At 57.5% G+C, this 57,671-nt stretch carries 54 protein-coding genes (1 of these 54 only partly in view); 32 read left to right on the top strand and 22 right to left on the bottom strand.

Annotated features, from left to right (window positions below; translation table 11 throughout):
- The first annotated feature begins 131 nt into the window (after positions 1-131).
- From metG to AC2FLU_RS07050, 3 genes are all read left to right on the top strand, one after another.
- Positions 132-1,850, top strand: a complete 1,719-nt coding sequence (gene metG, locus AC2FLU_RS07060; protein ID WP_496808574.1) for a methionine--tRNA ligase — start codon at positions 132-134, stop codon at positions 1,848-1,850.
- A gap of 249 nt (positions 1,851-2,099) precedes the next feature.
- Complete coding sequence (locus tag AC2FLU_RS07055) at positions 2,100-3,257, top strand: efflux RND transporter periplasmic adaptor subunit (protein ID WP_480516752.1); 1,158 nt, start codon at positions 2,100-2,102, stop codon at positions 3,255-3,257.
- Positions 3,258-3,260: 3 nt separating this feature from the next.
- Positions 3,261-6,398 carry an efflux RND transporter permease subunit gene (locus tag AC2FLU_RS07050; RefSeq protein WP_480553306.1) on the top strand — a complete coding sequence of 1,046 codons (3,138 nt, stop codon included), beginning with the start codon at positions 3,261-3,263 and terminating at the stop codon, positions 6,396-6,398.
- Positions 6,399-6,439: 41 nt separating this feature from the next.
- Here the strand turns inward: AC2FLU_RS07050 and AC2FLU_RS07045 are convergent, their stop codons facing one another.
- Positions 6,440-6,985 (bottom strand): DUF2087 domain-containing protein, encoded by a 546-nt coding sequence (locus tag AC2FLU_RS07045; protein ID WP_480553305.1) that lies wholly within the window; start codon positions 6,983-6,985, stop codon positions 6,440-6,442.
- Between the two features lie 195 nt (positions 6,986-7,180).
- Complete coding sequence (glpD, locus tag AC2FLU_RS07040; protein ID WP_496808575.1) at positions 7,181-8,767, bottom strand: glycerol-3-phosphate dehydrogenase; 1,587 nt, start codon at positions 8,765-8,767, stop codon at positions 7,181-7,183.
- A gap of 181 nt (positions 8,768-8,948) precedes the next feature.
- Here glpD and AC2FLU_RS07035 point away from each other — a divergent pair, with 181 nt between their 5' ends.
- The 6 genes from AC2FLU_RS07035 to AC2FLU_RS07010 all read left to right on the top strand — a co-directional run bounded on the left by AC2FLU_RS07035 (position 8,949) and on the right by AC2FLU_RS07010 (position 13,680).
- Entirely contained in the window at positions 8,949-9,710 is a 762-nt protein-coding gene (locus tag AC2FLU_RS07035; protein WP_480493353.1) for a DeoR/GlpR family DNA-binding transcription regulator, read from the top strand.
- Positions 9,711-9,817: 107 nt separating this feature from the next.
- The gene (locus AC2FLU_RS07030) at positions 9,818-9,973 is read left to right on the top strand and encodes a DUF5993 family protein (RefSeq protein WP_496808576.1); all 156 of its coding nucleotides are present in this window, start codon (positions 9,818-9,820) and stop codon (positions 9,971-9,973) included.
- 10 nt (positions 9,974-9,983) lie between these two features.
- The gene (locus tag AC2FLU_RS07025; RefSeq protein ID WP_480516744.1) at positions 9,984-10,553 is read left to right on the top strand and encodes a disulfide bond formation protein B; all 570 of its coding nucleotides are present in this window, start codon (positions 9,984-9,986) and stop codon (positions 10,551-10,553) included.
- Positions 10,554-10,588: 35 nt separating this feature from the next.
- The gene (locus AC2FLU_RS07020) at positions 10,589-10,951 is read left to right on the top strand and encodes a DUF3302 domain-containing protein (RefSeq protein ID WP_480493356.1); all 363 of its coding nucleotides are present in this window, start codon (positions 10,589-10,591) and stop codon (positions 10,949-10,951) included.
- 21 nt (positions 10,952-10,972) lie between these two features.
- On the top strand, positions 10,973-12,118 hold the full coding sequence (locus tag AC2FLU_RS07015) for an HlyD family secretion protein (protein ID WP_480493357.1): 1,146 nt from the start codon (positions 10,973-10,975) through the stop codon (positions 12,116-12,118).
- Positions 12,119-12,129: 11 nt separating this feature from the next.
- On the top strand, positions 12,130-13,680 hold the full coding sequence (locus AC2FLU_RS07010; protein ID WP_480472349.1) for an efflux transporter outer membrane subunit: 1,551 nt from the start codon (positions 12,130-12,132) through the stop codon (positions 13,678-13,680).
- A 3-nt stretch (positions 13,681-13,683) separates the two neighbouring features.
- Here AC2FLU_RS07010 and mprF read toward each other — a convergent pair whose 3' ends face one another.
- Together mprF and AC2FLU_RS07000 are read right to left on the bottom strand one after the other, a co-directional pair.
- Entirely contained in the window at positions 13,684-16,293 is a 2,610-nt protein-coding gene (gene mprF, locus AC2FLU_RS07005; RefSeq protein ID WP_496808577.1) for a bifunctional lysylphosphatidylglycerol flippase/synthetase MprF, read from the bottom strand.
- Between the two features lie 113 nt (positions 16,294-16,406).
- On the bottom strand, positions 16,407-16,835 hold the full coding sequence (locus AC2FLU_RS07000; RefSeq protein WP_480472343.1) for an Lrp/AsnC family transcriptional regulator: 429 nt from the start codon (positions 16,833-16,835) through the stop codon (positions 16,407-16,409).
- A gap of 87 nt (positions 16,836-16,922) precedes the next feature.
- Here AC2FLU_RS07000 and rocF point away from each other — a divergent pair, with 87 nt between their 5' ends.
- From rocF to ocd, 3 genes are read left to right on the top strand one after another with little or no spacing between them, the layout of a single operon-like run.
- The gene (gene rocF / locus AC2FLU_RS06995; RefSeq protein WP_496808578.1) at positions 16,923-17,843 is read left to right on the top strand and encodes an arginase; all 921 of its coding nucleotides are present in this window, start codon (positions 16,923-16,925) and stop codon (positions 17,841-17,843) included.
- A complete protein-coding gene (gene ctlX, locus AC2FLU_RS06990) occupies positions 17,843-18,763 on the top strand; it encodes a citrulline utilization hydrolase CtlX (protein ID WP_480472341.1) in 921 nt (306 codons plus the stop codon). The genes rocF and ctlX overlap by 1 nt, the downstream gene beginning before the upstream one ends.
- Before the next feature lie 9 nt (positions 18,764-18,772).
- On the top strand, positions 18,773-19,813 hold the full coding sequence (gene ocd / locus AC2FLU_RS06985; protein WP_480604273.1) for an ornithine cyclodeaminase: 1,041 nt from the start codon (positions 18,773-18,775) through the stop codon (positions 19,811-19,813).
- Between the two features lie 139 nt (positions 19,814-19,952).
- Here the strand turns inward: ocd and AC2FLU_RS06980 are convergent, their stop codons facing one another.
- From AC2FLU_RS06980 to AC2FLU_RS06970, 3 genes are read right to left on the bottom strand one after another with little or no spacing between them, the layout of a single operon-like run.
- On the bottom strand, positions 19,953-21,356 hold the full coding sequence (locus AC2FLU_RS06980; protein ID WP_480553294.1) for a TRAP transporter large permease: 1,404 nt from the start codon (positions 21,354-21,356) through the stop codon (positions 19,953-19,955).
- A 3-nt stretch (positions 21,357-21,359) separates the two neighbouring features.
- Entirely contained in the window at positions 21,360-21,989 is a 630-nt protein-coding gene (locus tag AC2FLU_RS06975) for a TRAP transporter small permease subunit (protein WP_496808579.1), read from the bottom strand.
- 56 nt (positions 21,990-22,045) lie between these two features.
- Positions 22,046-23,062, bottom strand: coding sequence for a C4-dicarboxylate TRAP transporter substrate-binding protein (locus AC2FLU_RS06970; RefSeq protein WP_496808625.1), 1,017 nt, complete (start codon positions 23,060-23,062; stop codon positions 22,046-22,048).
- Positions 23,063-23,492: 430 nt separating this feature from the next.
- On the opposite strand from AC2FLU_RS06970, the gene acs reads away from it, so the two are divergent.
- From acs to AC2FLU_RS06930, 8 genes are all read left to right on the top strand, one after another.
- Positions 23,493-25,457 carry an acetate--CoA ligase gene (acs, locus tag AC2FLU_RS06965; RefSeq protein ID WP_496808580.1) on the top strand — a complete coding sequence of 655 codons (1,965 nt, stop codon included), beginning with the start codon at positions 23,493-23,495 and terminating at the stop codon, positions 25,455-25,457.
- Positions 25,458-25,464: 7 nt separating this feature from the next.
- Complete coding sequence (locus AC2FLU_RS06960; protein WP_480493362.1) at positions 25,465-26,148, top strand: adenylate kinase; 684 nt, start codon at positions 25,465-25,467, stop codon at positions 26,146-26,148.
- Positions 26,149-26,328: 180 nt separating this feature from the next.
- Positions 26,329-26,613, top strand: coding sequence for a DUF4212 domain-containing protein (locus tag AC2FLU_RS06955; protein WP_209504901.1), 285 nt, complete (start codon positions 26,329-26,331; stop codon positions 26,611-26,613).
- Between the two features lie 15 nt (positions 26,614-26,628).
- A complete protein-coding gene (locus AC2FLU_RS06950; protein ID WP_480476698.1) occupies positions 26,629-28,413 on the top strand; it encodes a sodium:solute symporter family protein in 1,785 nt (594 codons plus the stop codon).
- Positions 28,414-28,521: 108 nt separating this feature from the next.
- The gene (locus AC2FLU_RS06945; protein WP_480553292.1) at positions 28,522-30,345 is read left to right on the top strand and encodes a DUF294 nucleotidyltransferase-like domain-containing protein; all 1,824 of its coding nucleotides are present in this window, start codon (positions 28,522-28,524) and stop codon (positions 30,343-30,345) included.
- A gap of 27 nt (positions 30,346-30,372) precedes the next feature.
- The gene (locus AC2FLU_RS06940; protein ID WP_480516730.1) at positions 30,373-30,891 is read left to right on the top strand and encodes a hypothetical protein; all 519 of its coding nucleotides are present in this window, start codon (positions 30,373-30,375) and stop codon (positions 30,889-30,891) included.
- A 2-nt stretch (positions 30,892-30,893) separates the two neighbouring features.
- Positions 30,894-32,306 (top strand): 3'-5' exonuclease, encoded by a 1,413-nt coding sequence (locus tag AC2FLU_RS06935; protein ID WP_480553291.1) that lies wholly within the window; start codon positions 30,894-30,896, stop codon positions 32,304-32,306.
- A 90-nt stretch (positions 32,307-32,396) separates the two neighbouring features.
- Positions 32,397-32,897, top strand: coding sequence for a flavin reductase family protein (locus tag AC2FLU_RS06930; RefSeq protein ID WP_480476690.1), 501 nt, complete (start codon positions 32,397-32,399; stop codon positions 32,895-32,897).
- Here AC2FLU_RS06930 and AC2FLU_RS06925 read toward each other — a convergent pair.
- The 3 genes from AC2FLU_RS06925 to AC2FLU_RS06915 are packed head-to-tail and all read right to left on the bottom strand — an operon-like array spanning position 32,894 to position 35,126.
- The gene (locus tag AC2FLU_RS06925) at positions 32,894-33,373 is read right to left on the bottom strand and encodes a DUF6505 family protein (protein WP_480493367.1); all 480 of its coding nucleotides are present in this window, start codon (positions 33,371-33,373) and stop codon (positions 32,894-32,896) included. The two genes, AC2FLU_RS06930 and AC2FLU_RS06925, sit on opposite strands and share 4 nt — an antisense overlap.
- Complete coding sequence (locus AC2FLU_RS06920) at positions 33,370-34,068, bottom strand: biotin/lipoate--protein ligase family protein (protein WP_480476686.1); 699 nt, start codon at positions 34,066-34,068, stop codon at positions 33,370-33,372. The genes AC2FLU_RS06925 and AC2FLU_RS06920 overlap by 4 nt, the downstream gene beginning before the upstream one ends.
- Positions 34,065-35,126 carry an Mrp/NBP35 family ATP-binding protein gene (locus tag AC2FLU_RS06915; protein WP_480553290.1) on the bottom strand — a complete coding sequence of 354 codons (1,062 nt, stop codon included), beginning with the start codon at positions 35,124-35,126 and terminating at the stop codon, positions 34,065-34,067. Before AC2FLU_RS06915 ends, AC2FLU_RS06920 begins: the two co-directional genes overlap by 4 nt.
- Before the next feature lie 132 nt (positions 35,127-35,258).
- Here AC2FLU_RS06915 and AC2FLU_RS06910 point away from each other — a divergent pair, with 132 nt between their 5' ends.
- Entirely contained in the window at positions 35,259-35,987 is a 729-nt protein-coding gene (locus tag AC2FLU_RS06910) for a hypothetical protein (RefSeq protein WP_480553288.1), read from the top strand.
- Here the strand turns inward: AC2FLU_RS06910 and AC2FLU_RS06905 are convergent.
- Positions 35,981-37,933: a 4Fe-4S binding protein gene (locus tag AC2FLU_RS06905; protein ID WP_496715212.1), complete on the bottom strand. Its 1,953-nt coding sequence runs from the start codon at positions 37,931-37,933 to the stop codon at positions 35,981-35,983. The genes AC2FLU_RS06910 and AC2FLU_RS06905 overlap by 7 nt on opposite strands.
- Positions 37,934-38,196: 263 nt before the next feature.
- Between AC2FLU_RS06905 and AC2FLU_RS06900 the strand changes: the two genes are divergently transcribed.
- The 10 genes from AC2FLU_RS06900 (at position 38,197) to AC2FLU_RS06855 (ending at position 47,344) form a co-directional block, all read left to right on the top strand.
- Positions 38,197-38,751, top strand: coding sequence for a DUF3305 domain-containing protein (locus AC2FLU_RS06900; protein WP_480516718.1), 555 nt, complete (start codon positions 38,197-38,199; stop codon positions 38,749-38,751).
- Positions 38,748-39,323 (top strand): DUF3306 domain-containing protein, encoded by a 576-nt coding sequence (locus AC2FLU_RS06895; protein ID WP_496808582.1) that lies wholly within the window; start codon positions 38,748-38,750, stop codon positions 39,321-39,323. The genes AC2FLU_RS06900 and AC2FLU_RS06895 overlap by 4 nt, the downstream gene beginning before the upstream one ends.
- Positions 39,324-39,327: 4 nt before the next feature.
- Complete coding sequence (locus tag AC2FLU_RS06890) at positions 39,328-39,939, top strand: TorD/DmsD family molecular chaperone (protein WP_496715208.1); 612 nt, start codon at positions 39,328-39,330, stop codon at positions 39,937-39,939.
- Between the two features lie 57 nt (positions 39,940-39,996).
- Positions 39,997-40,185: a ubiquinol-cytochrome c reductase iron-sulfur subunit N-terminal domain-containing protein gene (locus AC2FLU_RS06885; protein WP_480516714.1), complete on the top strand. Its 189-nt coding sequence runs from the start codon at positions 39,997-39,999 to the stop codon at positions 40,183-40,185.
- Between the two features lie 105 nt (positions 40,186-40,290).
- Positions 40,291-43,185 (top strand): formate dehydrogenase subunit alpha, encoded by a 2,895-nt coding sequence (locus AC2FLU_RS06880; protein WP_496715206.1) that lies wholly within the window; start codon positions 40,291-40,293, stop codon positions 43,183-43,185.
- Positions 43,186-43,197: 12 nt separating this feature from the next.
- Positions 43,198-43,791, top strand: coding sequence for a formate dehydrogenase FDH3 subunit beta (gene fdh3B, locus AC2FLU_RS06875; RefSeq protein ID WP_209504177.1), 594 nt, complete (start codon positions 43,198-43,200; stop codon positions 43,789-43,791).
- A gap of 75 nt (positions 43,792-43,866) precedes the next feature.
- The gene (locus tag AC2FLU_RS06870) at positions 43,867-45,069 is read left to right on the top strand and encodes a formate dehydrogenase subunit gamma (RefSeq protein WP_480516710.1); all 1,203 of its coding nucleotides are present in this window, start codon (positions 43,867-43,869) and stop codon (positions 45,067-45,069) included.
- Positions 45,070-46,332 carry a c-type cytochrome gene (locus tag AC2FLU_RS06865; RefSeq protein ID WP_480516708.1) on the top strand — a complete coding sequence of 421 codons (1,263 nt, stop codon included), beginning with the start codon at positions 45,070-45,072 and terminating at the stop codon, positions 46,330-46,332. It begins immediately after the preceding gene.
- A 13-nt stretch (positions 46,333-46,345) separates the two neighbouring features.
- Entirely contained in the window at positions 46,346-46,471 is a 126-nt protein-coding gene (locus tag AC2FLU_RS06860; RefSeq protein ID WP_480476664.1) for a hypothetical protein, read from the top strand.
- Positions 46,472-47,344 (top strand): substrate-binding domain-containing protein, encoded by an 873-nt coding sequence (locus AC2FLU_RS06855; RefSeq protein WP_480604255.1) that lies wholly within the window; start codon positions 46,472-46,474, stop codon positions 47,342-47,344.
- A gap of 64 nt (positions 47,345-47,408) precedes the next feature.
- Here AC2FLU_RS06855 and AC2FLU_RS06850 read toward each other — a convergent pair whose 3' ends face one another.
- The 10 genes from AC2FLU_RS06850 to AC2FLU_RS06805 form a co-directional block, all read right to left on the bottom strand.
- Positions 47,409-48,224, bottom strand: coding sequence for an ABC transporter substrate-binding protein (locus AC2FLU_RS06850; RefSeq protein ID WP_496808583.1), 816 nt, complete (start codon positions 48,222-48,224; stop codon positions 47,409-47,411).
- 20 nt (positions 48,225-48,244) lie between these two features.
- Entirely contained in the window at positions 48,245-48,979 is a 735-nt protein-coding gene (locus tag AC2FLU_RS06845) for an ATP-binding cassette domain-containing protein (RefSeq protein ID WP_496811919.1), read from the bottom strand.
- Positions 48,972-49,685 carry an ABC transporter permease gene (locus tag AC2FLU_RS06840; protein WP_480476656.1) on the bottom strand — a complete coding sequence of 238 codons (714 nt, stop codon included), beginning with the start codon at positions 49,683-49,685 and terminating at the stop codon, positions 48,972-48,974. Before AC2FLU_RS06840 ends, AC2FLU_RS06845 begins: the two co-directional genes overlap by 8 nt.
- A gap of 159 nt (positions 49,686-49,844) precedes the next feature.
- The gene (locus AC2FLU_RS06835) at positions 49,845-50,834 is read right to left on the bottom strand and encodes an ABC transporter substrate-binding protein (protein WP_480476654.1); all 990 of its coding nucleotides are present in this window, start codon (positions 50,832-50,834) and stop codon (positions 49,845-49,847) included.
- Between the two features lie 61 nt (positions 50,835-50,895).
- The gene (locus AC2FLU_RS06830; RefSeq protein WP_480516704.1) at positions 50,896-51,741 is read right to left on the bottom strand and encodes an ABC transporter permease; all 846 of its coding nucleotides are present in this window, start codon (positions 51,739-51,741) and stop codon (positions 50,896-50,898) included.
- Positions 51,738-52,655 (bottom strand): ABC transporter permease, encoded by a 918-nt coding sequence (locus AC2FLU_RS06825; protein WP_480516702.1) that lies wholly within the window; start codon positions 52,653-52,655, stop codon positions 51,738-51,740. Before AC2FLU_RS06825 ends, AC2FLU_RS06830 begins: the two co-directional genes overlap by 4 nt.
- On the bottom strand, positions 52,652-53,095 hold the full coding sequence (locus AC2FLU_RS06820) for a GNAT family N-acetyltransferase (protein ID WP_480558634.1): 444 nt from the start codon (positions 53,093-53,095) through the stop codon (positions 52,652-52,654). The genes AC2FLU_RS06825 and AC2FLU_RS06820 overlap by 4 nt, the downstream gene beginning before the upstream one ends.
- The gene (locus AC2FLU_RS06815) at positions 53,085-53,882 is read right to left on the bottom strand and encodes an ABC transporter ATP-binding protein (protein WP_480553271.1); all 798 of its coding nucleotides are present in this window, start codon (positions 53,880-53,882) and stop codon (positions 53,085-53,087) included. The genes AC2FLU_RS06820 and AC2FLU_RS06815 overlap by 11 nt, the downstream gene beginning before the upstream one ends.
- A 54-nt stretch (positions 53,883-53,936) precedes the next feature.
- Positions 53,937-55,391 (bottom strand): dihydropyrimidinase, encoded by a 1,455-nt coding sequence (hydA, locus tag AC2FLU_RS06810; RefSeq protein ID WP_496808584.1) that lies wholly within the window; start codon positions 55,389-55,391, stop codon positions 53,937-53,939.
- 92 nt (positions 55,392-55,483) lie between these two features.
- Positions 55,484-56,734: a Zn-dependent hydrolase gene (locus AC2FLU_RS06805; RefSeq protein ID WP_496808585.1), complete on the bottom strand. Its 1,251-nt coding sequence runs from the start codon at positions 56,732-56,734 to the stop codon at positions 55,484-55,486.
- 172 nt (positions 56,735-56,906) lie between these two features.
- Here AC2FLU_RS06805 and AC2FLU_RS06800 point away from each other — a divergent pair, with 172 nt between their 5' ends.
- Positions 56,907-57,515 (top strand): TetR family transcriptional regulator C-terminal domain-containing protein, encoded by a 609-nt coding sequence (locus tag AC2FLU_RS06800; protein WP_480516692.1) that lies wholly within the window; start codon positions 56,907-56,909, stop codon positions 57,513-57,515.
- A 47-nt stretch (positions 57,516-57,562) separates the two neighbouring features.
- On the opposite strand, the gene preA is transcribed toward AC2FLU_RS06800, so the two are convergent.
- A protein-coding gene (preA, locus tag AC2FLU_RS06795; protein ID WP_480516690.1) for an NAD-dependent dihydropyrimidine dehydrogenase subunit PreA crosses the window boundary here: on the bottom strand, positions 57,563-57,671 show its end. 1,196 nt of this gene lie beyond the right edge of the window; only the last 109 of its 1,305 coding nucleotides appear in the window; its start codon lies beyond the right edge, outside the window; its stop codon occupies positions 57,563-57,565.

Genomic DNA, 57,671 nt, shown 5'->3' with positions numbered 1-57,671 from the left:
ATCGGCGGCTTGGTCGTCCCATCAGGGGCGCGTCACAAATCAGAGTTATTCCAGTCATCTACGAAACCGGGCTTTTGCTGAGCGGTGACATAGGTTAGACGAACGCGCAGTTAGATATGCGGAAACGGAATATGGCTCGGATTCTCATCACCTCGGCAATCCCATACATCAATGGGATCAAGCACCTCGGCAACCTGATCGGCTCGCAACTGCCTGCCGACTTGTATGCACGCTATCAGCGTGGCCGGGGAAACGAGGTCATGTTCCTGTGTGCCACCGACGAACACGGCACCCCGGCCGAACTGGCCGCTGCTAAAGCTGGAAAGCCTGTGGCCGAGTATTGCGCGGACATGTACGAAATTCAGGCCGACATCGCCAAGCGTTTTGGGATGAGCTTTGATCACTTTGGCCGTTCATCCAGCGAGCAGAACAAAAAGCTGACCCAACATTTCGCCGGGAAACTGGATGAGGCCGGGTTGATCCGTGAAGTCACGGAAAAGCAAATCTATTCCAACGCGGATGGTCGTTTTCTTCCCGACCGCTATATCGAGGGCACCTGCCCCAATTGCGGGTATGAGAACGCACGTGGCGACCAGTGTGAAAACTGCACCAAGCAGTTGGATCCAACCGACCTGATTGAACCGCGCTCGGCCATTTCGGGCTCGACCGATCTGGAAGTGCGTGAGACCAAGCACCTCTATCTGCGCCAATCGGCGATGAAGGATCAGCTGGATGCCTGGATTGACAGCAAAACCGACTGGCCGATCCTGACCACATCCATTGCCAAGAAATGGCTGCATGATGGCGACGGGCTGCAAGACCGGGGGATCACCCGCGATCTGGACTGGGGCGTTCCGGTCAAGAAAGGCGAACAGGACTGGCCCGGTATGGAAGGCAAGGTCTTCTATGTCTGGTTCGATGCGCCGATTGAATACATCGCCTGTGCCAAGGAATGGGCGGATTCGACCGGGAAACCCGATTCCGAGTGGGAACGCTGGTGGCGCACCGACAAGGGCGCGAACGATGTGCGCTATGTCCAGTTCATGGGCAAGGACAACGTGCCGTTTCACACGCTTTCTTTCCCCGCCACCATTCTCGGGTCGGGCGAGCCGTGGAAAATGGTCGACCACCTGAAATCCTTCAACTATCTAAACTACGACGGCGGCCAGTTCTCGACCTCGCAGGGTCGTGGCGTTTTCATGGATCAGGCGCTCGAGATTCTTCCAGCTGACTACTGGCGGTGGTGGCTGCTGAGCCATGCACCGGAAAGCAGCGACAGCGAGTTCACGTGGGAGAACTTCCAACAATCCGTGAACAAGGATCTGGCCGATGTTCTGGGCAACTTCGTCAGCCGCATCACTAAGTTCTGCCGCTCGAAATTCGGTGAGGTGGTGCCCGAAGGCGGTGAGTTTGGCGAGCGTGAGAACGCTCTGATCGATGAACTTACCAAACGTGTCCGCGCCTATGAGGCGCATATGGAAGCAATGGACGTCCGCAAATCGGCTCAGGAGCTGCGGGCCATCTGGGTGGCTGGCAATGAATTCCTGCAAGCTGCGGCGCCGTGGTCAACCTTCAAGGAAGACCCCGAACAAGCCGCTGCACAGGTGCGTCTGGGTCTGAACCTGATCCGGTTCTATGCCGTGCTCAGCGCGCCGTTCATCCCTGATGCTGCGGCCAAGATGCTAAGCGCCATGAACACGCTTGATACCAGCTGGCCGGAAGACGTAGCCGCAGCGTTGAACGCGCTACCCGCGGGTCACGACCTTACCGTGCCAGACGTTCTGTTCGCCAAGATCACAGACGAACAGCGCGAAGAATGGCAGGCAAAATTCGCTGGTAAACGCGGCTGACCACCCTGATATTCGGATACTCAAACGGGGGCCGTTGGCCCCTGTTTTCGTTCGGCACCTCGGAACGGGCCGACACCTAAACCAGCTTACTTGCTCAAATTTTTGGCGTCATCGCGAACCACCTCGGGATTCATCGCGCTTGAGAAATCGTGGTAAACAAGCCATCCTGCAAACAAGTTTTGTCGACTCGCGCGATTGTGACCGCCGGGATGGACACCAATTGTTTCTGAAATGCACGAGGCTTTCGCCATGTCCCAAGTTTTCCCTTTTCCAACTCAGGCCCGCAATCCAATTGCCACCGCATTATTGCTGATATCCCTGGGACTGGCCCAACCTGCAACTGCACAGGACGAAGGAGCGGCACCGAAAGTTACGATTGCGGCCGCCTACACCGAAGAAATCACCGACGAGGCTTCCTTCATAGGGCGCGCTCAGGCGATCAATAAGGTCGACATCGTCGCCCGCGTGAACGGTTTTCTCAACAGCCGAAATGTCGAGGATGGGGCAACGGTCAAAGAAGGCGACCTGTTGTTCACCATCGAACCGGACCTTTACGAAGCGACATTGGAGGCCCGAAAAGCTGATCTGAACCGGGCCGAGGCAAATCTTGAGTTGGCCAAGGTTGACCTGGCGCGTAAGGAAGAGCTTTACAAGCGCGACGCGACACCTGAATCCGAACGTGACATCGCGCGGGCAAACGAACTGGTCGCCGAGGCTCAGGTCAAGGCCGCAAATGCAGCGATCCAGCAGGCCGAACTGGACCTCAGCTATACACAGATCCACGCGCCTTTTGATGGGCGTATCGGCAGCATCACCACCAGTGTCGGCGATGTGGTAGGCCCGACCAACCCCCCGCTGGTGAACATTGTCAGCGAGACGCCGATCTATGTGAATTTCTCGCTCAACGAAAAAATCTTCACTTCGGTTCTTCAGACCGTTGGCGCAAATTCCGCCTCTCTTGCTGACAGCCCGCAAAGCCCCAATGTGCATATCACGCTGCCAAATGGAACCAAGTTGGATGAAACGGGCAGGATCGTATTCGTTGACAATCGTATCGACCCGTTGACCGGTGCGATCACAATGCGCGCCCAGTTCGAAAATGCCGACCGTTTGATCCTGGATGGTGCATTCGTGAACGTGCAGATTGAAGCGCTGCAACCAACCCTGCAAGTTCTGGTGCCGCAAGCTGCACTGCAACGCGACCAGCGTGGTGACTTTGTTCTTGTAGTAAACGACAAACAGATGGTGGAGCAGCGATACATCACCACAGGCAACACGGAAGGTACTGCCATCATCGTTACGGAAGGCTTGCGTGAGGGCGAAAGCGTGATTGTCGAGGGCCTGCAACGGGTCCGCCCCGGCGTGGCTGTTGACGCGGTCGTCGCTTCTGAACAGCCGGGAGAATAATCGATGTTCTCAGCCCTGTTCATCAGCCGGCCAAAGCTGGCGTTTGTCATCTCGCTGGTACTGACCATCATGGGTGGCATCGGCTATCTGGTGCTGCCGGTCGCGCAGTTCCCTGACATTACCCCGCCCGTCGTCAACGTATCCACCAAATATACCGGCGCAAATGCGGAAACAGTGGAAAACACTGTTGCCGCACCGATCGAGGCGCAGGTCAACGGTGTGGACGACATGATCTACATGACGTCCAGATCGTCTGACAACGGCTCGTATTCATTGGACGTAACCTTCGAAGTTGGCACCGACCCCGATATCGCCTCGGTCAACGTGCAGAACCGGGTGGCACAGGCAATGTCGTCGTTGCCCGCCGAAGTGACATCTTCGGGCGTTGTTACACAAAAATCGTCGACCAACATGCTGATGCTGGTCACGCTGACCTCGCCCAACGGCACCTATGACAGCGTGTTTCTTTCCAACTATGCCTCGATCAACCTGCGCGATGCGCTGGCGCGTGTGCAGGGCGTGGGTAAGGCTGATGTTCTGACCAACCTTGAATATGCCATGCGGGTCTGGATGGACCCGGACAAGATGGCAGCCCTGTCCATCACACCAGGCGATGTGATCAACGCGATCCGCGAACAGAATATCGAAGTGTCCGCAGGCTCGATTGGTGCACCGCCTGTTCCCGAAGGCCAGACCTTTCAATACACGATCAAGTCCAAAGGGCGACTGACGTCAGCCGAAGAATTTGGCAACATCGTGATCCGTACCGGAGACGCCGGCGCAATTGTCCGCGTAAGGGATATCGCCCGGGTTGAGCTTGGTGCACAGTTTTACTCGGCGTCCGGTTATTTTCAGTCCGTGCCCGCCACCGTGATCGGTATCTATCAGGCCCCCGGCGCAAACGCCCTGGCCGTTTCAGAGCGCGTGCAGGCGGAACTGGAGCGGCTGTCCCGCGCATTCCCGACGGATGTGGAGTATGATGTCCCCTTTAACACGACAGACTTTGTCGAAGCTTCTTTGAATGACGTCGTATCGACACTGATCCTGACCTTTACCCTCGTGATCTCGGTCGTTTTTGTGTTCCTGGGAAGTTGGCGCGCGACGATCATTCCGGCGGTTGCCATCCCGGTCTCACTGATCGGCACGTTTGCTTTCTTGCTGGCCTTCGGCATGTCGTTGAACACGATCTCGCTGTTTGCGCTGGTTTTGGCCATCGGCATCGTGGTCGATGACGCCATTGTCGTGGTCGAAAACGTCGAGCGCATCATCGCTGATGAGGGGCTGCCCCCAGCCGAAGCCACCCGTAAGGCTATGGGGCAGATCACCGGCCCCGTCATCGCGACCACACTGGTTCTGTTGGCGGTGTTCGTACCGGTGACCTTCATGCCGGGTATCTCAGGGCGGCTGTACTCTCAGTTCGCTGTTACGATCTCGACCGCTGTTGTAATCTCATCCATCAACGCGCTGACACTGTCGCCCGCTCTGTGTGGGCTGGTCCTTAAGGCCCGCTCGGGGCCACCCAAGGGGCTGCTTGCGCTGTTCGAAAATCTCATTGGTGGCGTTCGCAATGGCTATGTCGCCATTGTTCGCAAACTGCTTGTCTTTCCGGCTATCGCGCTGGCCATCGTGGTTGGGCTCGGCCTGGGAACAGGGGCAATCATGTCGAACACGTCAGCTGGGTTTATCCCGCTGGAAGACAATGGTTATCTCTTTGTTGACGTGCAACTGCCTGACGCCGCGACGCTGGAACGGACCGAGGCCGTGACAAAGCGCCTTGATGACCAGATACGCGAGATCCCGGGTGTGTCCAGCACCGTTCTGATCAATGGCTTCTCATTGCTGAACGGCACAATCACCAACGGCGCTGCGATCTTCGTGAACCTCGACAACTGGAGCGAACGGCAGGAGGAAGACCTGAGCGCCGAAGCCATTTTGGCTAAGGTGCTGGCCATCGCGAATAATGAGACCGCAGCCTCGACCGTTGCCTTCAACCCGCCACCAATTCAGGGTCTCGGCATGTCGGCCGGGGTCGAGATGGAGGTGCAGCAAACCGGCGGCGGTTCACCGCAGGATTTGGCATCGGCTGTGGGATCGTTTGTCTATTCGGCCAACCAGCGACCCGAGATCGGACAGGCCTATACCACATTCCGTGCCAATGTTCCGCAGCTGTTCGTGGATCTGGACCGTGAGAAAGCCAAGACGCTGGACGTCTCGGTGGCTGAGATTTTCCAGACCATGCAGGCCCAGCTGGGGTCATATTATGTCAACGACTTCAACCTGTTTGGTCGCGTCTATCGCGTAATGATCCAGGCGGAAGGCAGCTATCGCGATAATGTCGATGACATTGCCAGCCTCTATGTGCGTTCACAGAAGGGCGACATGGTGCCACTGGGTACCCTGATTGACGTGGAAAACGTATTGGGGCCGGTTCTGCTCAAACGGCATAACCTGTTTCGGTCGGCAACTGTGACAGCAGTACCGGCACCGGGCCTGTCCAGCGGCGATGCGATCACTGCGATGACAGAGGTTTCTGCTTCGGCCCTGCCGCCGGGATACTCGTTCGAATGGACGGGGACGGCACAACAACAGTTGGCGTCCGGCAGCCTGGTGATCATCATTCTGGGGCTGGCCATCCTATTCGGTTACCTGTTTCTTGTGGGACAGTATGAAAGCTGGACTATGCCGGTCTCGATCCTGCTGTCAGTGGTCGTGGCCCTGTTCGGGGCGGTGGCCGCGGTTGCCATCGTTGGCAGTGACATAAACCTCTATACGCAGATCGGTATGATCATGCTGGTGGGCCTGGCTTCGAAGAACGGCATTCTGATCGTTGAGTTCGCAATGGAACAACGCGCCAAGGGTCTATCGATCAAGGAAGCAGCCGTCGAGGCCGCTCATCAGCGTTTCCGCGCTGTCATGATGACCGCCCTGTCTTTCCTGCTGGGGGTCGTACCGCTGCTGGCTGCCAATGGTGCGGGCGCGGCCAGCCAAAAAGCCATCGGTGTCGCCGTGTTCGGTGGCATGTTGGCCGCGACGCTGGTTGGCGTAATCGTGGTGCCTGTCCTCTACGCCCTGATGCAAAGCATGCGCGAGTGGCTGAAAGGCAGCAAAAACGATCCCGGCCCGTCAAAAGAAGCGGCCTGATCCAATCAAAGCCCCGCACATCAGCGGGGCTTTTTCTGGCGTTAGTCTGATCTTCCCCGCCGCCGTTCAGAGATTTCGCGGATCACCACCTTTGCCTCTGGTGTCGGTGCCTGCTCGACCCGGCGATAATCCGATCCATCCCGGTTCCGTGTCAGCAGCCCACAGGAGATCATGGTCCGGCGCAGGGTTGCAGGGTCATCAAAACAGTGTTCGGCATTGAGAAACGCGTTGACGTCACCCTCTTGCAGCACCGCAGCAGCCGGTACCGCAGACCAGAGCCCCCACAAGGACAAAGTCTGCACAGATCTTTTTGACGGCCATTGCCGAAGCCTGCCCTGCTCATCGAACAGGTGCAATGTACGCTCAACCGTACGCATGTCAGCAGCCAGTTGTTTCGGGCGGGCCTCAATCCGCCTGGCAGCGGCACTGGTGGCGCGCATATGTTGCACGTTCTGAAACCCGGCGGAACGGGCGACCATATTCATCAGGGTCAGGTGCGACGGGCTGGAGTCGCCAAGTTGTTGGGACAAGGTGCGCACGAATCCGGTCAGATCATCGGCGTGCAACGGTACAGGAGTTTTGCTCATCACAAATCCATATCGGGCGTTTTTCGCGATCGTTGGTCGCTGACTTGACGAAACAACGCCCGGATGGTTGCGATAGTTTCAAATTCACTGGCAGGTTTAGCACTCTGGGTAAGAGCAGCGACGCCTCGGTGTCTGCCGACCGTAACCAACGGCTAGCACAACACGGATCACCCGCCAAGAGGATAGAAAGATGGATCAGGCCGTGCTGCTGATCCGCCGTTCAGCCATCCAACCGTCGATCCGCGCGATCTGCTCGGCACTCATTCGCAGGCCCAGCTTGTTGCGCCGCCAGACGACATCTTCGGCGGTTCTGGCATATTCCTTGTCGATCAGCCACGCGACTTCCCGCGCGGTCAGTGTTGCGCCAAAATCCTCGCCCAGATCAGACAACTGCTGCGCATCCCCAAGGACATCTGCTGCTTCAGTTCCATAGGCCCTGATTAGGCGTGTAGCCCAGGCGGCACCCAGAAACGGATACGCGGCCAAAAGCTGATCAGTCAGGGCTTCAACAGCGTCAACCGGAAAGTCACCGCCCGGCAGCGCAACACCGGCGGTCCAGGGGCCCGGCATATTCGGAAAGAATTCACCAATCTTCTCCAGAGCACTTTCCGCGAGCCGTCGATAGGTGGTGATCTTGCCGCCAAACACGTTCAATACAGGCGCCCCACCCTGCGCATCGACTTTCAGCGTGTAGTCCCGCGTTGCAGCGGTGGCACTGCTGGCACCGTCGTCATAAAGCGGCCGCACACCGGAATAGGTCCACACAACATCTTCGCGGGTCACAGTGCGCTTGAAATACTTCGATGCGAAAGTGCACAGATACTCCTGCTCGGCCTCAGTACAGACGGGTTTCGTGTCAGGGTCCGGGTGATCCTGATCCGTTGTGCCGATCAGGGTAAAATCCTGCTCGTAAGGAATGGAGAAAATGATGCGGCCGTCTTCGCCCTGAAAAAAATAGCACTTGTCGTGGTCATACAGCCGGGGTGTCACAATATGGCTGCCCCGAACAAGCCGAACACCCTCGCGTGAGTTCACACGGATCTTGGACTGGATGATGTCCCCGACCCAAGGGCCACCTGCATTGATCAGCATTCTGGCCCGGACAAGACGGGTTTCGCCGCCGTCGCGATCGCGAATGGATACCTGCCAAAGGTCGTCCACCCGCTCGGCGGAAATCACTTCGGTTCGCACCATGATCTGCGCACCGCGCGCCTCGGCGTCGCGGGCATTCAGGACCACCAACCGCGAATCTTCGACCCAGCAGTCGGAATATTCATAAGCCGTTTCGAATTTGTCCTGTAGTGGGGCCCCTTCCGGAGCCGATCGCAGGTTCAGCGACGTGGTGCCCGGCAGAATTTTGCGACCACCCAGATTGTCATACATGAACAAACCCAACCGGATCAGCCAGGCCGGACGCCGCCCGCGCATCCACGGCATGACCGTGCTGAGCAGCCGTGAGGTCGGCGTTTCCGAGTCAAACCGCATGTCCTTATGGTATGGCAGCACGAAGCGCATCGGCCAGCTGATATGCGGCATCGCGCGCAACAGGGTTTCACGCTCGATCAGGGCCTCACGGACCAGACGGATTTCGAAATATTCCAGATAGCGCAACCCGCCATGAAACAATTTGGTCGAGGCTGATGACGTCGCTGAAGCCAGATCATTCATCTCTGCCAAAGCAACTGACAGCCCGCGGCCAGCAGCATCCCGTGCGATGCCGCAACCATTGATCCCGCCACCGATGATAAAAAGGTCCGTTATCTGAACGTCCGCTGACTGCATGCCAATGATTCCTTGTCAGGATGGATGATAGGCATTTGCCAGAACATCCTTCGTATGGTCAATGTTTATGTTCGACTTTTTTCGTTTTACAACACTGATCTGAAATTTTCGCATGCCGTTCTTGCAAAACCGGCCAGAAAGAACAAAAACGAAAAGAAACACTTCAAGTCTGGAAACACCCATGTCCCTGTCTTTCCGCCAATCTGACATTCTGGACATTGCCGGGGCCGAAGGCCGCGTCACCGTTGACGGGTTGGCCGAAAGATTTGGTGTCACGGTCCAGACGATCCGGCGCGACCTGACCGAGCTGGCCGAGGCAGGTAAACTGGATCGGGTGCATGGCGGCGCGGTTCTGCGCTCGGGCGTTTCCAACATCGGATATGAAGACCGCCGCGCCCTGAATTCCGACGCCAAAACCCGTATTGCACAGGCTTGCGCCACCGATATCCCCGACGGTGCGTCGATCTTCATGAACATCGGGACCTCAACCGAGGCCGTGGCGCGGCAATTGCTGCACCACAAGAACCTGATGGTTGTGACGAACAACATGAATGTCGCAAACATTCTGATTGAGAACCCGGATTGTGAGGTCGTCATGGCTGGAGGCGTCCTGCGGCGCACAGACGGCGGGTTGATCGGGACCCTGACTGTTTCGACCATTCGGCAATTCAAATTTGATCTTGCCGTGATCGGCTGTTCAGCTTTGGACACTGACGGAGATCTTCTGGACTTCGACTTTCAGGAGGTACAAGTCAGCCAGACCATCATTGCGCAGGCACGCCGAACTTTTCTGGTTGCCGACCATTCAAAGTTTCACCGCTCGGCCCCGGCGCGCATCACTTCCTTGGCTGAAATAGACGCGATCTACACTGATGCGCCGTTACCTGGCGATCTGCACCTGCGCAGTCAGGAATGGCAAACGGACATCGTACTGTGTAACTAGCGGACATTAAGAATAGTCTCAAAATTACCACGTCGCTTGCCAGATGCCACCCGGCCTGACACTATCGTCTGCATAAAGATATGTGCACGGGAGGGGAGCACCGGGCCATGATTGCGCTTTTATTTTCACTACTTACCGCCACGATGGGGCTCAACTATTTCAACATGACGAAGGCAGGCAATGCGCTGTTCTTTGTTACAATTGCCCTGAGTGTCTACTGGTTGAAATTCCACGCCACCAGTCAGCTGACAATTCAGCTTTGAGGGCCTCGTCATGACACCTGAACTGTCACGAACATTTAACGCGATCGGAATGTTGGCCGTCTGTCTCGTTCTGGCGCTGGCGTTTTTTTATCAACTTTTCCTTTACGAACTGCCTTGCCCGCTTTGCCTGTTGCAGCGTGTCGGCTTTGTTGCTGTCGGCGTCGGGCTGGGCTTGAACCTGCTGTATGGCGCGCGACCGCAGCACTATGCCATCATGCTGATTGCAGCTTTGTATGGCGGCAGTGTTTCGATCCGGCAAATCCTGTTGCACATTGTGCCGGGAACCGGCCACTATGGATCGCCCGTTCTTGGGCTGCATTATTACACTTGGGCGGGCATCGCCTTTTTCCTAGTCCTGCTGGGTACGTCGTTCATGCTGCTGTTTGATCGCCAATATGTCTCGGGCGCGACCAGCGAGGTACGATTTGGGGGAAACAAGCTGGCAAAAACCGCCTTCTTTGTCATGCTGGCACTGGCCGTGCTGAACGCCGGTTCAACTCTGCTGGAATGCGGACCGGGCATTTGTGATGACCCGCCCACCGACTACAAGTTGATTGACGAACTGAAAGCGAATGACTGAGGATACCCTAACCTTCCCCTGATGGAGGCACACGCATGGGACTACTGGGCCAGCCGCTGGGCTATTATGACTATCTGACATTGGCCGCGCTGATCCTGCTGCTTGCAGCAGTTATGGCGCTGTTCCTTTTCATTATGGGCCTTCCGGGGCGGATCGCGATCAAACGCAATCATCCCCACGCCGAAGCTGTAAAGATCATGGGATGGATGGGGTTCTTGGCTGTCGTGCCCTGGGTACACGCCTTCATGTGGGCTTTTCACGATGGCGTCACGGTCGATATTCGCCGCGGCCCGGACGAGGAAAAAGATGCCATTCGCGATGAAATCAAACGCTTGGGCGGCAAGGTCAAACCCGAATACCAGAATCGTCTGGACACAGACGACACACAACCCAGTTAAGACCGAAGGACCCTAATACCTATGTTCGTCGCCCTCGGCATCACTCTGTTCTACATCATTTTCGTCTGGCTCATTTTCTTCAAGCTGGAATGGCTGAAGTTTAACATTGCCTGGGGCATTGTTTCGTTCTGGGTGGGCGCACATCTGCTGCTGATCTTCCTTGTGGCGTTGCGCTTCTTTCAGCCGTTTTCGGCAGACAGCCACGTGGTGCGTTCGACCATACAGATCATCCCAAAGCTGACACAGCCGACGATCCTGTCCGAGGTTCTTGTTGAACCGAACACACCGGTCACAAAGGGCGATCCGCTTTATCGGTTCGACGATACGGTGTTTTCGCTGGCGGTCGATAATGCACAGGCCCAGTTGGTGGCGGCAGCGCAGAATGCCAAAATCCTTGAACAGGATGTTATCGCGTCGACCGAAGCTGTCGAACGGGCCAATGCACAACTGGCTTATGCGCAAACCCAACAGGCGCGGTATGAGAACCTTGTTCCCGCCGGAGGTGCCCGTCAGGACGACCTCGACCGTTGGAACGAACAGGTGACGGAAGATCAGGCCGCCGTTAAACAGGCCGAGGCGAACCTGGCCAAGGCTCAGCTGGCGCTGGAATCGCAGATTGACGGCGTGAACACCGGCATCCTTCAGGCGCAGGCGCAATTGGCCGAAGCCGAATATTTTCTGGAAAACACAACAATCTATGCGCCTGAAAATGGCATGATCGTCTCACAGCAGGCTCGCCCCGGATTGGTAGTCGGTGACGTCCGATTGGGTGCGATTGCCAGCTTTGTGACTGATGAAAGCCCTTATATCCTTGCCACGTTCCGCCAGCAGAACCTGAAATTTGTCGAGCCGGGGCAAGAGGTCGAAGTTGCACTTGATCTTTATCCCGGTGAAATCCTGACGGGCAAGGTCGAAGCGATCTGGTGGGCCACCCGGCAGGGGCAACTCATCCCGTCGGGCCGCCTGCCCGGTTTCGAGCTGCCCAAACTGCCCGGTCGGATTGCGGTCCAGATCACCGTCGATGTTCCGGAAGACCACATTTTCCCAGCAGGTGGTCATGCCGCAGTGGCGATCTATACAGGCCAAGGCAAAAGTTTTGAGTTTCTGAGGCGTATCAACATCCGTCTCTATTCCTTCGCCAACTTCATCCGACCTCTGGATATCTGAGGATGCGCGCCATGACACTCCGCAGGTTGTTGGGAACCGCCATTTGTGCCGCCACTCTCGCGGCCTGCACACCCGTTGGGCCGGATTTCGTGCGCCCCAACTCACCGGTCGTGAAACAGTGGATTGAGGTCAACAACCCCAGCGCCGGTCAAAGCGGGCTGACGTCGCGCAGTGCGCCTGTCGTGAAATGGTGGCAAACATTCAATGATCCTACCCTCAACAAACTGATTGCCGAGGCCTACGCCCAGAACCTGACACTTCAGGTCGCTGGCGCGCGGGTTTTGCAGGCCCGTGCACAACTGGGTATCGCCTTTGGCGAGCTTTACCCGCAGTCGCAGGCCATTGGCGGCTCGCTTGAACGGCGCCAGATCAGCGACAATCTGGGGCCGATTTCGGATGTCAATCGCGTCATCCCGCTGGATACCGAATTCTCGACCTCGCAAGTCGGCTTCGATGCCCAGTGGGAGTTGGACGTCTGGGGCGCGCAGCGGCGCGGCGTTCAGGCCGCGCGATCCAATCTGGCCCTGCAAGTGGCGAATTACGACGACGCGTTGGTGACGCTGACCGGGGATGTCGCCGCGCTTTACGTCAATATCCGGGCGTTGCAAGAGACGCTGGCAATTGCGCGTGAGAACATCAAATTGCAGCAAGATTCGGCAGACCTGACTCAGCTGCGGTTTAACAATGGCGTCACCACGGAACTGGACGTGCAGGAATCCACCGCCCTGCTGAACAACACTAAGGCGCTGGTACCCGAACTGGAAAGCGACTTGCAACAGACCAAGAACGCGCTTGCGGTGTTGTTGGGCACGACACCTTCACGCATGACCGGTCTGTTGGGCAATTCCGGCCACATTCCATCGGCCCGAGCAAATGTGGCAGTGGGCGTTCCCGCTGAATTGCTACGCCGCCGCCCGGATGTGCGCGCGGCTGAACTGGCGGCAGCCACGCAATCGGCACAAGTGGGCATCGCGATGGCGGACCTGTATCCCCAATTCATCCTGTCTGGCGCGATCGGGCTGCAGGCATCCGGCGGGCGCGATCTGTTCAGCGGTGGCAGCACAACCGGTCTGGCCAGTGCCGGTGTGGTCTGGAATGTGCTGAACTATGGCCGCATCAAGAACAATGTTCGCGCGCAGGACGCCGCTTATCAGGCGCTGATTGCGAATTATCAGAACACTGTGCTGACCGCTTATTCCGAAGTTGAAAGTGCCATGGTCGCTTATGCGCAGGCACGTAAGCAGGTCGGGTTCTATCAACAAAGTGTCGAGGCCTCACGCAAAGCTGCCGAAATCGCCGTCAGCCAGTATACAGACGGCATTGCCGATTATTCGCGCGTGCTGAACACCCAGACCGCGCTATTGCGGTCGCAGGCCAATCTGATCGAGGCACGGCAGCAGGTATCCAGCAATCTGGTGGCGGTTTACAAGGGCCTGGGCGGCGGATGGCAGATCCGGCAAAACCAGGAATTCCTGCCCGAAACCGTTCTGGCCGAGATGGCCTATCGCACGGACTGGGGCGATCTGCTGCAGAAAACCCCAACCCGCGCAAGCCTGAATTAAGTGCTACTTGGTTAACCCGCGCAATCCGCCCGAGATCAGGATATTGACCTCATACAGAATGCGGGGCGCGGCCAGCCCGCCGGGGCTGGCCAGATAATTCGGGCTCCATTCCGGATCGAACTTCTGCTTGAACGCGCGCAGGCCTTCAAAATGGTAGAATTGCTCGCCATGTTCGTAAACGAACCCACCGATGCGGTTCCAAAGCGAAGCAAGCTGACGGTTTTCGATCCCTGAAAACGGTGCGGCACCCAGTGAAAACCAGTGAAACCCTTGCTGCGCGCCCCAATCCATCATGTCGGCGAAAAGAGCGTCCATAACGAAACTTGGGCTATCGGGTTCATAGCGCATAAGATCCAGCGACAGCTCCGACTTGTTCCCCCCTTGGAACAGATTGGCAAAGGCCATGATCTTGCCGGTGTTGCCATCACGCAGGATAGCATGATCGAAATAGGACAGGTATTCATCATCAAATCCCCCCAGCGCAAAGCCCTTTTCTGCACCGGCCTTTTGCGCAAGCCAGCGGTCTGAAATCCCACGCAAGTCTGACAACAGAGGCGCCAGTTCTTCCTTCGGAACGATCTCGAACACATATCCTTCGCGTTCAGCACGGTTCTTGGCTTGCCGGAACCGCTTGCGCGACTTTCCGTCCAGCGAGAAATCGTGCAAAGAAACCCGCGCAACCTCGCCAATTTTCAGGATCGACAGTCCAAGATCCAGAAAAGTTGGCAGATATTTGGTCGAGACACTGTAGAACGCGCAAAGTTTACCTTCGCGATCCGCCATTTCCCGAAGCTGCCAAATCAGTTGCTGCCCGGCACCCTCGTCACCAACCGGTTCTCCTTTCGAAATCAGCGCATTGCCTGTGTCGGCGTAGGCAATAAACGCGGTCTCATCCGGTGAGATCAGGAATTGCTTGTCACCGGTAAGCGAGATTTGGGATTCCGAATCCTCACTCTCCATCACTAGCCGCTCGACAACCTCTGGGATTTCAACCCGCTGTGGTGTCGGAATCTCACGCCCGAACAGAGAGTTCATGGCAACAATGCCCACGATCACGGCCACGACAAGGCTGGACCGCAGAAAGCGCGAGGCGTCACCGTTCCAAGCAAACTGCCACCACAGATCATTTTGGTATTCGACATGCGAATATGCAAACAGCCCGATCCAGAAAATCACCGCCAGCAGAACTACGACACTGATCAGCCATGGGATGTTCAACCGAAATATCGACGCGCCACTGACCCGGTAGAACGCACCGCGAAACATGGCCAGCAGACCAATCGTTCCCAGCATCGAAAGCGCTTCGTGGATGTCGAGCCCCTTTGCAAGCGAAGCAAAGAATCCCGCCCCCATCAACACCATCGCAACGACCCATGCCCTGTAGAGCTTGCGGAACAACCCGCGCGAGACCAGCAATAGCAATACGCCTACGACGCTGCCTGCAAGATGCGAAGCCTCGACAAATGACAGGGGCAGCAGATCTTTCAGCGTGCCGAGCTTTTGCGCCCCCGCTGGCAGCGCGCCCGACACCAGCAAGATCACCCCGGCCACTGCGGCAACCCCGGCCGCGACCATTGGAACCATGGGGCGGATCACACGATAGACCCAAACCGCGGCACCGCCGATCATGTGTCTTTGGGTCAAGACCGATGCAACGGCAATGGAAAGGCTGGCGACTGCAAATGGCAAAAAAGTGTAAACCACCCGGTAAAGCAGCAACGCAGCAATCACATCCGAACGACCCGACGCCCCCAGACCGGCAATCAATGTCGCCTCAAACACGCCGATCCCGCCCGGCGCATGGCTCAGGATTCCAACGGCAATGGCAGCGATATAGATGGTGAAGAAATACGGGTACCCGACCCCCAAATCATCCGGCATCAGTACGTAAAGCGCCATTGATGCGCCAAACAGGTCGCCAATGGCAGCCAACGTCAGCAGGCCCGCCAGTTTGCCTCCGGGCAAATCGAAACCGACACCTGCAACAGCCAACCGTCGGCCACCGCTGGACAGCCAAATGAACATCGCGACAAATGCAACCAGCAAGCACAATCCTATGGTGGTTTCGACCGTTTCGCTGACGGGCATCACCTTGGATATTCCATCCGGGTGCAGGGTCAGCAACAGGCCCAAAATCAGGATCAGACCCATCCAGAACGCCACCCATGAGGTTGCGATTACACCAGCCACCCGGCCAAGATCCAAGCCAAGCGACGCGTATATCCGATACCGGATTGCGGTTCCTGTGATATAGGAAAATCCAAGGCAGTTCGACACCGCGTATCCACTGGCTCCGGCCATCCCCGCCACAGGTAACGGCACCTTGCCATCCGCCACGCTTTGTACCGCGAACACATCATAGAGCGACAGCGACAAAAAGCTGAACGCTGTCCAGCACATCGCAAAAAACATCAACTTCCATGATGTCGCCGAAATATCTGTCTGGACATCCGACCATTTCACATGGGCCAACAGATCGTGCAAAACCGAAAGGGCAATCCCGGTAATAACGACCGGTATCGCGATGCGCAGCCAGGGTTTCTCCAGTAGACCAGCAAGACGTTCGGCCCACTTTTCGGCCAAAGGTTCGTCACCATTATCAGATGTGGTCATGCCGCAAGCCTTCCGGAAATACTGAACCCTTAATCAGCAAGCGGCCTACCTGAGGGTAAGCCGCACCCTGTCTACTCACGAACTCTGGCACAATTCGCATTTATCTCAAAGCACTAGAGCCGCCCCTTGCGCGTTGACAGCAGCAGGTTCGTTTCCGAACGTGTAACGCCGTCGATCCTGCGAATATGAAACAGAACCTCGTCCAGCTCGGCCAGAGTTTCCGTACTGATTTCGGCAATCAAATCCCAACTGCCGTTGGTCGAATGGACCGCCGTGACCTGCCGCATAGCCCCGATCCGGGACATCACGCGCTCGGTACCGCGCCCCTCGATTTCTAGCATCATCAGCCCACGCACAGGGCTTTGTGCCAGATCCCGACGCGTCAACACAGTAAAACCGACGATCTCACCAGATTGCTTGAGCCGTTGCAAACGGCTGCGCACCGTAGTGCGGGTTACGCCCAGCGTTTCCGACAGCTCTGACAGGCTGGCGCGCGCGTCACGCTGCAATGCGCCCAGCAGACGACTATCCAATTCGTCCATATCACTTTCTCACTAAGGAGTTTCCTGAACCATTTTGAGCATTTTGCGCTCTTCACGCAAGACACAGTGACGGCCTAAATGGACCACATGGAACGCAATAACATCATTTTAGTCGGCGCGCCGATGGACGCCGGAAAACGGCGTCAGGGTTGCCGAATGGGTCCTGACGCATATCGCGTGGCCGGGCTGGATCAGGCCTTGACCGATCTTGGTCACTCCGTTTGCGATTGGGGCGACGTGCAACCTGAAGAAACCGGCGTGCCCGAACATCCGCACCTGTTCGCGCTGCCCGAATGCATCGGTTGGACGCAAGCGCTGAGCAAGGTCGCGCTAAAAGCGGCTGATCGGGGCATTCCGATCTTCATGGGCGGCGATCACGCGTTGTCCATGGGAACCGTGACCGGGATGGCCGCTTATGCTGCAAAGATTGACCGCCCGCTGTTCGTTCTGTGGCTGGATGCCCATAGTGACTTTCACACCCCCGACAGCACAGACAGCGGCAACCTGCATGGCACACCCGTCGCCTATTTTACAGGAAGGCCGGGGTTCGAGGCATTTCCTTCCTTACCTGCCATCGTGCCAACGGACCGCGTCGGCATGATCGGCCTACGCTCTGTCGACCCGGCAGAACGTTCGGCGCTGGAACAAAACCGGGCCATGCTGGCCGACATGCGCAGCATTGACGAACATGGGATCAAGGCCCCGTTGCTGGCGTTTCTGGACCGCGTCAAAGTTGAAAACGCCCTTCTCCACGTTTCGTTGGATGTTGATTTCCTGGACCCGGCCATCGCCCCTGCCGTCGGCACCACTGTTCCCGGCGGTGCGACCGAGCGCGAGGCTCATCTGGTCATGGAACTGCTGCATGAAAGCGGACTGGTCAGTTCGCTGGATCTTGTCGAACTGAACCCGTTTCTGGATGAACGTGGCCGCACTGCAAAACTGATGGTCGATCTGGCCGCCTCACTTATGGGCCGTCGCGTCTTTGACCGCCCCACCCGGAGTTTCTGATGCTATCGCTACAAGCACCGTCTGCAGCAGTAATGATCCGGCCACATGCCTTTGCCTCCAACCCGGAAACACGCGATGACAATGCGTTTCAAACGCTGAGTATCACGTCGGCCGCAGCCACGTCGGAAGCTGCGAGAGATGAACATGACCAGGCAGTTCAACGCCTGCGCGACACAGGAATCACTGTTCACGTTTTTGATGATTTTGGCGATCTCGACACACCCGACAGCGTTTTCCCAAACAATTGGTTTTCCACACATCCTGGTGGTCACATAGCAGTTTACCCGATGTTCGTGCCGTCTCGCCGACGCGAGCGGCGAACCGATGTCATCGAACTGCTCAAACATGAGTATCGCGTGCAGGATGTCATAGACTATTCCGGGCTGGAACAAGACAACCTTGCGCTGGAAGGGACAGGTGCGATGGTGTTGGACCACATTGCCCGCATCGCGTATACAGTCACCTCCAATCGCGCCGACCCGGTCTTGCTGGAGCGGTTCTGCACTCATTTCAACTATGAACCAATTGCCTTTCAGGCCCGCGACGCAAAAGGCAGGGACGTTTATCATACCAACGTATTGATGGGGATCGGCACTCATTACGCGTTAATCTGCCTCGACATGATATCGGACCCCGACCGTCGCTTGACCATTCGCAATCGGTTAGAGGAATCCGGTCGAACCGTGATTGATCTGACTCATGACCAAATCGCCGAATTTGCGGGGAATGCAATTGAGTTGAAGGGACGCGATGGATTGGTGCTGGCATTGTCGAGCCGAGCGTTAGGCGCCCTCACCCCTGATCAAATCAAAATAATCCAAGCCAGTGCAACGCCTTTGCCACTGTCCGTCCCAACAATCGAAACTGCTGGTGGGTCAGTACGCTGCATGATTGCAGGCGTCCACCTTGCCCGCCGATAGGAGAGTACGATGCAACCTTCTGACAAGGCACTCGTGCCTTTTGTGTCCGTCGACAACATGATGCGTTTGATCCACCACATTGGCGTCGAACAGATGATCGTTCAGATCGCCGATCAAATCGAATCCGATTTCAAACGGTGGGAAAGCTTTGACAAGACCCCGCGTATCCCGGCGCATTCTCCGCACGGTGTGATTGAACTGATGCCCACCTCGGATGGTGAGGCATATGGGTTCAAATACGTGAACGGTCATCCCAAAAACACCTCCGAGGGTCTGCAAACTGTGACCGCATTCGGATTGCTGGCGGATGTTTACACCGGATATCCCACTCTGCTGACCGAAATGACGATGCTGACGGCGTTGCGCACGGCGGCAACGTCGGCTCTGGTCGGACGCTATCTTGCCCCGAAGAATGCCACAACCATGGCCATGATCGGCAATGGGGCGCAGTCCGAGTTCCAATGCCTCGCTTTCAAGGCAATGTGCGGGATCGACACTGTGCGGCTTTACGATATCGATCCCGGTGCAACAGCGAAATGCGCCGCAAACCTACAAGGCAAGGGCCTGACGGTCGTCCCATGCAAGACGCCGGAAGATGCTATTGAAGGCGCTCAGATCATCACCACCTGCACGGCAGACAAGAAAAACGCCACCATCCTCACCGACAACATGGTCGGTCCCGGCGTCCACATCAACGCCATCGGTGGCGATTGCCCCGGCAAGACAGAATTGCATCGCGACATCTTGCTGCGCTCAGACATTTTCGTCGAATATCCCGAGCAAACCCGGATCGAGGGCGAGATTCAGGCGCTGGATGCTGATCATCCCGTGACCGAGATGTGGCAGGTCATGACCGGTGCTGCCAAAGGGCGCACAGACAACCGCCAAATCACCCTGTTCGACAGCGTTGGCTTCGCGATTGAAGATTTCTCAGCCCTGCGTTATGTCAAGCAGGCGATCGAAGGCACCGCATTCTTTGAACCTCTGGACATGCTGGCAGACCCGGACGATCCGCGCGACCTGTTCGGAATGCTGATGCGGGCCGGTTAGGCGCACCTAAGGGGGCTCTGCCCCCGTCGCCCGTGCCGGGCGCCTCCCCCGGGATATTTATTGGCCAGATGAAGCAGGGGATCCGTTCTTCATCTGGCTTTAAATATCCCGGAGCGCGAGGCAGAGCCTCGCATCCCACCTAACCCGCAAGCGATGGCAGGTAGAGTACAATACCAGGGAACGCCACAAGCATTGCTATGGTCAGGGCGTCGGCCACGAAAAACGGCGTCACACCTCTGAAGACATCCTGAACACTCAAGTCCGGACGCACCCCGGCGACGACAAAGCAATTCAATCCAATTGGCGGTGTAATCAGGCAGAATTCGGCCATTTTGACTACCAGAATTCCGAACCAGATCGCGCACATCGGGCCGGACATGCCAAACGCACTGTCTGCGGCACTGACAGATTCACCACCGTTCAGCGCCATAACCGCCGGATAAACAACAGGTAAGGTCAAGAGCAGCATTCCAATCGCATCCATGAACATGCCCAACACGGCGTAGGCAAGAAGAATACAGATCAGGATCAACATGGGCGACATCTCGAGCCCGGTTATCCAGTCAGAAAAGGCGCCGGGAAGGTCTGCAAATCCTAGAAACCGCACATAGATCAGAACGCCCCAGATGATCGAAAAGATCATCGCGGTAAGCTTGGCCGTTTCCAGCAGCGCGGATTTGAATTCACTCCACCGCATCCCGTGGAACAGGGCGAAGCAGAAGACGATGAAGGCGCCGATTGCACCGCCTTCCGTCGGTGTGCCCCACGCTTTTTCACCAAACGGGTTATAGACAAAGCAGATGATGATCAGGATGACGGCGACAATAGGAATGGCTCCGGGAAGGGCCGAAAAGCGCTGTTTCCATGTAAAGCCTGTGACCGGAGGACCGACGGACTTAAAGATCACAGCGATCCCGACAATCAGCACGGCATAGATGATCGCTGAAAAAGCACCCGGAATGAACCCCGCCAGAAGTAGCTTCCCGACATCCTGCTCGACGATGATCGCGTAGATCACCAGTATGGCCGATGGTGGGATCAACGAGGCCAGCGTTCCTCCGGCGGCCACCACACCAGCAGCAAAGCGTTTGTTGTAGCCGACCTTTAGCATTTCCGGGATCGCGATGCGGGCAAAGACGGCAGAGGTGGCGACCGAGGCACCCGAAACCGCGGCGAAACCGGCGGTGGCAAAAACAGTTGAAACCGCCAACCCTCCAGGAACCCAGGCGACCCAGCGTTTGGCAGCTTCAAACAACGCCCGCGTGAGCCCTGCGTAATAGGCCAGATACCCGATCAGGATAAAGGTCGGGATCAGGCTGAGGGTGTGAGAGGCAACTTTGGAATGCGGCACTTGCCCGGCGGTTTTGACCGCAACTGTCAGCGCCTTTCCAAACCGCGCAGGATCATACCCAAACTTGGCCCAAAAAATCCAAACCAGCCCGATAAGCCCGGCCAAGCCCGCAGCGAACGCCACGCGCATGCCGACCACGACAAAGACCAGAAGCCCGCCCGTGACCCAGAGGCCAATTTCAATCGTGTCCATAAATCAGTCCTGCCCTTCGAACTGTTCGGCCTCAGCCGCTGCTTGTGCTGCCGCGTCCTGTATCAACGGAACGGCCACCGGAGCTTCCAGTCCCAGCCATAATGCGCGGCCATAGCCCCAAGCCTGCAAAACAAGCCGCAGGCACAGTACGGAAAACGCGATGGGGGCCAGTAGTTTCGCGGGCCACAATGGAATTCCGATATCAATGGAACTGTCGCGGCTCCACAATGGTGCGCCCAAGTCAAAGGAGCGGTCGAAGTGAGACCAACTGCCCCAAACCAGTGCAAGCATCAGAAGCAGGATCAAAACCACCGAGACCAGTTCGAACAGCCACAACCCCCTGCCGTGAAGGCGCGATAGAACGATGTCCATGCGGATGTGGCCGCCATCGCGCTGAACATATGAAATGCCCAGAAATGCGATCAGTGGCATCGCCTGTTCGATCCAGTCAACATATCCTGGCAATGGGGCATTCAGGGCATTGCGCCCACTGACCGAAATAACGGCCAGCACCATCAAGCCAAATACTGCGAAACCGCTGATGAGCGCCAGAAAACGCTCCAGTTTCAACAACTTCTGATCCAGCTGGCTCAGACGGCTTCCGTCCACCAGCACTGTGGCCTGTCCTGCCATTCCGGTGTTCCCCAATATTTGTGTACCGGGTGCCCGTTGGGCACCCGGGTTTAGGATCAGTTGCCGCCGCGCTGTTGGGTCAGCGTCGCCTGAACGAGATCATAAAGATCCTGCGCTGGCAGTCCCTGTTCCGTCATTTCCGCGATCCACTTTTCACGGATCGGGTCGGCTGCCTTGGTGCGGAATTCTGCGATCACGGCATCATCGATCATGACTTTCTGGACACCCTTTTCTTGCAGAACACTGTCCCATTGCTCGAGCAATCCGTCGTAATTTGTCAGGTAATGGTCAATCGCCTCATCAATCGAGTTGTCCAGCGCTTCGCGATGCGCGGCTGGCAGGGCCTCATAGGCGTCAATGTTGACCACAACTGGGCAGTTTACCGTTCCTGGGTTCAGGTTTGCCGTCCACCAGTCGGCTTCGTTGATCGTCCCGAAAGACAGATGTGCGTGCTGGGCAAAGGCTACAGTGTCGACGACACCTGATTCCATGGCGTTGAACGCTTCGGTTGCGGGGACCGATGTCGGAACACCTCCGACCGCCTCAAAGGCTTGCCCCAAACCGCCAGTTGCACGGACCCGCATTCCTTCAAAATCGGCCAGTTCATCGCGTGGCTCGCCGGTACCGACCAAGTTATACTGCGGCATCGGCGAGGTCATGATGATGCGGGCGTTCCATTGGGCCATCTCATCTTTGACTGCGGGATGGTCATATACCGCATGGCTTATCGCCACCTCCTCCTGCAGGTTGTTCACGCCAAGGAAGGGCAGCTCCAGTACAGTAATCGCGCGGTTTTTGTCGCGGTGGTAACCTGCGCAGAACTGAGCCATCTCGAAGGCGCCGATTTCAATACCGTCCAAGTTCTCGCGCGGCTTGGATAGTCCGCCATAGCTGACATTGATGGTGAATTCACCGCCGGTTTTTTCGCTGACAAGCTCGGCCAGTTTTTCAACATGCTCGGTGAAGGCACGACGTTTGCCCCAGACTGATGCGTTCCATTCAGTTGCAAAGGCTTCACCGACAAAAGCAAAGCTCAGGGCGGCGACGGCCGCGCCGCTCAACATCTTTTTCATCATTTGATCTCCCATTGCTGCGCCTCCTCCCGAGGCGCTTGAGGATCAAGCTAGCGCCAACATTCTACTGTGCCAACCCTGCCTTGGCTTTCCGCTGGTATCAGAAGAAGTTCCCGCTTGGATTGCGCATGCAGGAAAACCAGGTGTTCGTGGACTGACCCCCGCTTGTGTCAAGCAATGCAAGCAGGACATGTGTTACACCTATCCATTTACTTTAAAAAGATTTTTACAAAATTTACGCGTTTTCTTTACTGGATGTGGCCGTGGTTAGAAATTTCTTTACAAATAAATTCAGGGATTCCGGCAATTTATTTATTTATTTTCAGAACTCGGTAATATTCGACCTTGGGGAGGAACGGGATCGACATTGCCGGACCAAGTGGCAAAAAATGTCCCAACGTAATCCAGTCCAGAGGGAGGAGCCTCAAAAATGACCACCGCTGCCCAGGCAGATGCCAAGACCTATCCGCCATCCGCAGAAACCGTCGCCCGTGCGCATGTTGATGCCGAAAAATATGCCGGCATGTACGCCGCTTCGATCAGTGACCCCGACGCATTCTGGGGCGAGCAAGGCAAGCGCGTTGACTGGATCAAACCCTTCACCCAGGTCAAAGACGTTAACTACGATTTCGGTTCGGTTAAAATAAACTGGTATGCCGATGGCACCTTGAATGTCTCGGCCAACTGTTTGGATCGCCACCTGAAAACCCGCGGTGATCAAACGGCAATCATCTGGGAACCGGACGATCCAAATGATCCGGCTCAGCATATCTCTTACGCAGAACTGCACCGCCGCACCTGCCGCATGGCCAACATCCTTGAATCTATGGGTGTGCGCAAAGGCGACCGCGTCGTCATTTATCTGCCTATGATCCCCGAGGCCGCTTATGCCATGCTGGCCTGCGCGCGGATCGGCGCAATTCACTCTATTGTTTTTGCAGGCTTCTCGCCGGACGCTCTGGCAGCCCGGATCAACGGCTGTGACGCCAAGGTTGTCATCACCGCGGACGAGGCTCCGCGCGGTGGTCGTAAGACGCCGCTGAAATCCAATGCTGACGCGGCACTGCTGCACTGCAAGGATACGGTCAAGTGCCTTGTCGTCAAACGCACCGGTGGCCAGACCACCTGGATTGACGGTCGTGACTTTGACTACAACGAAATGGCCCTTGAGGCGGACGACTACTGCGCACCAGCCGAAATGAGCGCCGAAGATCCGCTGTTCATCCTCTACACCTCCGGCTCGACAGGTCAGCCAAAAGGCGTTGTTCACACGACCGGCGGCTATCTTGTTTACGCCGCAATGACGCATGAGATCACCTTCGATTACCACGAAGGCGACGTGTACTGGTGTACGGCAGATGTGGGCTGGGTGACCGGCCACAGCTATATTGTCTATGGCCCGCTGGCCAATGGTGCGACAACGCTAATGTTCGAAGGCGTTCCAACCTTCCCCGACGCGTCGCGTTTCTGGCAAGTCTGCGAAAAACACAAGGTGAACCAGTTTTACACCGCGCCCACAGCGATCCGCGCCCTGATGGGTCAGGGCAAAGAGTTTGTCGAGAAATGCAACCTCAGCGATCTGCGCACTCTGGGAACCGTGGGTGAACCGATCAACCCCGAAGCCTGGAATTGGTACAACGAAGTCGTCGGCAAGGGCAAATGTCCCATCGTGGATACATGGTGGCAAACTGAAACCGGCGGTCACCTGATGACCCCCCTGCCCGGCGCCCATGCAATGAAGCCCGGATCGGCAATGAAACCGTTCTTTGGCATCGAACCGGTGGTGTTGGACCCGCAGTCCGGCGTCGAGATCGAAGGTAATGGTGTCGAGGGTGTGCTCTGCATCAAAGACAGCTGGCCCGGCCAGATGCGCACTGTCTGGGGCGATCATGAGCGGTTCGAAAAGACCTATTTTTCGGATTACAAAGGCTACTACTTCACTGGTGATGGCTGTCGTCGCGATGAAGATGGCGACTACTGGATCACCGGCCGCGTGGACGATGTGATCAACGTGTCTGGCCACCGCATGGGAACGGCCGAGGTGGAAAGCGCTCTGGTTGCACACGCCGCCGTAGCAGAAGCTGCGGTTGTTGGGTATCCCCATGAAATCAAGGGGCAAGGCATCTATTGCTATGTCACTTTGATGAATGACCGTGAACCAAGCGAAGAGCTCCGTAAGGAGTTGCGCACCTGGGTCCGGACCGAAATCGGACCGATTGCCAGCCCCGATGTGATCCAATGGGCCCCGGGCCTGCCCAAAACACGTTCCGGTAAGATCATGCGCCGCATCCTGCGCAAGATCGCCGAAAATGATTTTGGTTCGCTGGGTGACACCTCGACACTGGCCGATCCGTCGGTGGTCGAAGACCTGATCGAAAACCGCGCAAGCAAGTGAGGATGTGATGGACGCCGCCACGATCACCACTCCCGCAGTACTCATCCTTCTCGGCCCTCCGGGCGCCGGGAAGGGCACGCAGGCCCGGATGCTGGAAGAGAAATTCGGGCTTGTTCAACTCAGCACGGGTGACCTGCTGCGCGAAGCCGTTGCAGCAGGCACGGACGCAGGCAAAGCCGCCAAAGCCGTGATGGAAGCCGGTGATCTGGTCAGTGACGAGATCGTCATTGCGATCCTGCGCGACCGTATGGCGCAATCAGATTGCGCCAAGGGCGTCATTCTGGATGGGTTCCCCCGCACAACGGTTCAGGCAGAGGCGCTGGATGGTCTGCTGGCGTCCAATGACCAGAAGATCAACGCAGCAATCAGCCTGGAAGTGGAAGATGCCGAAATGGTGATCCGCATTTCGGGCCGCTACACCTGCGCGGGCTGCGGCGAAGGGTACCACGACCAGTTCAAGAAGCCAGCCGAAGACGGAAAGTGCGACAAGTGCGGCAGCACCGAATTCAAGCGCCGCGCGGATGACAACGCTGAAACCGTGGCTTCGCGCCTAGCGGCTTATCATGCACAGACCGCGCCGCTGATCACCTATTACGACGGTCACGGTGTTCTGAAACGCATCAATGCCATGGGCAGGATCGAAGATATCGCTGGCGATCTCGAAGGGATCGTGAGCGACACCATGAGTTAAGGGGAGGAGATAAGCCACAAGGCTTTGATCCTAAAAAGAATACTTCAAAAGACCGCTTTGGCGGACTGGTGAAGTTTTACCTGGCACCATACGGTGTTGGGCATTGTCGAGAAGCGGACCGACGCACTGGAGGAGTTGAGCACCGGGCCGCCAAACGAGGAAGCGAAGGAGGAACCCGCAATGGCGGATCAATCTACAAACTCCGCGCAGGCAGCCGAAGCCGACAAGGGCTATTGGCAGGCCAACCTGCGCCTCATCTACATCAGCCTCGTGATCTGGGCGCTGGTGTCATTTGGATTCGGCATCCTGCTGCGTCCGCTGCTGTCGGGCATCGCCGTCGGTGGTACTGATCTGGGCTTTTGGTTCGCTCAGCAAGGATCGATCCTGGTCTTTCTGGTGCTGATCTTCAACTACGCCTGGCGCATGAACAAGCTAGACGCCGAACACGGCGTGGATGAAGAGTAAGGGAGAGCGGGGATAATGGATCAGTTTACCATCAACCTGCTGTTTGTCGGCGCATCCTTCGCGCTGTACATCGGCATTGCGATTTGGGCCCGCGCGGGTTCCACATCAGAGTTCTACGCCGCCGGTCGCGGCGTACACCCGGTCACCAACGGTATGGCAACAGCGGCGGACTGGATGTCTGCGGCCTCGTTCATCTCGATGGCGGGCCTGATTGCCTTTACCGGCTATGACAACTCGACCTTCCTGATGGGGTGGACGGGTGGCTACGTGCTGTTGGCCCTGCTGCTTGCGCCGTACCTGCGCAAATTCGGCAAGTTCACCGTATCGGAATTCATCGGCGACCGTTTCTACAGCCAGACAGCGCGCATCGTTGCGGTGATCTGTCTGATTGTCGCATCGGTGACCTACGTTATCGGTCAGATGACCGGTGTTGGGGTTGCCTTTGGCCGCTTCTTGGAAGTGTCGAACACCACCGGGCTGTTGATCGGTGCAGGCGTTGTGTTTGCCTACGCGGTGTTCGGAGGGATGAAGGGCGTGACCTATACACAGGTCGCTCAGTACTGCGTGCTGATCACCGCCTACACCATCCCTGCCATCTTTATCTCGCTACAGCTGACCGGCACTCCGATTCCGGCGCTGGGTCTGTTTGGCGACACTGCAAGCGGTGTACCGCTACTGACCAAACTGGACGGCATCGTAACAGAGCTGGGCTTCAACGAATACACGGCCCATCACTCCAACACGCTGAATATGGTGCTGTTCACCCTGTCGCTGATGATCGGTACCGCCGGTCTGCCGCACGTTATCATGCGCTTCTTCACCGTCCCCAAAGTGTCTGACGCACGTTGGTCGGCTGGCTGGGCGTTGGTCTTCATCGCGCTGCTGTATCTGACCGCTCCGGCTGTTGGCGCAATGGCCCGTCTGAACATCACCGACATGATGTGGCCCAATGGTGGCATCGAAGGTGGTGCCGTTACAGTCGAACAGATCGACAATGATGCACGGTACGACTGGATGGCCACATGGCAGAAAACCGGCCTGCTGGATTGGGAGGACAAGAACGGCGACGGCAAGATTCAGTACTACAATGACAAATCTGAATCGATGCAGGCGATTGCGGAACAAAAAGGCTGGGTCGGTAACGAGCTGACCAAGTTCAACCGCGATATCCTGGTTCTGGCCAACCCCGAGATTGCCAACCTGCCCGGTTGGGTAATCGGTCTGGTCGCTGCCGGTGGTCTTGCGGCTGCTCTGTCGACTGCTGCGGGCTTGCTGCTGGCGATTTCGTCGGCCGTGTCCCACGACCTGATCAAGGGCGCAATCAACCCGCAGATCTCGGAAAAAGGCGAGCTTCTGTCGGCACGGATTGCGATGGCTGTGGCGATTGCTGTAGCGACCTGGTTGGGTCTGAATCCTCCGGGCTTTGCAGCACAGACTGTTGCTCTGGCCTTTGGTCTGGCGGCAGCCTCGATCTTCCCGGCACTGATGATGGGGATCTTCTCGACCCGCATCAACAACACCGGTGCTGTTGCAGGTATGCTGGCAGGTCTGGTCGTTACCCTGGTCTACATCTTCCTGCACAAGGGTTGGATGTTTATTCCGGACACCAACTCGTTCACCGATGCCGATCCGTTGCTGGGTCCGATCCAGTCGACCTCGTTCGGCGCTGTCGGTGCCATGGTCAACTTTGCTGTCGCCTATGTTGTGGCTGGCATGACCAAGGAAACTCCGCCTGAGATCAAGGAACTGGTCGAAAGCGTTCGCATTCCCCGTGGTGCGGGTGCAGCTCAGAACAAGTGAGCATGATGCGGTCGTTGGCTCTTGCCTTCGACCGCGTCTTTCGATCCACTACTCCCGCCCGGCATACCACTGGGCGGGATTTTTTCACCAGAACACCGGAGACATCAGATGCCCCTGTCCCACGATGAAATCGCCCGGTTTCTGAAATCCGTTCATCCCTATGACGCGTTACCGGCTGAAGCCCTGGATCAGATCGTAAAACAGATCGAGGTCTGGGAAGTAGAGGAAGACACCTCGGTCTATGAACTGGGTCATGCGCTTCCCGGCGTATTCGTGATCTATGAAGGACAGGTTGAAATCACCGATGAGAATGGTGCCGTTGTCTCTCAACTAGGCTTGCGCAATTCTTTTGGAGAGCGCGGACTGCTGAAAGACGGCAAGGCAGCCACCAAGGCGCGTGCGCACACTCCGTCGGTCCTGATTGTTTTGCCACCGGATCTGGTGCGCGAGTTGATCGACGGTCACGATGTGGTCGCCAAGTTCTTCAACCGCACACGCGGCGACAGAAGCGGCCCGCAAAGCCTTGCGACCAGTTCCATTGATATTCTGATGGCACATAACCCGGCTACCTGCCCCGCGGATACGCCTGTTCAGAAAGCGGCGCAGATCATGCGCGACAAACACATCTCGTCACTATGCATCACAGACGGCGACACGTTGCAGGGCATCGCGACGCTCCGGGATATCTCAGGCAAATATGTTGCGGACGGCCTGCCTCCGTCCACACCGGTTTCCGAGATCATGACCGCGAACCCCGTCACCCTGTCACCCGGTGACATCGGCTCAGACGTGTTGCACATCATGATGGAACGCGGCATCGGCCACGTCCCGATTTCAGAGGGCGGTCGGCTGGTCGGTATCGTCACACAAACCGACCTGACACATTACCAGGCCGTGAACTCGGCCGAACTGGTGCGACGCATCGCCCAGGCAAATACCGCCGAAGATATGGCGCGGGTAACGGCGGAAATCCCACAGCTGCTGGTACAACTGGTTGCAGGAGGGAACCGGCACGAAATCGTCACACGCCTGATCACCGACGTTGCTGACACGGTTACCCGGCGCCTTCTGGCCCTTGCTGAACAGAAACTGGGCCCGCCCCCTGTGCCGTATCTGTGGCTGGCATGCGGCTCGCAAGGGCGGCAGGAGCAGACAGGCGTGTCGGATCAGGACAACTGCCTGATGCTGGATGACAGCCTAACCGATGCGGATATGGAGTACTTTGTAATGCTGGCCAGGTTCGTGTCGGACGGGCTGGATACCTGTGGCTATTTCTATTGTCCCGGCGACATGATGGCGACCAATCCGCGCTGGTGTCAGCCGGTGCGTGTCTGGCGCGACTATTTCAAGGGATGGATCGCCAAACCGAACCCCGAAGCGCAGATGCTGGCCTCGGTCATGTTTGACTTGCGCCCGATAGGCGGCACGTTCGACCTGTTCGCCGACCTGCAAGCCGACACATTGGCGGCGGCCAGGTCCAATTCGATCTTCGTCGCACATATGATCTCGAACTCGTTGAAACACACGCCGCCGCTGGGGTTGCTGCGTGGGTTTGCAACCATCCGGTCGGGCGAGCACCGCAACACGCTGGATATGAAACACAATGGTGTTGTTCCGGTCGTGGATCTGGCGCGAATCTACGCCCTGCAAGGCGAACTGCCCGAGGCCAATACGCGCGCCCGTCTGAAGGCTGGCGAGGCCAATGGCGTTCTCAGCGCGTCAGGCGCACGCGATTTGCTGGACGCCTATGATCTGATCGCCGAAACCCGGCTTGAACATCAGGTCCAGCTGGTCAAATCGGGCAAGAAACCAGACAATTATCTGCCACCTTCCGATCTTTCGGACTTTGAGCGAAGTCATCTTCGTGACGCCTTCGTTGTGGTAAAAACCATGCAATCAGCGGTCGGCCACGGCAAGGGAATGCTGGGCTGACATGCATCTGAAGAACGGAGAGACACGATGTTTCTGGAATTGATCGGCACTGTTTTTGCGGGCTTCGCTTTTGCGGGTATCGTTCTTGTGCTGAACAAGCTGACCGGAGGGCGGTTGCCGAAATGGGTTACTCCGGTCGCGGCGGGTTTGGGGATGATCGCTGTGACCATATCCAGCGAGTATTCCTGGTACGACCGTACGCGCGAACAGCTTCCCGAGGAAATGGCAATCGTGCAAGAGGTTGAAAGCCGCGCCCTCTACCGCCCGTGGACCTATGCCGTGCCCTTCGTCGACCGCTTTGCCGCTATCGACACCGTGTCGGTGCGAACAAACGAAAACGTTCCCGACCAACGACTTGTCGATCTTTATTTCTTCGGTCGCTGGGCTCCGGTTTCAAAACTGCCCGTGGCCGTAAACTGTGCCGAGAATCGTCGCGCCAACCTTGCGGACGGTGCTGAGTTTTCCGATGACGGACGTCTGCTGAATGCAGACTGGATATCTGCCGGGCCTGCCGACCCCATCATCGACGCCACCTGCGGGGTTTGACAATGCTCACAGGGTTAAGCCTGCGGCTCAGGATATTTCTGTTTTTCTGCCTGCTCGCGCTCGGCGGGATATCAATCAGTTCCGCCGCCCTGTGGATCACCTATGCCCGGGCCGCACAACCTGACCTGTTTGATGACTTCATCTTTGCCGAGGTTCTGATCGGGTTTGGATTGCTGGCTTTGATCGCCGGTGTCTGGCTGTTGTTTGACGACAATGTCGCCAAGCCGATCGAACGGCTTTCAGCGCAACTGCGGGCCCGCGCTCATGCCGGTGTCAGCACCGACCTGGACATGCAAGCCGCGCGGTATTTGGGAGATCTGGCCCCTGCTGCAGCTGGCCTGGCCGAGCAACTTGCCGCAAATGCCATGCACACGGCCGAGGCGGTGGCCGCTGAAACCGCTCATCTGGCGGCGGAAAAACAGCGCCTTACTGCCCTTCTGACCGAGATCCCGGTCGCCATGTTGCTGGCCAGTCCAAAACACCAGATCGTTTTGTATGACGGTCAGGCGGCCGAGGTGCTGGCCCAGATCGCGCATCCCCGCCTGAACGCCTCGCTCTTCGAGTATATCGAATCGACGGGGCTGACGGACGCGTATGGAAAGTTGTGCAAATCAGGTAAGGATGTTTTCTGCACCCTGACCAGCGTGGACGGCCGACAAACCTATTCGGCCCGAATGAAGCCATTGGGTGACGCACCCGGTTACATGCTGGTGTTCGAAGACAGCGTTGCCCGTATGTCGCCAGATGAGGCCCGCCCGCTGGTCTATGATTTCGAATTGCTGGACACGCCGGGTGACGGCGCGTTTGAAAACCGCTCTTTGCTGGATCTATGTTTTGTGGTCTTCGACACGGAAACAACCGGCTTGCTGCCACACAAGGATGAGATCGTTCAGATCGGCGCGGTCCGCGTTGTGAAAGGCAAGATCGTCGCGGGCGAGCATCTGGACATGCTTGTAGATCCGGGCATTCCGATCCCTGCTGCCTCGACCCGCGTGCACAAGATCAGTGATCACATGGTTCAGGGCGCACCGGATATTGTCAAAGCCGGACGTGTGTTTCACCAATTCTCACGCGATGCGGTGATTGTGGCCCATAACGCGCCGTTCGACATGGCGTTCCTTCGCCGCCATGCCAAGCGTATGGAAGTCGAATGGGATCATCCGATACTCGACACTGTGCTGTTGTCGGCCGTTTTGTTCGGCGCCAGCGATACACATACACTGGACGCGCTGTGTGAACGGCTGGACATCACTATCCCCGAGGCGCTACGTCATACGGCATTGGGCGACGCGGTGGCAACAGCCGAGGCGCTGGTCAAGATGCTGCCCATCCTGCAAGCGCGCGGGCTGAACACCTTTGGCGAAGTCATCGTCCAGACCCGCAAACACGGGCGTCTGCTGGAAGACCTGAATTAACACCGAAATTTGCAAACGCCGTTCAGCTTTTCGTGGACAATCCGGGCCACGCATGGCACCTGATGCGCGGCCAAGGAACACGCGCGCGATATGACGGAAAAGATTTTCACACCAACCCCGGATCAAAGCCACGCCTTTCGTGAGGCTCTGGGATGTTTCGGAACGGGTGTCACCGTGATCACTGCGCAAACCGAAGACGGCCCACGTGCAATCACCGTAAACTCGTTTGCGTCGGTGTCCCTGGACCCGCCGCTGGTGCTGTGGTGCCTGGCCAGAGAGTCAAACCGCTTCGATACGTTCAGCACCTGCACGCATTACTCGATCCACGTCATGGCTCAGGATCAACAGGATCAGGCGCTAAGATTTGCACGCGACGGTGTGGATTTCACCCATGCCGAGTGGACGACAGACGAGGCTGATCGCCCGCAGCTGGCCAATTGCCTGGCTCGGTTTGACTGCCGTTTGCATGCCCGGCACGAGGCCGGAGATCATCTGATCATTGTCGGTCATGTGGATCAGGTCATGTACCGCACTGGCAAGGGTCTGATCTTCAAGCGCGGTCAGTTCGGCGGGTTTGTAGACCCTTTCTAGTCGTCCAGAGACCCATGCACCGCCAGCACCTCTAGCTGTGCGTCTTGCGGAGTGATCACACGAAAGGATTCGTGCACTCCTGTCTCAGATAATTCTCTGGCGACGGTCAGCAGCGTGTTGGCGGCATGGTCTTCACACAGATCTGACATGTGATCAATCTCAGCCTGTGCCACGCCTAATGCGGCTTCGACCGAGGGCGCTCCATAATACTGCACGAAGTGTTCTGCCAAGTTGCGGGTGACCTGATCCCTTTCAGCGGCTTCGATCTGGGTTACCGCCACAAATGTCACCCGGCCAAAGGTTTCCAGCCCCAGCCAGCCATTCGCAAAAGCCTGACGCGCCTTACCTTCCAGATCCGCGCCGCTCCAGTTCGAAAACTCGAACCCGCCCGAAACGCACCATTCGCCCGTACGTGCCGGAGAATGAAACACGTTCATGTCGCTTTCATCGAAATGGATGGCGCGGGCCAGTTTCATCGTCCGTTCTCCAATAATTCCGTCAACGGGCGCAAACGGGTGTTGACCCCGTCGCGGATCAGCATTCCGAACCGCTCATCCGCTCCAAGGAATACACCGCCATCGACCCGTGGCTCACCTACCCCACGCAGCAGGCCCATCCATTCGGCATGCAGCGGCGCGTTGCCATCCTCCTGCCAGCGGTTGAGCCAGGTCAGCATATGGCGTGACCAGCTTTCGACCAGTTGCGTGGCCGACACCTCGGCGCAGCCTTCATCATAAAGGGCTGTGACATCCGGTGTCTCGCCGGGCGCGGTGCTGGTTTGCATCAATGCGAGCTCCCAGCCGACAATCAGCCAATCCGGTTCTTCTTCCGCGTTTTCCCCGGATGCCGAAACGCGGAACACACCGCATTTCGCGCCATTCACACAGATCACACCGTCCCATTCTAGATGCACCGCCACTTCAGGCGGGGCCAGAGCGCCCAGCGCATTCTGAAACCCGACAGCACAAAGCGGCAGCATCGCCATCGCGTCCCGCAGTGGCACCTCGGGCGCAAATACGATCGCGACACGCAGGTAATCGGCCTGAATGTTATAAACAACCGCCCCCGCATCGCAGCCCAAAGCCGCCATAGCCTGGGCCCGTTCAAACGGGTCTTCCCCACCCTGAACCGGGTGACCCGTCAACAAAGGGGGAAAGACCGGTTGGCTCATGCGGTGCCTTTGGTGATCATGTCGCGGGCGATCTTGCGGAAAGCCTCGGCCTGAGGACTGTCTGGCTTGCTGACCACAATTGGCGCGCCCCCGTCTGCGGCTACACGAATGTCCAGATGCAACGGGATTTCACCCAGCAGCGGCACGCCCATCGCCTCGGCCTCAGACTTGACACCACCATGACCGAAAACATGTTCTTCGTGCCCACAGTTCGAACAGATATGCGTGGACATGTTTTCGATCATCCCAACAATAGGTGTCTTGAGCTGATTGAACATGTCGATCCCCTTGCGGGCATCAATCAGCGCCACGTCCTGCGGCGTCGAGACGACAATAGCGCCGTCCACCTTGAATTTCTGGCTTAGCGTCAGTTGCACGTCACCGGTGCCGGGCGGCAGGTCGACGATCAGCACGTCCAGGGCACCCCATTGCACCTGGCTCATCATCTGTTGCAGCGCCCCCATCAGCATCGGCCCGCGCCAGACAACCGCCTGCCCTTCGTTGGTCATCAACCCCATCGACATCATGGTGACGCCGTGGTTGCGCAGCGGTAGGATCGTCTTGCCATCGGGGCTGGCCGGGCGGCCCGAGACGCCTAACATCCGAGGCTGCGACGGCCCGTAAACATCCGCGTCCAGCAGACCCACGCGCCGCCCTTCTGCGGCCAGTGCACAGGCCAGATTGGCCGACACGGTGGATTTGCCCACCCCCCCCTTGCCAGAAGCAACCGCGAGGATCCGGTCAACACCGGGAACGGCCTGCGGTCCAGTTTGGGATGGTTTGGGTTTCGGCTTCAAATCCGGCGGCGCCTTATCGGAATGCGCAGTCATCAGGGCCGATACATTTGCAACGCCCTCAACCATCTGCGCAGCCTTCTCAGCTGTTGCGCGCACAGGTTCCATCTTGTCGGCATGCTTCGGATCAATCTCAAGAACAAAGCGAACCGTGTCGCCCTCAACATTCAGCGCGCGCACGATGCCCGCGCTGACAATGTCCTGACCCGAAACCGGATCGGTGATCTTTTTCAGGTTCGCCAGAACCGCGTCACGAACACTCATGCTGTTCTCTCCTTGGTGTGCCCCGCCGACAGGGGCGTGCGTGTCGACATGTATTGGTCGCCGCTCATTGCATGTGTCTCCGTCTCTTTCTGTTCATTTGACGCATCGCAGCCTTCATAGTTAGGCTAAACCATGCGCCTTGTCTTGTTGTGCCTGAGCCTGACGCTCACCGCCACCCCCTCCTTGTCGCAGGAGGCGATTGGCCTTGCGGCTCCGGCAGAGGTTAAAGACTCCGGTCTGTTGCAACATATCCTTCCTCGCTTCTCTCTCAAGACCGGGATACGCGTTGTCGCAGATGATGCCGGTGCCATGGTGCTGGAAACCGCGCCGCCCGGTGATCCTGTCTTTGCCCGTGGTGGAGTGGTCTATCACCTGCGGATCGAAGGTGATAATCGTCAAATCCGGTTTCGCGACTGGCTGCAATCAGATATCGGCAAGCGCACTGTCGAAGGTTTTCTTCCTGCGGTGGGTGAACCGTTCAGCACCGGCTTTGATCCCACATTCACCCAGTCGGACGATACCCTGGATGGCAACACCGTGCTGGGCGAAGAACTATCTATGACCCATTGTGGTCGATGTCATGTGATTGGCCCCCGAAACCGGATGAGCGGGCTTGGCTCAACCCCCTCTTTCGCGGTTCTGCGCGCGATGCCGGATTGGTCGGAACGGTTCGAGGCGTTCTTTGCCCTCAATCCCCACCCCGCATTCACGCAGATCGACGGGTTGACACCCCCCTTTGATCCCGAGCGACCATCCCCAATTCACCCGGTCAAGATGACGTTGGACGATCTTGAAGCCATCCTGGCATTTGTTTCGCGCATTGACGCCGCAGATCTGGGCTCGCCGCTAAAGCTTCAGTGATCCTTTCTATCCGAATAGTAATCCTCGGTGGTAACGACCCGAGGCTTTGGTTTTGACTGGAACGGATTGTCCTGCTGCTGGAAATGAGCATTCACCCGGCAATTGTCACACATCTGGATCATCCGCGCCTGTTCCGTTGAGGCAAACATCGGGTGCGTGCCCGAAAGCTTTTCCATGATCCGTTCAACGGTTGATTTCACCCCAAACAAAGCCCCGCATTCGACGCAGGCAAATGGTTCCTCCTCGTTCAGGACCTGCTGAGACAAGGCAGCATCGCTCAGGTCCATTTGTGGTACCAAGGTGATCGCATCTTCGGGGCAGATCGTCTTGCACATTCCGCATTGCAGGCACGCATCCTGCTGAAAGTTCAGCTGGGGCTTGTCAGGGTTATCCATCAAAGCCCCGGACGGGCACAGAGACACACAACTAAGACAGAGCGTGCAACTGTCAGTATTCACTGCAACGGCACCGTAAGGCGCACCTTCAGGCAATGGCAGCGGGGCTTTGGCCTGCGGATTCAGGGCCTGTGCGGCCAGTCGCGCGATTTGTCGGCGGTTGCCAAGTGGCAAGACCGGATCTGCCAACGGTTCGGGGACATTTTGCGCATACAGCAAGTCTGCCATCGCATCAGGGTCCACCTCCTCAATCAGCCCGATCCCATCCGAACTGGCTATGGCACGTGCCAGTTCAAGTTCGCGATCCAGCGCATCCCGCTCGGTCGTCGGTGCCAGCAGCACATCCACACGCGCAAATCCATGAGCCAGTGAGGCCAGCATTTCCGAATGACCGAACCCGGATATCACTTTCAATTCCAGCGGGATAACATCCGAAGGCAATCCCCGCCCGAACCTTGCTGCAAGCCTTATCATTTCGGCCCCGTGGGCGTCGTGCACAAGCAACCGGGGTGCGATACCGCCTGCCCTTCGGTACGTGCGCGCCAGAGTGTGCATCCGTGACAACAAGGCCGAAACAGGTGGATCTTCATAGGTTATCGCCGTCGACGGGCAGACCGCCGCGCATTCACCACACCCGGCGCAGACCATCGGATCAATCGCTACATGCTCGCCCGAGGGCGTGATTGCACCGGTTGGGCAGATATCCAGACAGTTTGAGCACCCGACCTGTTCCGCCCGCGAATGGGCGCAAAGTGTTTCTTCCAGTCGCACGTACAGGGGTTTTTCGAATGTTCCGACCAGTTGGGCGGCGTCGAAAGCCAGACTTTCTACAGAAACCGCATCCTTGGGATCAGCCCGCAAGTACCCCTCGCGCTTGGCCGGGGCCTGCACAAAGGGCGTGCCCCCCGTCAGATCAACAATGATATCGCAGGCCGATTGCGCCCCATCTCTTGGTTCCGTCCAATTGAAAGCACCCCTGCCTGCGGGAACCACTTGCTGCACATTGTCCAGACGCAAAGAAAACCCACCCAGAGCACCCGAAACAGACCGCAACTGTCCCCGAATGACGTCGAAGGCCCGAGAGTCCGGCTCAGCCTGATCTGTGACCAGAACGGTTACAGCCAGTGTCCGGGCCAACCTTTCCGCCAGTCCAAAGGCAACGGTGCCCGGACCCATGATGAAACACGTGCCTTCGCTGATGACATCAACGCTGGGCGTCACGGGTTGCGGCAGGAACGCTTCGGCGGCTAAGGCAGCCATTTTGGCCGTCGCATCCGCGCCCTGATCGGACCACCCAGCGCGATCCCGCAGGTCGACAAAGCCGGGGGTCTCGATATTCATATCTTCGGCAAGCGACCGGAACACCTCTTGTTCTTGCAGACAGGCGATGACGGTATCGCCCTCTTGAATCAAGGCCGCAGCGGATTGCAGTTCTTTTGTACAAAGCGCGGTATGCACCTTTGAACAGGAAATTCCGCAGGCGCTTTCGATCCTGTCCGGATCCAGCGCCTGAGTTCCCGCGCAATCGCAGAGCAAAAGTTTCGTGCCCATGTCCCCTCCCTCGGGAAGCAGTCCCGATCCTCTGCACTTTAGGCTGCATTCCCGATGAAGCAACTTCAACCCTGCGCAGCGTGCAGGGCGCCGGGCAGAATTTCGCGGCAAAATCCTATAAAACAAAAGCCTTCTCAGGCTTTGATCACGAAGACGCTACCGGGAATACGACCAAAGTATTAACGCACGGGCTTGGCACGTGGCTATTTTGTGTACCATAGTGGACGTGGAAAGGCAGGGGAGAGCCTTTCGGGGAGGATCCAGTGGCCAAGGCCGCAAGCCAGATCGACATGCCGGTTGGCGTCATTGTGCGCAAAACACCCGGGGTCACGCGTTGGGCCCGTTGGAACTGGCGCGCGGTCGCCGTGTTGCCTGGTGCAGGGCCAGCCGATTGGCAGGAACTGCGCCGCGAAGGCGAGGCGGTCGAATACCACGCTGCCACCCTTCCTCTGACTCTTTGGGCGGACGAGACCGAAGCCTATCTGGTCAACCTGTCGGACGGGCAGCCCTCGATCTATCTTGTACTGCGGAATGAGCTGAAGGGCGACACGCCGCTGAATGCAGTTCTGATCACCGCTTCTCCGTTCCAGGGGCAGGATTACGCAGATACCGGCGAAGAAATTGTCGAGAAAATCCCGATGACCGAAGGGCTGATCGCCTGGGTGCGGGATTTCACCCTGAAACATCACCAGCACGAAGTGTTCGTCAAGCGCCGTCGCGACAAGAAGCGGACGGATCTGGTTGAAGACGGTAAAGGTGATGCGCGTATCAGGCAGGTATCGGACGTGTACCGCTCGCCGAGACGGGTGCTGCAATGACAGAGCGGCGTGATTTCTGGTCGCGCCGGAAGGCAGCCGTTCAGGCCGAAGCTGAAGCCGAGGCGATGGCCCTCGAAGAACGGGTGATCGCAGCACATCACACCGAACTTGAAGAAAAGAGTGACGCCGAGATTTTGGCCGAATTCAACCTTCCCAATCCGGATACCCTCGGACCCGGCGATGATGTTTCGGGCTTTATGTCCAAGGCAGTGCCTGATCGCCTGCGGCGCCGCGCCCTGCGTCGGCTGTGGCGGTTGAACCCTGTTCTAGCCAATGTCGACGGGCTGGTCGATTACGGCGAGGACTATACCGATGCGGCCTGCGTGATCGAAAACATCCAAACCGCCTATCAAGTTGGAAAAGGCATGCTGGCGCATGTCGAAGCGCTGGCCGCCGACGCGCAAGAAACGGAAGAAAACGAAATCGAAACTGATACGCTCTCTGAACCAGAGGTCGTGCCAGTTGACCCCGATCCCGTGCCACAGCCGGTTTCAGTGGTTCAGGTGGAAGAGCCGGAAGAAGTCGACCGTCCCCCGTCTCCACGTCGAATGACATTTGAATTTGAAGGATGACCGAATGACCGCAAGTGACGCGCACACTCTGGATGTTTCAGCCGAGGATCGCCTGCGCGCGGATTTCTATAACTTTCTGGGTCTGTTACTGGCAGGTCCTCCGGACCAGATGTTGCTGAACCAAATGGCTGGTCTGGTCGGAGATGACACGGATCTCGGCAAGGCCATTCAATCCATGGCGCGGGTTGCCAAGGTCACCAAGCCAGCCGCTGCCGAACGGGAATTCAATGCGTTATTCATCGGATTGGGCCGGGGTGAGTTGCTGCCTTACGCCAGTTTCTACCTGACGGGCTTCCTGAACGAGAAACCCTTGGCTCAGCTGCGCAATGACATGGCGGTTCGCGGGATCACACGTGCCCAAAACGTGTTCGAGCCCGAAGATAACATCGCCTCATTGATGGAGATGATGGCCGGAATGGTCGTCGGGCGTTTTGGCAGCCCGGCATCCCTGGATGACCAAAAGGCATTCTGGAGCAAGCATATCGGCCCCTGGGCCACGCATTTCTATTCGGATTTGGAAGCAGCCGAGAACTCGGTTCTTTATGCATCCGTCGGCACTGCCGGTCGGGTGTTCATGGAGATCGAGCGCGAAGCGTTCCGGATGACGGCGGGGTAACCCGCACATCGCCGGTGTCCTATGGGCGCCAAACCGCAATTGGGAAAGGAGGTTCCCATGAGCAAGACCAAGGAAGAAGGCGCCACCCGCCGTGACTTCCTCAAACTGGCCGGAACCGCAGCACCCGCTGCCGTTGCCGCCGCCAGCCTGACCGGGAAGGCCGAAGCCGCCGCGCTGCCGGCCGACGAAACCCGCATTCAGGATACTGCGCATACACGCGCCTACATCGAGAGCACCCGGTTCTAGGATCGGACGCTCTCACACCCGACAGACGGTTGCGATTGGCCCTGACGTCGGTTTCAGCAGTACCAAGCCAGCCGTGGCTTACACGGCGCGCAAGGGAGGAAAGACATGCTTAGGAAAAAGACCAACGGGGTTGCGAGACGCCCCCAGCGGACAAGTATCCTGTCCCAGGTCGGCGAGAAAACCGTCGATCGCCGCGCATTCCTGCGTGGCTCGGGCCTGACGATCGGCGGCCTTGCCGCGATCAGCGCCACAGGTGGAACCGTGACGCCAGCCAGTGCCCAGACGGCGGCCAAACAGGCCGTTGAAAACATCAAATCCGTATGCACCCACTGTTCGGTCGGCTGTACTGTCGTTGCCGAAGTGCAGAACGGTGTCTGGGTCGGGCAGGAACCCGGCTGGGATAGCCCGTTCAACCTGGGTGCACACTGTGCCAAGGGGGCCTCGGTTCGCGAGCACGCCCATGGTGAACGCCGACTGAAATATCCGATGAAAAAGGAAGGCGGCGAGTGGAAGCGCATTAGCTGGGAAGAGGCGATCAACGAGATCGGCGATGGCATGATGTCGATCCGCGAAGAATCCGGGCCCGACAGCGTGTATTGGCTGGGCTCTGCAAAGCACAATAACGAACAGGCCTATCTGTTCCGCAAATTCGCCGCCTACTGGGGCACGAACAACGTGGACCATCAGGCCCGTATCTGCCACTCGACCACGGTTGCGGGTGTTGCGAATACATGGGGCTACGGCGCCATGACCAATTCGTATAACGACATCCACAACTCGCGCGCCATCTTCATCATCGGCGGCAACCCGGCTGAGGCGCACCCTGTCTCTCTGCTGCACGTTCTGCGCGCGAAAGAGCAGAATAACGCACCGCTGATCGTCTGCGACCCGCGATTTACGCGCACCGCGGCCCATGCGGATGAATATGTCCGTTTCCGCCCGGGCACAGACGTTGCGCTGATCTGGGGCATCCTGTGGCACATCTTCGACAACGGATGGGAGGATAAAGAATTCATCCGCACCCGGGTCTGGGGCATGGACCAGATTCAGGATGAGGTGGCCAAATGGACGCCTGAAGAAACAGAACGCGTCACCGGCGTGCCTGGCTCGCAACTGAAACGCGTTGCCCGAACTATGGCGAACAACCGCCCCGGCACGGTCATCTGGTGCATGGGCGGCACACAGCACACCAACGGCAACAACAACACCCGCGCCTATTGCGTGCTTCAGCTTGCATTGGGCAATATGGGTACCTCGGGTGGTGGCACCAATATCTTCCGCGGCCACGACAACGTGCAGGGCGCGACAGACCTTGGTGTATTGTCCCATACCCTGCCCGGCTATTACGGCCTGTCCGCGGGCGCATGGGGCCACTGGAGCCGCGTCTGGGGTGAAGACCTGGATTGGCTGAAGGGCCAGTTCGCCACGATCAAGGGCAAAGACGGCAAGGACAAACCGCTGATGAATGAAAGCGGTATCCCGGTATCCCGCTGGATCGACGGTGTTCTGGAAGATCCTGCGAACATGGATCAGGACAACAATGTCCGTGCCATGGTTCTGTGGGGTCACGCGCCGAACTCGCAAACGCGGGGTCCGGAAATGAAAACGGCAATGGAAAAGCTGGACATGCTGGTCGTGATCGACCCGTATCCCACTGTCTCGGCCGTTCTGCATGACCGCACCGATGGCGTCTACCTTTTGCCCGCCTGTACGCAGTTCGAAACCCGTGGCTCGGTCACCGCGTCAAACCGCTCGCTACAGTGGCGTGACAAGGTCGTCGAACCGCTGTTCGAAAGCCTGCCGGACGAGGTCATCATGGCCAAGTTCGCCAACAAGTTCGGTTGGGCGGATCGCCTGTTCCGCAATATCGAGATGGAAGACCCCGAGACCCCGAATGTTGAAAGCATCACGCGTGAGTTCAACTCGGGCCTCTGGACCATCGGCTATACCGGGCAGTCGCCGGAACGTCTGAAAAGCCATATGGCCAATCAGCACACGTTCGACAGAACCACGCTGCAGGCCATTGGTGGACCAAACGACGGCGAATACTATGGTCTGCCGTGGCCCTGCTGGGGAACCGCTGAGATGGGTCATACGGGGACACCGAACCTCTATGACATGTCCAAACCGGTGGCCGAAGGTGGCCTGACCTTCCGCGCCCGGTTCGGTGTGGAACGCGATGGCGACAACCTGCTGGCCGAAGGGGTCTATAGCGTTGGATCAGAAATTCAGGACGGATACCCTGAATTCACGATGCAGATGCTGATGGATCTTGGCTGGGACGGTGACCTGACGGCTGAAGAACGCGCTGCAATCGATGCCGTTGCAGGCCCCGAGACCAATTGGAAAACCGACCTTTCAGGTGGTATCCAGCGGGTGGCGATCAAGCATGGCTGCGCGCCCTTCGGGAACGCCAAGGCCCGCGCGGTCGTCTGGACCTTCCCGGATCCGATCCCACTGCATCGCGAGCCGCTTTATACGAACCGGCGTGATCTGGTGGCGGACTATCCGACCTACGAGGATCGGCACTCCTATCGCCTGCCCACCCTCTATGCTTCGATCCAAAAGAACGATTTTTCAAAGGATTACCCGATAATCCTGACGTCTGGTCGTCTGGTCGAATATGAAGGCGGTGGTGACGAAAGCCGGTCTAACCCATGGCTTGCTGAACTTCAGCAGGATATGTTCGTCGAGATCAACCCGCGCGATGCCAACAACCTTGGCATTCGGGACGGACAACAGGTCTGGGTCGAAGGTCCGGAAGGCGGCAAGGTCAAGGTGATGGCGATGCTGACCAATCGGGTTGGTGCCGGTGTCGCCTTCATGCCTTTCCACTTTGGCGGCCATTTCCAGGGCGAGGATCTGCGGCACAAATACCCCGCCGGTGCTGACCCCTATGTTCTGGGCGAAAGTTCCAACACCGCCCAGACCTATGGCTATGATTCAGTGACCCAGATGCAGGAGACCAAGTGTACTCTCTGCAAGATCTCGGCAGCGTAAGGAGGACGATTAATGGCTAGAGCAAAGTTTCTCTGCGACGCTGAACGCTGCATCGAATGCAACGCCTGCGTAACCGCGTGCAAGAACGAGCATGAGGTACCTTGGGGTATCAACCGCCGCAGGGTGGTGACGATCAATGACGGCAACCCGGGCGAACGCTCGATCTCGGTGGCCTGTATGCATTGTTCGGACGCACCCTGCATGGCGGTGTGCCCGGTCGACTGCTTCTATCAGAACGAAGAAGGTGTTGTCCTGCACTCCAAGGACCTGTGCATCGGTTGCGGTTATTGCTTTTACGCGTGCCCGTTTGGCGCGCCGCAATACCCGCAGGCGGGCAATTTCGGTTCACGCGGCAAGATGGACAAATGCACGTTCTGCGCTGGTGGTCCCGAAGAAAACCACTCGACCGCAGAGTTCGCCAAATATGGTCGCAACCGGATCGCCGAGGGCAAACTGCCCATCTGCGCCGAAATGTGCTCCACCAAGGCCCTGCTTGCCGGTGACGGCGACGTGGTGTCGGCTGTTTACCGTGAACGCGTCGTGGCGCGCGGTTTCGGCTCGGGCGCCTGGGGCTGGGGTACTGCCTACGACCAGAAAGACGGCTAAGCCGCTGTCTGCACAAAGCAATGGACAACCCGCTCAGCGCGGGTTGTCCGATCTTGGAATTTGACCGAGGTTCAGATGCTCCGCTTTCTCATCGCTTTTCTGTTCACCCTTGGGCTTACCTTTTCGGGTGCCGCCCAAACGACCGATGACAGCACCGCCATACCTGAAAGGGCGGGAACCGGCGGAGCGACGACCCTCGAAGACATCCTCGCCCGGCAACGTGGTGAGAAGGTGGATAACGCTTATCGCTCCGACAATACCGGCCAGAGCAATGTCGAGGGTCTGATGGGGCAGCTTGGCACCCGTGGTGTTGCATCGAACAGCGATGTGTACCGTGCGTTGCGCTATGGTTCGGCCGATGTGACCGTGTCGTCAAACGGCCCCGCTGCTAGCGTGTTGATACAGGATGGTGGCATGTGGTGGCTGAATTTCCGCACCGGACCGCTGCGCGAATATGGCACTTACATCATCGCCGGGATGTTGGGCATCATTTTGCTGTTCTTCCTGATCCGTGGGAAAATCCACATCGATGGAGAGAAAACGGGCCGCACAGTCACCCGTTTCAACGGGATTGAACGTTTTGGCCATTGGCTGTTTGCAGGATCGTTCCTGATCCTCGGCATTACTGGTTTGCTCACGCTCTATGGCCGCGACTTCCTGATCCCGGTCTTCGGCAAGGAAGGTTTCGCCACCATCGCACAAGGCTGCAAGTGGCTGCATAACAATCTGGCCTGGGCCTTTATGCTGGGTCTGATCATCGTCACGGTGAACTGGATTGCTCATAACATCCCCAACCGCACTGACCTGAAATGGCTGGCCGCTGGCGGGGGCCTGTTCACCAAGGGCAACCACCCGCCCGCCCGGAAATTCAATGCGGGGCAGAAGATCATCTTCTGGGCCTGCATCCTGCTGGGCGTGTCAATCAGTCTGTCCGGCTTATCACTGCTGTTTCCGTTCGAGTTGCCCCTGTTCGCCAAGACCTTCTCGGTCGCAAACGCCACGGGCGTTCCTCAGGCGCTGGGTCTGACCTTGCCGGTGCAGATGTCACCGCAGGAAGAGATGCAATTCGCCCAAGTCTGGCATGTCATGATTGCCTATGTGTTCATCGCGATCATCGTTGCGCATATCTATCTCGGCTCGGTCGGTATGGAGGGCGCATTTGACGCCATGGGAACCGGCGAGGTCGAGGAACAATGGGCGCGCGAGCATCACTCGCTCTGGCTGGAAGAGGTGCAGGAAAAAGAGGCTGGCAAAGCAGCCGCCTCACCCGCTGAATAGATGCGTGGGCTGGTTCTGGCGCTGGCGCTGGTGCCCCTGCCTGCCGTGGCAGAGTTCTTTACACTGAAAGGGCATGGCGGCCCCATTATGGGCATTGCCACCGCGCCAGACGGTCGCATCGCAACAGCCAGTTTCGACAACTCTGTGGGTCTTTGGACCGGGCAAAAGCCAGATTGGTTCGAAGGGCACGAAGCGGCGGTGAACGCAGTCGCGTTCAACGGCTCCGCTTTCTATTCTGCTGGGGACGATTTCACCCTGCGCAAATGGCCCAGCGGTGAAGTCATTGGCCGACACAAGGGCAAGATTGTCGGCCTTGCCACGTCAGAAACCCTTATTGCCACGGCCAGCTGGGATGGAACAATCGGCCTGTGGCCTGTCGATGGCACAGAACCCGCGCGGCTTGGACCGACTGGCAGTGGCGTAAACGCGGTCGCATTCTCACCTGACGGCACGCAGCTTTATTCGGCGGGCGTCGACGGCGCTTTGCGGCTATGGGATGTATCCAGCAGGCAGGAAACAAGGCGTCTGGTCGAGCACGGGTTCGGCATCAATGAACTGGCCCTGAATGCACAGGATAACTGGATCGCCTATGGTGCGGTTGACGGTGTTACGCGTATCCTTGACCTTGCCACCGGGGAAGAGCGCGACTTCACACTGGACCGCCGCCCGATCCTTGCCCTTGCACTCAGCCCGGATCGGAGACTCTTGGCCGTAGGCGATGGCGAAGGGTATATTATGGTCATCGACACCGTCGATTGGCGCATTGCACAGGATTTTCGCGCCACGTTGCGCGGTCCGGTCTGGGCTTTGGCATTTTCCGCAGACGGTAAAAGCATCCATGCGGGCGGACTTGACGAGGCGATGTACAGCTGGCCTGTGGACGCGTTGTCCGGCCAACACCAGATGGCCTCGGCAGAACCGAGTTTCCTGAAAAATCCTGATGAGATGGACAACGGAGAACGCCAGTTTGCGCGCAAATGTTCGATCTGTCACAGCCTGTCCTCCGATAATGCACGACGTGCAGGCCCCACCCTGCACGGTGTATTTGGACGTCCGGCCGGCACAGTTCGCGGATATTTGTACTCGGATACATTGCAAGGCTCTGATATCATTTGGAATGACGAAACGATAAATGCCCTTTTCGACGAAGGGCCAGACCACTACATTCCGGGGTCGAAAATGCCGATGCAGCGGATTGCCAAAGCACAGGATCGCCAGGATCTTATCGCTTTTCTGCGTCGCGCAACAACTGACCGGAACTGAACCGGAGGAGCCCATGAAAGCCTTTCTCGCCGCCGTCGCCGCGATGGTCGTTATTGCAGGCGCAGCCCCGTTTGTGCTGGAACAAATCGGATTCAGTACCGCTGACACAACATCCGGCACCGCCGTGCGCCTCGACTGAATGCCGCAATATCTGACCACCCGTGAACTGGCCGATCTGCTGCGCATTGGCGAGCGGAAGGCCTATGACCTTGCCTCGTCAGGCGAAATACCGTGCGTGCGCGCCATGGGTAAGCTGTTGTTTCCGCGGGCCGAGATCATTGCCTGGCTCAACGCGTCGCGATCCGGTCCTCAGGTCGCCGAACCGCCCCTGCCCCCGATCATAGCGGGCAGCCACGATCCCTTGCTGGACTGGGCGTTACGTGAAAGTGGATCGGGGCTGGCCACCTATTACGACGGTTCTTTTGACGGGCTGATCAGGCTCAGCAAACGCAGCGCGCAGGCCGCTGTGCTGCACATCCACGAAAATGGCGGATTCAACAAAGAATCCCTGCTTGACACTTTGGGCGAAGCCCCGGTGATCCTGTTTGAAATCGCCCGACGTGAGCGTGGATTGCTTCTTGCCCCGGGCATATCCGACATCAATTCTTTTGACGACCTCAAGTCTCGCACCGTCATGCTACGTCAGGACAGTGCGGCAAGCCAGCGCCTGTTTGACTCCCAACTTGATGCCCACGGTCTGAGCCGGGATGATCTGGACATTCGACCAGGCTGCGCACGCACAGAAGAAGAGCTGGCCATCGCCCTGCATGACCGGAAGGCCGAGGCCGGTTTTGGGCTTGGCGCCCTAGCCGGGCTCTACAACTTGGGTTTTGTCCCCACTCATTCCGAGCGGCTGGACCTCGCGATCTGGCGCCGGGCCTTCTTCGATCCGCCAATACAGAAACTGCTGACCCTGTTGCGCTCGGGTCAATTCGCCCAGCGGGCAAGCGAATTTGGCGGCTATGACCTGTCTGGTATTGGCACGATCCACCACAATGGGGCCAGCGGGTGAGCTTCCACCCGCGCCTTCATCTTTTCAAAAATACTCGCCCCGCAGGGGCTGGCCGCAGGCCAGCTTATTGCGCATTGGGGAAAAACACCTGCTGACCGTCCAGTCGGAAAGAGGCGATCGCCTCCTGCCCGTCCGGCCCGGTCAACCAATCGATGAACCGCTGTCCAGAGGCAGCGCGCACATGGGGATGCTTTTCGGGATTTACGAGGATCACACCATATTGGTTGAACAGACGCGGATCACCTTCGACCAGTATCTCAAGATTGCCTCTGTTACCAAAGGATAGCCACGTCGCCCGATCTGTCAGAGTATACGCGTTCATGCCGCTGGCCACATTCAGCGTTGCCCCCATACCCGACCCGGTTTCTCGATACCAACTTCCGGATGCGCCGGTTGGATCCAGCCCCGCGGCAGACCAATGCCGCAGCTCGGCCTTATGCGTTCCACTGTCATCTCCGCGCGATGCAAACGGGGCTTCAGCGCTTGCGATCGCAGCAAGAGCGTTCAAAATTTCGGCACCACCGCGAACTCCGGCAGGATCTGCCTTGGGGCCCACCAATACAAAATCGTTATACATCAGGTCCCTCCGCTCCACGCCATATCCATCAGCGACGAATTTCTCTTCGGCGGATTTGGCGTGAACCAGCAGGACGTCACCGTCACCGTTCACTGCGTTGCGAATTGCCTGACCTGTTCCTACGGCCACGACGCGCACGTCAATGCCCGAATCGGCCTCGAACCACGGCAGAATATAGTCCAACAGCCCCGAGTTCTGGGTGGATGTCGTAGATTGAACGACAATGAACGGAGTCTCTGCCCTGGCCGCACTTGCCGACAGACCAAGGGCTATCACTGCTGCCCGAAATATTGCGCGGAACATCATACTCTCCGTTTTATCTTTTAAGTAACCAATCCACCCGCGAGGTAGCGGCGCGATGCTTCGCTTACCGGGGTATCCAAAACCTGTTTTGCGGGACCGTGTTCAACCACAAGACCGCCCTGCATCATGACCACATCCGAGGCCAAACGACGGGCCTGACCAATATCATGTGTCACCATCACGATCCGTACACCCCGCGCAGAGGCGCGCAGAACCATACGTTCGATCATCTGTGTCGCGCCGGGATCAAGGGCGCTGGTCGGTTCGTCCAGAAACAGTGTTTCGGGCTCCAGCGCCAAGGCACGCAATATGGCCAGCCTCTGGGCCTCGCCGCCCGACAGTGATCGGGCGGATTGCCGGGCCTTACCATCCAGCCCGCCTTCGGCCAGCAACTCGGTGATACGTGCCTTTCTTGCTGTTCGCCCAATGCCCTGTCGTTTGAGGACAAAGCCCAGGTTTGCAGCAACAGACCGTCGCAACAGAACCGGTCTCTGAAACACCATGGCTTGGCGCGCTTTCTGCGCGGCGCCCAGAGGGTTTCCATCCTGCACCACCCGCCCGCGATCCGGCGAGATCAGGCCATGCAAACACCGCAGCACCAGGCTTTTGCCCGCACCGTTGGGGCCAAGAAGCAACGTCGGCCCCAGACCATCCATAACCAATGAAGGAACATCCAGCAAAACCTTGCCGTTGCTGCGAATTTGCAAGTTTTCAACTGTCAGACAGTTCGACATGTCACAGGTCACGTCACGCATGGCGCAACCCCTCCTGTTCGGCCCGCAAACTGACCGCGCTGACCATCGCGTTTACGGCAATTGCAATTCCGATCAGGATCGCCCCCAGCGCCAGTGCCAGAGACAGATTTCCCTTCGACGTTTCAAGCGCAATGGTTGTCGTCATCACGCGGGTCACATGATTGATGTTTCCGCCAACGATGATAACCGCGCCCACCTCGGCGATGGCGCGTCCAAAACCTGCAAGCAAAGCCGTGACAAGTGCCAGTCGCGCATCCCACAACAAAACCGGCACCGAGGCCAGCCGTGACACACCCAAGGAGCGCAGCTGTTCGGAATATTCCTCAGCCAGCATCTCAACAACCTGACGCGTCAAAGCCGCGACAATGGGGGTGACCAAAACGACCTGCGCAATGATCATGGCAGTCGGAGTGTACAAAAGCTCAAGCACCCCAAGGGGACCGGAACGGGACAGGGTCAGATAGACCAGCAGGCCCACGACAACCGGTGGAAACCCCATCAGTGCATTCATCAGGACGATCAGCATCCTGCGGCCGGGGAACCGGGCGACGGCCAACGCAGCCCCCACGGGCATTCCGATCAGAGCAGAAACCAGCACTGCAAACACGGACACTTTCAGAGACAACAACACAATTGCCCACAGCTCAGAATCTCCCCCGAGAATCAAGGCGATCGCAGCGCTGAATTCTGATGAAAATTCCTGCATTTTCTTCCTTGTTATCTACGTTTCGTACAGAAATCGCTAGATTACAGGGAAATACTACTTCATTTCGGTGCCAAGCACAGACACAATTCCGACATCCCGAATACGAAACGCGGCCCCGATTGGGACCGCGTTTTTTATCAGTCAGATGAACCGTTGGCGTCAGTTCAGAGCAGCGTCCGTGATCTGATGCGTCCAGGCCCCTTCGGGTGTTTTGGTGATCACCGGATCAGAACCTCCGGCCAGCAGAGTACCAACGGTGCGATCAAAATCCGCCGGGTCCAGCGCGCCGTTCGAACCTGCGGTCAACTTGGCGATCTCACCCATCATGCGTTTCTGATGCTCTTCTGTCTGCGCACCCGTTGCATCGTTCTCCAGCACGATATCTGCCGCTTCATCGGGGTTCTCCTCGGCGTATTTCCAACCTTTCATCGAGGCGCGCACAAACCGCTGCATCTTGTCGGTGAATGCCGCATCGCTGAGATTTTCTTCCAGAACGTAAAGACCGTCTTCCAGCGTCGCGACACCCTGGTCTTCGTATTTGAAAGTCACCAGTTCATCCGGGCTGACACCGGCATCGATGACCTGCCAGTATTCATTGTAGGTCATGGTGCTGATGCAATCCGCCTGACGTTGCAGCAGCGGATCGACGTTGAAGCCCTGTTTCAGAACTTCCACACCGTTGTCGCCTTTCCCATCAGTGCTGATGCCCAACTGGCTCATCCAGCTCATGAACGGGAATTCATTGCCAAAGAACCAGACGCCCAGCGTGCGGTTCTTCAGGTCCTCGGGCGACGAAATACCGGCATCTTTCCAGCAGGTCAGCATCATGCCCGAGCTTTTGAACGGCTGGGCGATGTTCACCAACGGCAACCCTTTTTCACGTGCGGCCAGAGCGGCAGGCATCCATTCAACGGTCACATCAGCACCGCCGCCCGCAATCACCTGTGTCGGAGCAATGTCAGGCCCGCCGGGCAGAATGGTAACGTCCAGCCCTTCTTCCTCGTAAAAGCCCTTGTCCTTGGCAACGTAGTAGCCCGCGAATTGTGCTTGCGTGACCCATTTCAGTTGCAGTGTCACTTCATCCGCCGCCAGCGCCGTACTGGCTGCCAGACCAAAGGCGGCAACCGCCCCGCTGAATAGCTTGTTCATCTTCATTTCTCCTAGTTGCTTGTTGCGCCCCGATTTTCAGGGTCTGTTGATTTTCTTCGTCTTATCCGCGTTGTGAGGGGTGCCAGAACGTCACCACTTTTTCGATTCCCGCCACCAGGCCATAAAAGGCCGTACCTGCGATAGCGGCAACAACGATTTCGGCCCAGACCATGTCCAACGACAATTGACCGACGCTGGTGGATATCCGAAATCCCATACCGAGTGTTGGCGATCCGAAGAATTCAGCCACGATGGCGCCAATCAAAGCCAAAGTTGTCGAAATCTTCAACCCGTTGAAAATGAAAGGCATCGCCGCAGGCAACCGCAACTTCAGAAAGCTCTGCCAATAACTTGCAGCATAGGTTTCCATCAAGTCACGCTGCATCGCTGTGGCCTCGCGCAGACCGGCCACGGTGTTGACCAGCATCGGAAAGAACACCATCACAACGACCACCGCCGCTTTGGAATGCCAATCAAACCCGAACCACATGACCAGAATGGGTGCCGTCCCCACAATAGGCAAAGCCGCGACGAAATTCCCGACTGGCAATAGCCCCAAACGCAGGAAATCCCACCGATCAACAGCAATCGCTATAAGGAAGGCCGATCCACAGCCGATGACATATCCGCTGAGCGCGCCTTTCAGGATCGTCTGAACAAAGTCGGCCCAAAGAATGTCAAGGCTACCTGCAAATCGCACCGCTATGGCGGAGGGTGCAGGCAGAATGACCAGCGGTACTTCAAGCCCGCGGACCACCAGCTCCCATGCTCCGACGATGGTCAGACCAAAAATCACCGGTGCCAGGAAGCGTACCATCTGGCTGTCGGCTTGCGGGCCACTGGCCAATCGGCTGTTCAACCACCAGCCGAAGGCCCACAGCAGCAAAGCAAAGACAACCAACATCATTGCGCCATCCCCATTCGCCTCAGAACCGACCGTTCAATCAATCCCAGCAAACCGACCAGGCACGCGGCCAGAATGGCTGCTGCAAAAAGCGCTGACCATATCTGCACGGTTTGACCATAGTAACTGCCTGCCAGCAACCGAGCGCCCAATCCTGCGACAGCGCCTGTCGGCAGCTCGCCCACGATTGCGCCGACCAGCGATGCCGCAATACCGATTTTCAACGAGGTGAACAGGTATGGCATCGACGCAGGCAAGCGCAGTTTCCAAAACCCCTGGGATTGGCTGGCATTATAGGTCCGCAACAGGTCAAGTTGCATCGCGTCAGGGCTGCGCAACCCTTTGACCATGCCTACAACAACCGGAAAAAAGCTCAGATACGCTGAGATGATCGCTTTGGGAATGATCCCCTGAACCCCAACCGAGTACAGGACCACGATAATCATCGGTGCCAGAGCGATAATCGGGATCGTCTGGCTCACGATAGCCCATGGCATGACCGACAAATCCATCACGCGGCTATGCACGATCCCAACGGCCAACAAGACTCCCAGCCCGGTCCCGATGACAAAGCCCAGAATCGTAGCGCTGAGTGTCACCCACCCATGAAAGATCAGCGATCTTTTCGAGTTGATTTTCTTCAGGACAGTTGTATCCCACAGTTCAGTCGCCACCTGATGAGGTGATGGCAAACGGGGCTTGCCCTGCTCCCAAGTTACTGGAATCGCGAACGAATTATCCAGAACCAGACCGAACTCTCCCAGATCCCGGCGCGCGCTTGCGGTGGGCGGCTGAACCTCGGCTCCACCACGTTCAAGTTCGGTCAAAACCCCTTTGATGTTCATTGGAACGCAAGCGGCATACCAGAACAGAACGATCACGGCGACGACGGTGAAAACGGCGATGATCTGCTTCATGCGTGCCACTCCATACGAAAGACGGGCACTGTGTCTGGCGGTGCAGGCAGTTCTTCGGCGGTTACATCGAACCCTTCACGGCGGTAAAACCTCTGCGCCGCCTGATTGGGTTTGTGTGTTGTCAGCCAAAGGTGGGTCCGACCCTCCTTCGCCTTGTCAACGAAACACTTGCCAATTCCCTGCCCCGTCCGGCTGCAATACAACGCACCGATTTTACTCTGTGCCGGATCAACGGACATGTAGCAATCAACCGGATCACCCGCGACCCAGATCTCACGGCTGTCGAACGCATCGCGGATCAAGGCCGCCAATTCCTCCACCGGCATTTCATCAGGCATCCAGTCCGTCTGCGAGGCCCAATTGTAAATCACGCGGGCACAAGCCGGCACGTCACCTACTACGGCCCGTCTGATGGTTTCTGCCCCCGGATCAGTCGTCATAAGAATGCCCCGCCCGCAACCCGTCGCGAACACGATGGGCCACTTCGATGAATTCTGGGGTGTCACGAATGTCCAACGGTCGTTCCTTTGGCAGCGGGCTGTCGATCACATCCGTAATCCGCCCCGGCCGCGGGCTCATCACGACAATTTTTGTGCTCAGATATACGGCTTCGGGAATCGAATGTGTCACGAAACCGATGGTTTTTTCGGTTCTTGCCCAAAGCGCCAGAAGCTGCTCGTTCAGGTGGTCGCGTACAATCTCATCCAAAGCGCCGAACGGCTCATCCATCAACAAGATATCAGCATCAAAGGCCAAGGCCCGCGCGATGCTGGCGCGCTGCTGCATCCCGCCGGATAACTGCCATGGGAATTTCCCACCGAACCCTTCAAGATCAACCAGTTCCAGGACTTTTCTCACCCTTTCTTCCTGCTCGGACGCGGAATAGCCCATGATCTCAAGAGGCAGCTTGATGTTCTTTGCTATGGTGCGCCAGGGATAAAGGCCCGCTGCCTGAAAGACATATCCATAGGCCCTGTTCCGCCGCGCTTCGTCCGCTGTCATTCCGTTGACAGTCAGCGACCCGCCGGTCGGTGACTCCAAGGCCGCGATACAGCGCAGGAAAGTGGTTTTCCCACAGCCCGAGGGGCCAATGAAACTAACAAATTCACCCTTGTCGATCGTCAGGTTCACGTCTTTCAACGCGTGAACAGGCCCGTCATTGGTTTGAAAGGTGAGGTCAAGCTGCCTTGCTTCGATGACGTGCTGGGTCGTGCTTTCAGTGGTCATTCTACTGCCTTGAAAAGAGTGGTACCGGGGCCGCCCAAATAGCGGCCCAACGGATCAAACCCCCGTCGCCGGGATACCTGTCCGCTCAACTGGCCGAGGGGCGGTTAGTTCTTTCCACGCGCTCAAAGCCTTGTTGACGGTCGTATTTGCCTCGCGCGCTACGAACTCGCCATGGCCTTCCTGCGTGCGGATTTCACCATCATGTACCGCAACCTGTCCACGGGTCAGCGTAAAGCGCGGCAAGCCTTTGACCTCTTTGCCCTCAAACACGTTGTAGTCGATCGAAGATTGCTGCGTACTGGCTCTGATCGTTTTCGTTTTCTCAGGATCCCATACGACGATATCTGCGTCCGCTCCAACAAGGATCGCGCCCTTTTTCGGATAGCAATTCAGTATCTTGGCGATGTTTGTTGAAGTCACCGCTACAAATTCGTTGGGCGTCAGGCGCCCGGTATTCACACCGTGCGTCCACAGCATAGGCATCCGATCCTCCAGACCGCCGGTCCCGTTAGGGATCTTGGTGAAATCCCCAACTCCAAAGCGTTTCTGTTCGGTCGTAAAGGCGCAATGGTCGGTTGCCACAACACTCAGCGATCCTGATTGCAGGCCATTCCACAGGCTGTCCTGGTGCTGCTTATTGCGGAACGGAGGGCTCATGACCCGCCGCGCGGCGTGATCCCAATCCTGATTGAAATATTCACTTTCATCCAGGGTAAGATGCTGAATCAGCGGTTCGCCCCACACTCTCTTGCCCTGCATTCGGGCCCGGCGAATGGCCTCATGAGACTCTTCGCAGGATGTATGAACAACATAAAGCGGCACGCCCGCCATATCAGCGATCATGATGGCCCGGTTGGTGGCCTCACCCTCCACCTGCGGTGGTCTGGAATAGGCATGCGCTTCGGGGCCAGAGTTCCCCTCGGCCAGCAGCTTGGCGCTCAGCTCGGCAACAACGTCACCATTCTCGGCATGCACCATTGCGATTCCGCCCAGTTCGGCCAAACGCCTGAACGAGGCGTAAAGCTCATCGTCATTCACCATCAATGCGCCTTTATAGGCCATGAAATGCTTGAACGTGTTGATGCCGCGCGTCTCGATCACGGTCTTGAGGTCGTCAAATACCTGTTCACCCCACCATGTCACTGCCATGTGGAACGAGTAGTCGCAATTCGCCCGCGTTGATTTGTTGTCCCAGCGCTTCAGGGCATCCAGCAGGCTTTCACCCGGATTGGGCAGCGCGAAGTCAACAACCATCGTCGTGCCCCCGGCCAGGGCCGCCCGCGTACCGCTTTCGAAATCGTCGCTGGAATAGGTGCCCATGAACGGCATTTCCAGATGGGTATGCGGATCAATCCCACCGGGAATCACATAACAGCCGGTCGCATCCAGCTCTTTATCACCTTTCAGACCCATCCCGATCCCGGTGATGACGCCGCCTTCGACCAATACATCCGCCTTGTAAGACAAATCCGCGGTGACAACGGTTCCGTTTTTGATAACAGTACTCATTTTGAACTCCCTGATGCGGTCTGCGCCGCTTGCTTCATCTGGCCAAAAATATTCCGGGGGAGTCGCCCAATGGGCGACGGGGGCAGCGCCCCCTATTCCACGATTTCGGCAGTCTCGACCACGGCATGCAGCAGGACATCTGCCCCGGCTGCTGCCCAATCCTTGCTGATCTCTTCAGCCTCATTATGGCTCAGTCCGTCGACACAGGGGCACATGACCATGGCGGTCGGGGCCACACGATTGATCCAGCAGGCATCATGCCCCGCGCCCGAGATGATGTTGGTATGCGAATAGCCCAACCTCTCAGCCGCATCGCGCACGGCAGACACGCAATCGTCGTCGAATTTAACCGGATCGAAACCGCCGACTTTCTCGAATTCGATCTGCAGGCCCATTTCTTCGACAATATCTTCCGCCGCCACCCGCAGGCGGTTTTCCATGTCGGTGATCACCTCCAGCTCGGGCGAGCGGAAATCGACCGTAAAAACGACTTTTCCGGGGATTACATTTCGCGAGTTCGGGAAAACGTCAATATGCCCCGCAGCACCAACCGCATGCGGTGCATGAGACCAGGCGATTTCGTCCACTTTCTCAAGAATGCGCGCCATCGCCAGCCCGGCATTCTTGCGCATCGGCATCGGGGTCGAACCGGTATGGGCATCCTTTCCGGTCACCGTGATCTGTGTCCAGCTCAGACCCTGACCGTGGGTAACGACGCCGATATCCTTGCCTTCGGCTTCAAGGATCGGGCCCTGTTCGATATGCAACTCAAAGAAAGCGCGCATCTTGCGCGCGCCGACTTCTTCTTCGCCGCGCCAACCGATCCGGTTCAGTTCATCCCCGAATTTCTTACCCTCGGCATCTTCACGGTCATACGCCCAAGCCTGCGTGTGCATTCCTGCAAAGACACCGGACGACAGCATGGCAGGCGCATATCGCGTCCCTTCCTCGTTGGTCCAGTTGGTCGCCACGATGGGGTGTTTTGTCTTGATCCCGAGATCGTTGAGCGTTCGGATAACTTCCAACCCGCCCAGAACGCCCAGCACACCGTCATATTTTCCACCGGTCGGCTGCGTATCGAGATGCGATCCCACATAGACCGGCAAAGCGTCCGGATCGGTGCCCTTACGATGTGCAAACATGTTGCCCATCTGGTCCAGACCCATGGTGCATCCGGCCTCTTCACACCACTTCTGGAACAAGGCGCGGCCTTCGGCATCTTCGTCAGTCAGAGTTTGCCGGTTATTCCCCCCCGCAACACCGGGACCGATCTTGGCCATCTCCATCAGGCTGTCCCACAACCTGTCGCCATTGATCCTGAGATTCTGCGCCGGAGCTGCCATTGTCTTATTCCCTGTTTGCTTGCGATTTTGCTCGCTATTGGTGTCTTGATTTGACCAACTGGTCAAACTCACGCTATCACGGGTTCGGTATCAGTCAAGAAATTGCGCGGCAAAGCCTGAAATTTCAGTGTAATCCGTGCCTATCCGACGAAAAAAGAGACACACTGAAATCATGCCGAAAGACCGCGCACCGACTCGTATCCAGAAGAAGAACCGAGCCGCGATTCTCGAGGCTGCCCTGAATGTGTTTTCCGCACACGGGTTTCGTGGGGCAACCGTCGATCAGATTGCCGCCGAGGCGGGGTTGAGCAAACCCAATCTCCTCTACTATTTCGCGTCCAAAGAGGCGATCCACACCGAATTGCTTTCGGGCTTGCTGGAAACCTGGCTGGCGCCCTTGCACGATCTGGATGAGACCGGTGATCCGATGGAGGAAATGCTGTCCTATATTCGCCGGAAACTGCAGATGAGTCAGGAGCTACCACGGGAAAGCCGCCTTTTTGCCAACGAGCTTGTGCAAGGAGCACCCCGCATTCACGATGCTTTGTCCAATGATCTCAAACAACTGGTTGACGAAAAGGTCACCATTCTCACCAATTGGATGGATCAGGGCAAAATCACGCGGCTGCACCCTTATCATCTGATGTTTTCGATCTGGGCGCTGACGCAGCATTATGCCGATTTCGACGTTCAGGTGCGGGCTATTCTGGGCGACGAAAACCCGTTTGAGGGTGCAGAACCCTTTGTCGATACGCTGTACCGAAAACTCCTGACACCATGAATTCAGGGGCCGCGTCTGCGGCCCCTGAGGGATATTCCCTGTCTCGATCATTCCGCTGCTTTGGCCATCGGATTGTTCGGGTGCGTGGTCCAGTTCGCGTAGGTCGGCTGAACCTCTTTCCCGGTGCGCGGATCGATTTCACCCGCCGCCATCGGC

The sequence above is a fragment of the Ruegeria sp. SAZD013 genome (assembly GCF_059612525.1).
The sequence above is the reverse complement of the archived record's forward strand: the minus strand, read 5'-3'. Positions and strand labels throughout refer to the sequence as shown.

Coding starts and splice junctions, on each gene's coding strand:
- metG (WP_496808574.1), top strand. CDS start 132: ATGGCTCGGATTCTCATCACCTCGGCAATCCCATACATCAATGGGATC.
- AC2FLU_RS07055 (WP_480516752.1), top strand. CDS start 2,100: ATGTCCCAAGTTTTCCCTTTTCCAACTCAGGCCCGCAATCCAATTGCC.
- AC2FLU_RS07050 (WP_480553306.1), top strand. CDS start 3,261: ATGTTCTCAGCCCTGTTCATCAGCCGGCCAAAGCTGGCGTTTGTCATC.
- AC2FLU_RS07045 (WP_480553305.1), bottom strand. CDS start 6,985: ATGAGCAAAACTCCTGTACCGTTGCACGCCGATGATCTGACCGGATTC.
- glpD (WP_496808575.1), bottom strand. CDS start 8,767: ATGCAGTCAGCGGACGTTCAGATAACGGACCTTTTTATCATCGGTGGC.
- AC2FLU_RS07035 (WP_480493353.1), top strand. CDS start 8,949: ATGTCCCTGTCTTTCCGCCAATCTGACATTCTGGACATTGCCGGGGCC.
- AC2FLU_RS07030 (WP_496808576.1), top strand. CDS start 9,818: ATGATTGCGCTTTTATTTTCACTACTTACCGCCACGATGGGGCTCAAC.
- AC2FLU_RS07025 (WP_480516744.1), top strand. CDS start 9,984: ATGACACCTGAACTGTCACGAACATTTAACGCGATCGGAATGTTGGCC.
- AC2FLU_RS07020 (WP_480493356.1), top strand. CDS start 10,589: ATGGGACTACTGGGCCAGCCGCTGGGCTATTATGACTATCTGACATTG.
- AC2FLU_RS07015 (WP_480493357.1), top strand. CDS start 10,973: ATGTTCGTCGCCCTCGGCATCACTCTGTTCTACATCATTTTCGTCTGG.
- AC2FLU_RS07010 (WP_480472349.1), top strand. CDS start 12,130: ATGACACTCCGCAGGTTGTTGGGAACCGCCATTTGTGCCGCCACTCTC.
- mprF (WP_496808577.1), bottom strand. CDS start 16,293: ATGACCACATCTGATAATGGTGACGAACCTTTGGCCGAAAAGTGGGCC.
- AC2FLU_RS07000 (WP_480472343.1), bottom strand. CDS start 16,835: ATGGACGAATTGGATAGTCGTCTGCTGGGCGCATTGCAGCGTGACGCG.
- rocF (WP_496808578.1), top strand. CDS start 16,923: ATGGAACGCAATAACATCATTTTAGTCGGCGCGCCGATGGACGCCGGA.
- ctlX (WP_480472341.1), top strand. CDS start 17,843: ATGCTATCGCTACAAGCACCGTCTGCAGCAGTAATGATCCGGCCACAT.
- ocd (WP_480604273.1), top strand. CDS start 18,773: ATGCAACCTTCTGACAAGGCACTCGTGCCTTTTGTGTCCGTCGACAAC.
- AC2FLU_RS06980 (WP_480553294.1), bottom strand. CDS start 21,356: ATGGACACGATTGAAATTGGCCTCTGGGTCACGGGCGGGCTTCTGGTC.
- AC2FLU_RS06975 (WP_496808579.1), bottom strand. CDS start 21,989: ATGGCAGGACAGGCCACAGTGCTGGTGGACGGAAGCCGTCTGAGCCAG.
- AC2FLU_RS06970 (WP_496808625.1), bottom strand. CDS start 23,062: ATGAAAAAGATGTTGAGCGGCGCGGCCGTCGCCGCCCTGAGCTTTGCT.
- acs (WP_496808580.1), top strand. CDS start 23,493: ATGACCACCGCTGCCCAGGCAGATGCCAAGACCTATCCGCCATCCGCA.
- AC2FLU_RS06960 (WP_480493362.1), top strand. CDS start 25,465: ATGGACGCCGCCACGATCACCACTCCCGCAGTACTCATCCTTCTCGGC.
- AC2FLU_RS06955 (WP_209504901.1), top strand. CDS start 26,329: ATGGCGGATCAATCTACAAACTCCGCGCAGGCAGCCGAAGCCGACAAG.
- AC2FLU_RS06950 (WP_480476698.1), top strand. CDS start 26,629: ATGGATCAGTTTACCATCAACCTGCTGTTTGTCGGCGCATCCTTCGCG.
- AC2FLU_RS06945 (WP_480553292.1), top strand. CDS start 28,522: ATGCCCCTGTCCCACGATGAAATCGCCCGGTTTCTGAAATCCGTTCAT.
- AC2FLU_RS06940 (WP_480516730.1), top strand. CDS start 30,373: ATGTTTCTGGAATTGATCGGCACTGTTTTTGCGGGCTTCGCTTTTGCG.
- AC2FLU_RS06935 (WP_480553291.1), top strand. CDS start 30,894: ATGCTCACAGGGTTAAGCCTGCGGCTCAGGATATTTCTGTTTTTCTGC.
- AC2FLU_RS06930 (WP_480476690.1), top strand. CDS start 32,397: ATGACGGAAAAGATTTTCACACCAACCCCGGATCAAAGCCACGCCTTT.
- AC2FLU_RS06925 (WP_480493367.1), bottom strand. CDS start 33,373: ATGAAACTGGCCCGCGCCATCCATTTCGATGAAAGCGACATGAACGTG.
- AC2FLU_RS06920 (WP_480476686.1), bottom strand. CDS start 34,068: ATGAGCCAACCGGTCTTTCCCCCTTTGTTGACGGGTCACCCGGTTCAG.
- AC2FLU_RS06915 (WP_480553290.1), bottom strand. CDS start 35,126: ATGAGTGTTCGTGACGCGGTTCTGGCGAACCTGAAAAAGATCACCGAT.
- AC2FLU_RS06910 (WP_480553288.1), top strand. CDS start 35,259: ATGCGCCTTGTCTTGTTGTGCCTGAGCCTGACGCTCACCGCCACCCCC.
- AC2FLU_RS06905 (WP_496715212.1), bottom strand. CDS start 37,933: ATGGGCACGAAACTTTTGCTCTGCGATTGCGCGGGAACTCAGGCGCTG.
- AC2FLU_RS06895 (WP_496808582.1), top strand. CDS start 38,748: ATGACAGAGCGGCGTGATTTCTGGTCGCGCCGGAAGGCAGCCGTTCAG.
- AC2FLU_RS06890 (WP_496715208.1), top strand. CDS start 39,328: ATGACCGCAAGTGACGCGCACACTCTGGATGTTTCAGCCGAGGATCGC.
- AC2FLU_RS06885 (WP_480516714.1), top strand. CDS start 39,997: ATGAGCAAGACCAAGGAAGAAGGCGCCACCCGCCGTGACTTCCTCAAA.
- AC2FLU_RS06880 (WP_496715206.1), top strand. CDS start 40,291: ATGCTTAGGAAAAAGACCAACGGGGTTGCGAGACGCCCCCAGCGGACA.
- fdh3B (WP_209504177.1), top strand. CDS start 43,198: ATGGCTAGAGCAAAGTTTCTCTGCGACGCTGAACGCTGCATCGAATGC.
- AC2FLU_RS06870 (WP_480516710.1), top strand. CDS start 43,867: ATGCTCCGCTTTCTCATCGCTTTTCTGTTCACCCTTGGGCTTACCTTT.
- AC2FLU_RS06865 (WP_480516708.1), top strand. CDS start 45,070: ATGCGTGGGCTGGTTCTGGCGCTGGCGCTGGTGCCCCTGCCTGCCGTG.
- AC2FLU_RS06860 (WP_480476664.1), top strand. CDS start 46,346: ATGAAAGCCTTTCTCGCCGCCGTCGCCGCGATGGTCGTTATTGCAGGC.
- AC2FLU_RS06855 (WP_480604255.1), top strand. CDS start 46,472: ATGCCGCAATATCTGACCACCCGTGAACTGGCCGATCTGCTGCGCATT.
- AC2FLU_RS06850 (WP_496808583.1), bottom strand. CDS start 48,224: ATGTTCCGCGCAATATTTCGGGCAGCAGTGATAGCCCTTGGTCTGTCG.
- AC2FLU_RS06845 (WP_496811919.1), bottom strand. CDS start 48,979: ATGCGTGACGTGACCTGTGACATGTCGAACTGTCTGACAGTTGAAAAC.
- AC2FLU_RS06840 (WP_480476656.1), bottom strand. CDS start 49,685: ATGCAGGAATTTTCATCAGAATTCAGCGCTGCGATCGCCTTGATTCTC.
- AC2FLU_RS06835 (WP_480476654.1), bottom strand. CDS start 50,834: ATGAACAAGCTATTCAGCGGGGCGGTTGCCGCCTTTGGTCTGGCAGCC.
- AC2FLU_RS06830 (WP_480516704.1), bottom strand. CDS start 51,741: ATGATGTTGGTTGTCTTTGCTTTGCTGCTGTGGGCCTTCGGCTGGTGG.
- AC2FLU_RS06825 (WP_480516702.1), bottom strand. CDS start 52,655: ATGAAGCAGATCATCGCCGTTTTCACCGTCGTCGCCGTGATCGTTCTG.
- AC2FLU_RS06820 (WP_480558634.1), bottom strand. CDS start 53,095: ATGACGACTGATCCGGGGGCAGAAACCATCAGACGGGCCGTAGTAGGT.
- AC2FLU_RS06815 (WP_480553271.1), bottom strand. CDS start 53,882: ATGACCACTGAAAGCACGACCCAGCACGTCATCGAAGCAAGGCAGCTT.
- hydA (WP_496808584.1), bottom strand. CDS start 55,391: ATGAGTACTGTTATCAAAAACGGAACCGTTGTCACCGCGGATTTGTCT.
- AC2FLU_RS06805 (WP_496808585.1), bottom strand. CDS start 56,734: ATGGCAGCTCCGGCGCAGAATCTCAGGATCAATGGCGACAGGTTGTGG.
- AC2FLU_RS06800 (WP_480516692.1), top strand. CDS start 56,907: ATGCCGAAAGACCGCGCACCGACTCGTATCCAGAAGAAGAACCGAGCC.